The sequence below is a fragment of the Paraburkholderia sp. GAS348 genome (genome assembly GCF_050434205.1).
GTDB lineage: Bacteria > Pseudomonadota > Gammaproteobacteria > Burkholderiales > Burkholderiaceae > Paraburkholderia.
In genome coordinates this window covers 1-57,033 of the sequence record NZ_JBNPVT010000020.1, presented here as the reverse complement: position 1 = coordinate 57,033, position 57,033 = coordinate 1, and the positions used below count along the sequence as shown (strand labels likewise).

Genomic DNA, 57,033 nt, shown 5'->3' with positions numbered 1-57,033 from the left:
CGCTTCTGCTTCAGCTTTACTACGAAACGCTGCAAATACACTTGCACCTGATCCAGACATCCGCGCGGGTGCGATGGTTTCAAACCACCGCAGCACTTGCGCTACTTCCGCGTATTTTCCCACGACAACCTGCTGCATGTCATTCCGGCCGAAACTTTCTGGCCATTCAGTGTTGCAGCTAAGTTCTGCAGGAAAGTCCGTAATTATGAGGGGTTTCGAATCTCTTGTCAACGCTTTTTCGGAGAAAATCGCTGCAGTCGGAACGTGAACCCTCGGCGTAACTACTAGGAAATGACGCGGCGGCAATTGTACAACGTCCAAAGCTTCTCCGACACCCTGTGCGAACGCATTTTTTCCAAAAATAAAAAATGGCACGTCCGCACCGAGTTTCAACGCCAGCGCCTGCAACTCCAGTCGCGGCAAATCGAGTTTCCAGAGACGGTTCAGCGCGAGCAGCGTGGTGGCCGCATCGGAGCTGCCGCCGCCGAGACCCGCGCCCATCGGCAGGCGCTTTTCGATTTCGATATCGACACCCTCGGGAGAGCCCGCATGCGCCTTCAGGAGTTTTGCTGCGCGCACGGTGAGGTCGTGTTCCGGCGGCACGTCGGCGATTTCGGTGCTGCGCGTGATGAGGCCGTCGTCGCGCCGCTTGAAGTGCAGGGTGTCGCCCCAGTCGAGCAACTGGAAGACGGTTTGCAGCGTGTGATAGCCATCCGGCCGGCGGCCGGTGATGTGCAGGAAGAGGTTGAGTTTCGCTGGCGCGAGGCAATCGCGTAGCGAATCGGTCGTTTCAATCATGAGTCAGGGCTACATGCGCCATAGCGGCGCGCAAGAGGCGGCAAGGGTTACGCGAACAGGCGCGACTATTGATCCAGCACGAGCTTGATGTCGAGCGGCGGTTCCGAGCGGCTCAGGTTCAAGCGCTTCACGCCGGTGGCCGGCGCGTCGGCATACGCCAGGTAATCGATCGTCCAGCCGTCCTGCGTGATCTGTTTCAGGCGCGACGGCTGCTCCGGATCATTCTCGGTCCTGGCGCGTGACGTCGGCGCCGGCGAAGGCTGCAGCCAGTAGCGCAGCCCTTCGACCGGGAGCGCGAAGCCGAGCGCGTTCTGCATCAGCGTGGAGACGTTGTCGGCGGTGAGCGGTTGACGGTTCGGCAGCTCGAGCGTGGCAGACGCCGGCGACGAAGTTACGATCGCCAGTGTCTGGCCGAGCGGATTGCGCAATTGCAGGGTGACCGTGTCACCCGTTTCCTGCCAGGTGAAGTTGCCATAGGCATTGCGCTGCTGGCCGTTCTGATCGTTGTACTGGACTGCGAAACGGCCTTGATAAGCGCGCGTGGTCTGCGCCGTGACGGATGTCGCCGCATTCGACGTGGACGGCCCCAGCGGCTTCACCGATGCACAACCGGCCAATGCGACAACCGCTGCCGCTACGAATCCGAGCGCCGCGCCACGCGGCGCCCGGGGATAGGAGATCAAGCGGGAAAGACGCATCAAAGATCGTTCACCTGAAGACGTTGCAGCGTTTTGACCAGCGTGTCGTTGTCCGGTTCGAGCTTGCGCGCGTCGCGGAAAGCGGCGCGAGCCTGATCCTGCGCGCCGGTTTTCCACAACACTTCGCCGAGGTGCGCGCCGATTTCGGCGTTCGGCTGGAGCTCGTAAGCTTTGCGCAACAGCTTGATTGCGTCCGACGTATCGCCCATCCGGTACTTGACCCAGCCGACGCTGTCCATGATGAAGGCGTCGTTCGGCGCCAGCGACGAGGCCTTCTCGACCAGCTTATCCGCTTCCGACAGGCGCTGATTGCGATCGGCCAGCGAATAGCCCAGCGCGTTGTACGCCTGCGGGTTGTCTGGTTGCGTCTGGATCAGCTTGCGCAGTTGCGCTTCCATGACATCGTAGTGGCCGGTTTTTTCGGCGGCCATGGCGTAGTCGTAGGTGAGATCGGGATCGTCAGGGAAGTCGGCCGTTGCTTGTTGCAGGCGAGTTTCTGCCTCCGGGTAGCGCTTCGCGTCGAACAGGATGGCCGCGTCAGTACGTGCAATCAGCGCCTGGTCGCGCGGATCGGGGGCCGGAAGGCCGGCCAGCAGTTTGCGCGCGTCTTCAGTCTTGCCCTGCTTGGCGAGTAATTGGGCGCGCGTAATCTGCGCCGGCACGAATTGCTGGCTCGACGGGGAAATCTTGTTGAGCCAGTCGCTCGCCGCCGCTTCGTTCTTCTGTTCGAGCGACAGTTGCGCAAGATAGATATACGCCTGGCCCGGATCGGCACCCGGTGTTTTTTCAGCCTGCTGCGCGTACTGTCTCAGGTAGGTCTGCGCGTCGTTGAAATTCTTCTGCTGGATCTTGATCAGCGCGAGCGCCATCATTGGCGTGAGGTCGGCCGCGTTGTTCTTGTGCATGATCTCGAACTGCTTCTGCGCGTCGTCCAGACGGTCGCTCGCGAGATACATCTGCGCGAGCGCGAGACGTGCGTCATGCGATTTCGGATTCTGCTGCACATACCTTTCGAGCGACGCGATCCCTTCCTTACGCTCCTCCGGGCCCATCTGCGACAGTGTCAGCGCAGCCGGCAAATAGTCCGGCTTGAGCGTGAGCGCCTGTTCGAGCGACTTGCGCGCGCCCGGCGCGTCGTCGGAAACGAGTTGCTGGCGTGCGATGGCCAGTTGCGCCTCCGGCCGGTTCAGGTCGTTTTTCAGCAAGTCTTGCAGTACATGCAAGCCGCCGATCCGGTTCGGACCGCGCGAGAGCAGCAGTTGCAACGCCAGAATCGCGCTGCCGCGATTGTCGGCGGGAACCTTCGCGAGTTCACCGGCGAGGATCGGCGCGGCGTCATCAGGCTTGCCGGACAACACGAGTAGTGACGCGTCGAGTTGCGCGGCGCGTTCCGAATTCGGCGCATACTGCTGCCACAATTGCGCGGCGGCCAAAGCGTCCGACGGGCTTTGCGCGGCCAGCGCGATTTCCGTGGCGCGCTGCGCCATGCGCGGATCGTGCGTATCGCGCGCGAGCGCGAGGTAGGTCTGGTAGGCGGGTGCGGGCTGGTCGCGTTGCAGCGCGACTTCAGCGGCGAGCACCTGGAATACGATCTGGCTGGACAGCGGCACGCTCGGCAGAGACTTCTGGTCTTCTGCCGTCGCCGGGCCGAGCGGGTCCGGCAGGGTGACGGACGTGTCATCCGAGTCTGGCGAAGGATCCTGCGCGTGCGCGGGCACGGCCGCCAGCGCCCAGACGGCGAGCGCGGCAGCGCCGAGCATACGTCGAGCGGACACGGCGTGCGGCGCGCAGGATGCGCTAGCCGGGCGCTTCGAAAACAGCTTCACGAAGGACAGGTTCATGGAAATCCGTTCAATGTTTCGGACGATTGTAACGCGCTCGCTACAATAAGCGCACAACCACTCACGCAAGTTGCAGACCAGTTAGACATGCCAGAGTTGCCAGAAGTTGAGGTTACCCGAAGGGGAATCGAACCGTATGTGTCCGGGCGCAAGGTTGAACGCGTCGATGTGCGTACGCCCGCATTGCGTTGGCCGATTCCGGCAGACCTTGCGAAAACCTTGCGTGGCAGCGTGGTGCGCAAGGTCGAGCGGCGCGGCAAGTATCTTCTGTTCGAAATCGACGCCGGCTGGTTCATTGTGCATCTGGGCATGACCGGCACGCTGCGTGTGCTGCGCCATGTGCCGCATCCGCCCGCCGCGGCGAAACACGATCACGTCGACTGGATTTTCGACGAATTCATTTTGCGCTATCGCGACCCGAGGCGCTTCGGCGCGGTGCTGTGGCACCCGCGCGAAGCCGGCGACGTTCTCGAACATCCGCTGCTCGCGGGTCTTGGTGTCGAACCGTTTTCGCCGGTGTTTTCCGGCGCGTTGATGCACCGGCTCACACGTGGGCGCAAGGTGTCGGTGAAGCAGGCGTTGCTGGCAGGGGAGATCGTGGTCGGCGTGGGTAATATCTACGCATCCGAAAGCCTCTTCCGCGCCGGTATCCGGCCCACCACCGCAGCGGGCCGCGTGTCGCTCGTGCGCTACGAGCTGCTGGCGGACGCGGTGCGCGTCACGCTCGCCGCAGCGATCGAGAAGGGCGGCAGCACGCTGCGCGATTTCGTCGGCAGCGATGGCGAAAGCGGTTACTTCCAGCTCGACTATTTCGTCTATGATCGCGCGGGGCTGCCATGCCGCGTGTGTGGAACGCCGATCAAACAGATCGTGCAGGGGCAGCGTTCTACGTATTTCTGTCCCACCTGCCAGCGCTAAATTTTCAATGCCATCTCGTTTAAGTCCGTCCGCCCCGTCCGCTGCGCCTACTTTTCCGGTTATGTCTGATTTTTCCGCGCGGCTGATTGCATGGCAGCGCCAGCATGGCCGTCATGACCTGCCATGGCAGAACACGCGCGATCCATACCGTATCTGGCTGTCTGAAATCATGCTGCAGCAGACCCAGGTATCGACGGTGATTCCGTACTACGCAAGGTTCCTTGCGCGTTGTCCGGATGTCGCCTCGCTCGCCGCCGCGCCGGCAGACGACGTGATGGCGTTGTGGGCCGGCCTTGGCTATTACTCGCGTGCGCGCAATCTGCATCGCTGCGCGCAGGTGGTCGTCGAGCAGCATGGCGGTGCGTTTCCTGCATCGGCCGACGAACTCGCTGAATTGCCGGGCATCGGCCGCTCGACGGCGGCGGCGATCGCCTCTTTCGCATTCGGCGCACGCGCGACGATTCTCGACGGCAACGTGAAGCGCGTGTTGGCGCGCGTATTCGGTGTCGAAGGCTTTCCGGGTGAAAAGAAAGTCGAGAATGCGATGTGGACGCTGGCGGAATCGCTGTTGCCGTCCAACGCATCGAACGACGATGTCAGTGCGTACACGCAAGGCTTGATGGACCTCGGCGCAACGTTGTGTGTGCGCGGTAAGCCGGACTGCCTGCGCTGCCCGTTCGCCGCCGACTGCGTGGCCAACGTGACCGGACGTCAGCGTGAACTACCCACGGCACGACCGAAGAAAGCTGTGCCGACGCGCCGCACGTGGATGCTGGTGCTACGCGACGGTAACGCCGTGATGCTGGAAAAGCGTCCGCCGTCAGGCATCTGGGGCGGCTTGTGGAGCCTGCCCGAAGCCGCCGACGAAGCCGAGCTCGCCGAGCGTGCGCGCGCCTTCGGTGGCGACGGAGCGGTCGCGCCACTCGCGCCGCTTACGCACGTCTTCACGCATTTCAAGCTGAATATCGAGCCGCGGCTCGCTGAACTGGATCGCGGTGTGGGCGCATTGGCTGTGCTTAACGACGCGGACACCGCATGGGTCGCGTTAAGCGATCTCGACTCGTTTGGTGTGCCCGCGCCGGTGCGCAAACTGCTGGATGGCTTGCAGGGCTCGTTGATCTAAGCAATCCGCTAAAGCGCGGGCACTTAAAGCAACTGATGCTGCTGCATATAGTGATGAACCACGTCGATTCGCGCGCCGGCGTCCTGCAATTCCATTAGCTTTTGTCTCGCGCGAAGGGCGACCGGCAACACTTCCGCGAGCCGGTTCGATACCCACGACGGATCTTCCAGCCTGAACGGCTCCGCGAACGGCAAGCTTTCCGGATCGCGTTCGCGGATCGTTGCGATGATCCGTTCGAGCACTTCCGCGCACGCGCCGAATTTGGCCAGTTGCTCATTGCCCTCGAGCGGGATGTCTTCTCCGAGCGGCTCCGCCATGCCGACCAGCAAGCCGCTCGTCTCCACGCGATGCGACAGCAGGCGAAATCGCCGCGTGCCGCGCGCCCGAATCAGCAGCATGCCGAAGGCTTCGACATCGCACTCTTCGATTTCGGCGAGACAGCCAATGGCTTCAGGCACCGAAGGCTCTTCGGCGCGCGCCACTTCGGCGCCGCTTTTCAGCAGACACACGCCGAACGGCGTTTTGTCACGCAGACAGTCGCGCGCCATATCGAGGTAGCGCGCCTCGAAGATTTTCAGGGGCAGCAGCCCGTCAGGGAACAGCACCGTATGCAGCGGAAACAGCGGCACATCGGCAAGCACAGTAGACGTAGAAGGCATGGCGCAACGCTTCGAGTTGAGGCCGCGCGATACGGCCGGTTAAGCCACTAACTTCGATGATTCGCCGATCTCGACCGGCGCATCGCGGTGCCGCACAATGACATTTGCCGAACTTGCGAGACGCGCGGCGAGCGTCTCCGCAATGAACACCGAGCGGTGTTGGCCGCCCGTGCAGCCGATCGCGACCGTCAGATAACTGCGATTGTCGTCACGGAAATGGGGTAGCCATTTGACGAGAAACTTTTCGATGTCGTCGATCATTTCATGCACGACCGGCAGCGCGTCGAGAAAATCAATCACCGGTTTGTCGAGGCCCGTGAGCGGCCGCAATTCATGATCGTAATACGGGTTCGGCAGCGTGCGTACGTCGAAAACGAAATCGGCGTCGAGCGGCACGCCGCGTTTAAAGCCGAAGGACTCGAACATCAGCACGAGCCCCGCATGTTCCTGCTCGATGAAGCGTTTGACCCATGCGCGCAACACGTTCGCGCGCAGATTGCTGGTGTCGATCTGATGGCCGAATTCGGCCAGGCCCGCTACGAGTTCGCGTTCGCGTTCAATCGCTTCGGCAAGCGACGTCAACAAGCCGACGTCCGCATCATGCGCGGTGGAACCGGACAGCGGATGGCGGCGGCGCGTTTCGGAGAAGCGTTGAATCAGCGACTGCGTGCTGGCGTTCAGGAAGAGCACGCGCACGTCGTGGGCGCGCGACAGGTCGCGGATCATCGCTGGCATTTCGTCGAGCGAAGCGCTCGAACGCGCGTCGATGGCAACCGCGAGGCGTTCCTGGCCGTCGTCGGCGAGATAGTTGGCCAGTTGCGGCAAAAAACGCGGCGGCAGATTGTCGACGCAGTAATAGCCTGCGTCTTCAAGCGCGTTCAGGGCAACTGATTTGCCGGAGCCGGAAATACCGGTGATCAGGATTATGCGCATGGAGTCGTGAAATCCGTACAGTTCATCATAGCATCTGGTCCCCGTGCGCGTGCCACCGCGGCGCCTGCCGCTGGCTGCGGATGTTACATGCCGCGGGGTGTCGCGGATTCAGATCAATTTGCCGGGAAACTGGCTGTCCGGGTCCTGCATGGCCAGGCGTTGGCGATCCATGAAGTCGCGTAGCGTATCGATACCGCGCAGTTGCAGGATCGTGTTGCGCACGGCCGCTTCGACCAGAACCGCGAGGTTGCGGCCGGCCGCCACCTGAATCGTGACTTTGCTGATCGGCAGGCCGAGCACGTCGACGGTTTGGCTTTCCAGCGGCAACCGCTGGAATTCGCCGTCGGGCCGGCGCACCAGTTGCACGATCAGTTTCAGCTTCATTTTGCGGCGCACCGCGGTTTCACCGAAGATCGTCTTGATGTCGAGCAGGCCGAGACCGCGCACTTCGAGCAGGTTTTGCAGCAGCGGCGGGCAGCGCCCTTCGACAAAATCCGGGCCGAGGCGCACGAAATCCACCGCGTCGTCCGCCACGAGGCCGTGGCCGCGGCTGATCAGTTCCAGCCCGAGTTCGCTCTTGCCAAGGCCGGAATCGCCGGTGAGCAGCACACCCATGCCGAGAATGTCGAGAAACACGCCGTGCAGCGTGGCGCGCGGCGCGAGAATGCGCGACATGTACAGGCGCAGGCTGTCGATCACCGCGGCGGCGGACATTGGCGTCGTGAAGAGCGGCGTGGACGAACGCGTGCAGCGCAGGACCAGTTCCGGCGGCGCGGCGACGCCTCCCGCCACCACCAGAAATGGCGGTTCCAACGCGATCAGCTCGGCCATGTGGCGCGAGCGGTCTTCGTCGGTTTGGCGTTTGTAGTAGTCGATTTCGGCGTCGCCGAGCACCTGGATCCGGTTTGGGTGGATCAGGTTCAAGTGGCCGACGAGGTCGGCGCTCGACGTGGCATTGGCGACGGATTCCGAAGAAAAACCGCGCTCCCAGCCTTCATGCCCCGTCAGCCAGCTCAACTTCAGCATGGCGGCGTTGTCGTCGAAAATGCTCTGGGCGTTGATGCTGGACGTATCCATGAGTCGGTGACTCCCGTGTGGACCGCTTGCTTGGGAAAGGATGCGGCCTCGTTAACGCGGACCGCGCACCTCGCCTGGCTGTACCCGCCTGCAGGCGGGAAGCCGGGTGAATAAGCGACGTGCGGATAACCGCCGATGCATCAAGGTTGCCACTGAGTGAGCAGGCGATGCAACGATTCGCGGTCTTCTTCCGTGTGCAGGCGCTCGCGGGCCTCGCGATCGGACAGCAACTGGGCGATTTCCGAAAGGATTTCGAGGTGCTGCTGGGTGGCCTGCTCGGGCACGAGCAGGAAGATCAGCAGCGAGACGGGTTGGCCGTCGGGCGATTCGAAGGGGATAGGTTCGGCGAGGCGGACGAACGCGGCGAGCGGCTGCTTCAAGCCTTTGATCCGGCCATGCGGAATCGCGACGCCTTCGCCGAGCCCCGTCGATCCGAGGCGCTCGCGCGCAAACAGATTGTCAGTGACCGTGCTACGGGCGATGCCGTTCTGGTTCTCGAAAATCAGGCCCGCTTGCTCGAACACGCGCTTCTTGCTGGTGACCGATAGTCCGACGACGACGTTCTCGAGGGGAAGAAATTTGGCTAAACGATTCATGTTGACAGGCGAAAACGTGGCCTGGGTTCTCCTCGCTGGGGCGTTTGAGTGACGTTCCATTCGTTTGACGCTCACGGCGACGTGCGTTGGAGTCCGAAAGCGCAGGACTCCGGCCGACCGATTTCCGTTTGAGCTAACTTGACCCCGATGGTAACCGGAACATTATAGAACAGGGTAGCCACGGATGGTGCGGCGCGCCATCTATGCATCATGGGTTTCTTTGCAGGGTTGATCCGATCCGCGCCGTTGACGGAGAACGGCGGCCAGAAACGAAAAACCGCCCGGTCTCGGGCGGTTTGGCTGGGTATACGCAGATGCGGGCAAATGCGGACGAATGAGGAAATACGAAGGAAAGTAAAGAAACCTCCTAATCTTCCTTATTGCGGCGGCACATCCAGTAGCGGCGCCGGCTGGTACTTGATCGCATCGTGCTGATGGCCTTGCAGGCGATCCTTATGGCGTATCACTTGCCGGTCGAGCTTGTCGATCATCAGATCGATCGCAGCGTAAAGATCGCTGTCACAGCTCTCGACGAAGATATCTTTGCCCTTGAGATGCAGGTTGATTTCAACCTTTTGACGCTTTTCCTTTTCCTTATGGTTGTCGACCGAGAGGACCACACTGCCGTCGATGACCTGATCGAAATGTCTTAGCACCCTATCCAGTTTGGTGATCACGTATTCGCGCAACGCAGGCGTTACTTCGAGGTGGTGTCCACTGATCTGCAGATTCATAGTGCTTCTCCAAGCTAGAGGCCGCTTGTTCCGCACGATGACGAAGGTCCGGTCGATCTGTCGGCTTGCCTGAGTCGCCCCCCCGGTGACTGACTTCTGGCAGGTCGCATCGGCCGGCCTGTCCGCCAACTGCGGAGCGGCCGGTAAATGCCCGACGCGGGAGGCGACGGGCTACAGAGACTTGCGCAGGTTGACTGCCGGAATCTTGAGCGCTTCGCGATACTTCGCAACGGTACGCCGTGCGACCACGAAGCCCTGTTCCGCCAGCAGTTCGGCTATGCGGCTGTCTGAAAGAGGAGATTTCGGGTTTTCCGCTCCTATCAGTTGCTTGATGAGCGCGCGAATCGCCGTGGAAGAGGCCGCGCCGCCCGTGTCAGTCGAAACGTGTGATCCGAAGAAGTACTTAAATTCAAGCGTCCCGAATGGGGTCAGCATGTATTTACCGGTTGTCACACGGGAGACAGTTGACTCGTGTAGGCCCAGCGTATCAGCAATTTCTCGCAAAACCAAGGGGCGCATGGCAATTTCGCCATGCACAAAAAAGCTCTTTTGACGCTCGACAATAGCTTGCGCGACCCGGAGGATGGTCTCGAAGCGCTGCTGGATATTTTTGATCAGCCAGCGTGCTTCCTGCAGTTGCTGGCGCAACGATCCGCTGCCCGGATCGCCCCGGTTATTGCGCAGGATATTGGCGTACAGATGGTTGATGCGCAGCTTTGGCACCACTTCCGGGTTGAGCTCCGCCTGCCAGCCCTGTGCGGTTTTGCGCACCATGATGTCCGGCACGACATAGTCCGCTTCCGCCTTGCCATAAGCGGCGCCGGGAAACGGCTCGAGCGAGCGGATCAGAATATGCGCATCCCGCAAATCGTCGTCGTTCGCCTTCAGATGCTTGCGCAGGCGCGTGAAGTCGCGTGCCGCGAGCAGTTCCAGATGATGCGCGACGATGTCGAGCGCAAGCGTGCGTGTAGGCGACTGTTCGAGCCGCAGCAATTGCAGCTTGAGACATTCCGATGCGGAGCGCGCGCCGACCCCCGCCGGGTCGAAGCTATGCAGCAGCGCGAGCGCGGCGTTCATTTCGTCGAGATCGACTTCGAGCTCTTCGGGCAGGTCGGCCAGCACTTCTTCGAGCGTGGCGGCGAGGTAACCGTCGTCGTCGAGCGATTCGATCAGGAAGGTGATCAGCGCGCGGTCGCGCTGGCTCGCCTGGGTGACGCGAAGCTGCGCCATCAGGTGATCGCGCAGCGAGGTGCTCGATTCGTGGATTTGCAGCGGTGGCAGGTCGTCGTCGTCCGAGGCATTGCCGGAGCGGCCGTAATCGCCGAGATCCCATTGCGACGCGTCGCCGTTGCCGTCGCTCGCGAGGCCGTTGTATTCGTCGACACCCTGCGGCTCGCCGTTCTCGGCGCGCTCGCTGCTGCTGGTGGACGAAGACGACGTATTGCCGCCCATCTGGTCGGGCGGTGCGGAGGAGTTGGGCGACTGGGCGATCAGCGAACCGTCGGCCGCCACGCGCAGGGGACTCGCGATCCAGTCGTCCTCGTTCTCGAGGAGCGGATTCTGCGAGATCGCCATGGCGACTTCCTGCTGCAGTTCGAGCGTGGACAGCTGAAGCAGCCGGATGGACTGCTGCAGTTGCGGGGTCAGCGCAAGATGCTGCGATAGGCGGAGTTGGAGGCTGGCTTTCATGGCAAGTTGAGATTCATTGTAGAGAGTTTGCCACGACCGCGATACATTGCGACATTCGCAATTACGCGTGCGCCCGTTTTCGGCGGCGCTGGGCGCGGGACGGCCCAGGTCAAAAATGCTGATGTGCAGATGCCGCAAAGGGGCCGGCGGATGCGCGCTCGCACCGCCGGCAATCCCTTGTGCACTTACATGCGGAAGTGTTCGCCCAGATAGACGCGCCGCACGCTTTCGTTTTCGATGATGTCGCTCGGCGCCCCGGCGGCCAGCACGCTGCCGTCGCTGATGATGTAGGCGTGGTCACAAATGCCGAGGGTTTCGCGCACGTTGTGGTCGGTGATCAGCACGCCGATATTGCGCTGCTTCAGAAATTTGACGATCTTCTGGATTTCCAGCACCGCGATCGGATCGACGCCCGCGAACGGTTCGTCGAGCAGAATGAAGCTCGGATTGGTGGCCAGCGCACGTGCAATTTCCACCCGCCGGCGCTCGCCGCCAGACAGCGACAGCGCCGGATTCTCACGCAGGTGGGCGATCTGCAGTTCGTCGAGCAAGGCCTCGGTGCGGTTGGTGATGGTGTCCTTGCTGAGCCGCTTGCCGTTGTCTTCGTGCTGCAATTCCAGCACCGCACGAATGTTTTCCTCGACGGTGAGCTTGCGGAACACTGACGCTTCCTGCGGCAGATACGACAAGCCCAGCGACGCGCGCTTGTGAATCGGCAGCAGGCTGATCGACTTGCCGTCCAGATCGATTTCGCCCGCATCGAGCGGCACGAGGCCGACGATCATATAGAACGAGGTGGTCTTGCCGGCGCCATTCGGGCCGAGCAGACCGACCACTTCGCCGCTTTTCACGTCGAGCGAAACGTCTTTGACGACCGTGCGCGAGCCATAACGCTTTTTCAGGTTGCGGACCACCAGCGAACTGCTGGTGCCGGCCGGTTTGCGATTGGGGAGGGACGCGGAGGAACTCACTGGTTCGGTGCTCCCTGGATCGTGGTGGACGGCGCGAGCGTAGCCGACGCGCCGTTCAGCGGCGCGGCGCCGCCATTGCGCGGCGCCAGCATCGCGCGCACGCGGCCGGTCGGGTTGCCCGGACCAGCGACGTCCTTACCTGCCTTCGCGGTGTAGAAGTCGCTCTGGCCGTCATAGGTAATGACGCTGCCGTGCACCTGGTCCATCACCGTCGAGAGGCCTTGCAGGCGCTTGACGGTGGCGTTGGTGGTGAGCGTGGTCAGATCCTGCTTGCCGTCGTAGTCGATCCGGATGGCCGTGCCTTCGATGTATTCATCAAGGCCTTCGCGCTTCTGGCGGAAATACGACAGGTTGCCGCCGCTCGACGTGCCGGTGGCGTACTGATAGCCCTGCGGATCTTGGGTCACTTCGACCCGATCGGCCTTGATCACGATCGTGCCTTTAGTGGCGACCACGTGGCCGGTGAAGATGTTGACCTGTTTGAGGTCGTCGTAAGTCATGTTGTCCGCTTCGATGTTCAGCGGCTTGTCCTTGTCGGCGCGGTCGGCGTGCGCAAGCGGCGCGAAGCCGGCAAGCGGCAACGCGACAATCAGCGCAGCGAGCCCGGCGCGGCACGCGGACAGGGTGCGCGAGCGGCCGGTATCAAAACGGGGGAACGATTCGTTCATGCAGTCACGCCTGGAATGGATTACCCGGGTTGCTTGGGCGAGCTGACGGAGCCTTCGGACGCGGCAATCGCGCCCTTCACATTGCCGAACAGCTGCATCACCCGGGTGACGTTGTTGTAGTTCATGCCGCTGGCAGTCATCACAGACATGCCGCGTTGAAGTTTAACCGGCTTTTCGGTCTCGATCACATCGTCGTTGACCAGCACCCTAAAATGCTGCGAATCCGCTTGCATCTGTGGATCGCCGTTGCCGGCGGCCCGCAGGATGCGCGCGTTGTCGTACAGATCGACGATCGAGGCGTCGCCGTTCACTTTGCCGGTGTCGCCGGTCGCCGTGACGATCGGCTTGCCGGGCTGGAAGGCGCGCATGGCCGGCTTGACCAGGTCGCTCAGCTCGTCATCCTCGTAATGGATCAGGGACTTGGCGGTCAGACGGTATTGCGTCGAGCCCGCCTGATCGAGTTCGGAAACCGAGAAATTGTCTGCGAAGTAGTCGGGCGTGTGCTCCTTGGGGCGCGCCACGCTTTCATTCGGCCGCGGCAGCGTGGCTTGCAGCAGCCACCACGTAATGCCGGCGAGCGCCGCCATCGCGGCGAGCGGAATCAGCGAGGTCCAGCGGAACTGATTCATCCGACGAGGCCCCGCTGTTCGCCGCTACAGGCGGCCGCAAGCAGCGCCTCATACTTGTGCTGCGCGCGCAGCAGGGCGTCGCAGACTTCGCGCGCCGCGCCGTGGCCGCCGCGCGCCTCGCTGACCCAATGGGCGCGCGCGATCACTTCAGGGTGCGAATTGGCCGGCGCCGCCGCGAAGCCGACCTTCAGCATCACGCCGAGGTCGACCCAGTCGTCGCCCATATAGCCGCATTCTTCCGCCGTCAAGCCGGTTTGCTCGAGCAGGTCGGCGAACGCCTGGGGTTTGTCTTGCACGCCCTGATAGACGTGGGCGATATTCATTTCCTTCGCCCGCACCGCGACGATGCCCGACTTGCGCCCGGTGATGATCGCCGTTTCGATGCCGGCCTCGCGCAGCAGCTTCATGCCGTGGCCGTCCATCGAATTGAACGCTTTCATCGTGTCGCCTTCCGCCGTAAACAGCAGGCCGCCGTCGGTCAGCACGCCGTCGACGTCGAAAATCATCAGCTTGACGCGGCTTGCGCGTTCAGTGGCGGTAAGGGGGGCGACGGGCATCAGATCACCTTCTTCGAGAACAGGTCGTGCATGTTGAGTGCGCCGATCAGCTTGCCTGCCTCGTCGACGACCAGCATTTGATTGATGCGGTGGCGCTCCATCAGTTCCACGGCTTCGACCGCAAGGTGATCCGGACCAATGGTGCGCGGGCCGGCGGTCATCACCGAGGCAATCGACAGTTCGCGGAAATCGCCATCGCGTTCGAGCACACGGCGCAGGTCGCCGTCGGTGAAGATGCCGGTCACGCGATCGTTGTGATCGACGATCGCCGTCATGCCCATGCGCTTGGCGGTCAACTGGAACAGCGCGTCGCGCACGGTCGCGTCGGGCGTCACCTTCGGCACCTGGTCGCCGGTGCGCATCACGTCGCGGACATACGTGAGCAGGCGCCGGCCGAGCGCGCCGCCCGGATGCGAGCGGGCGAAGTCGTCCGGGCCAAAACCGCGCGCGTCCAGCACCGCGACCGCGAGCGCATCGCCGAGCGCGAGCGCGGCGGTGGTGCTGGCGGTCGGCGCAAGATTCATCGGACAAGCTTCTTTCGACACGCCGGAATTCAGATGCACGTCGGCCAGTTGTGCGAGACTCGACGACGGACGGCCCGTCATCGCAATCAGTTTCGCGCCGATCCGCTTGATGAGCGGCAGGATCGCCACGAGTTCTTCAGTTTCCCCGGAATTGGACAGCGCGAGGAACACGTCGTCTGCCGTGACCATGCCGAGGTCGCCATGGCTGGCTTCCGCCGGGTGAACGAAGAACGCCGGTGTGCCGGTGCTGGCGAGCGTGGCCGCGAGCTTGCGGGCCACGTGGCCGGATTTGCCGATGCCGGAAACGACGACGCGTCCGCGGCAACCCAGGATGAAGTCGACCGCCCCGACGAAACCATCGTCGAGTTGGTCGCGAAGCGCGCGCACGGCGTCCGCTTCGATGTCGAGCACGTCGCGAGCGAGCGTGAGTGCCCGGTCGCCATTGATTTTCGCTATCATTCGCGGAGTATAGCAAAGGCGCTTGTTCGCCGCGCCGGGCCTGCTGTGCCAAGCCGCTGCCTTTATCGCTGTTTTTAACGGCCCCACAACCTTGTTGCACGGCGTTTCGCGTGCGCGGTTCCGCTGACGAACGAGGACGCTTTACCGATGCGTTTTTGCCGATGATTTCCCCGCTCGAAATGACGCTATTCCTGCTGCTGGCATCAGTGGCCGGAGTGGTGGTCTTTCGCTTTCTGAATCTGCCACCGATGCTGGGCTATCTGACGGTCGGCATCGTCGTCGGGCCGCACGCGTTCGGTCTGATTCCCGATTCGGCGGGTGCGCAGAATCTCGCGGAATTCGGCGTCGTGTTTCTGATGTTTTCGATCGGGCTGGAGTTTTCGCTTTCCAAACTGCGCTCAATGCGCCGGCTCGTGTTCGGTCTCGGCCTGCTGCAGGTGATCGGGACGATTGCCGTCGCGGTCACGCTCGGTTTCGTGCTGGAGCGCTGGGTGCATATCACCTGGCAAGCGAGCGTGGCGCTGGGCGGTGCGCTGGCGATGTCGTCGACGGCAATCGTCAGCAAGATGCTGGCGGAGCGGCTCGAGATCGAAACCGAGCATGGCCGCAATATCTTCGGCGTGCTGCTGTTCCAGGATCTGGCGGTGGTGCCGCTCTTGATCGTCATTGCGGCGCTGGGCGGCGATTCGAACAATCTCGTCAGCGCGCTCGGGGTGGCGGCCATCAAGATCGTCGTGGCGTTGGCCCTATTATTGATAGTGGGTCAGCGGTTCATGACGCGCTGGTTCAACGTGGTGGCGCGGCGCCGTTCGCAGGAGCTGTTTATCCTTAATCTGCTGCTGGTGACGCTCGGCGCGGCGTTCATCACGGACAAGTTCGGCCTGTCGCTCGCGCTCGGCGCGTTCATCGCCGGCATGTTGATCGCCGAAACGCCTTACCGGCATCAGGTGGAAGAGGACATCAAGCCGTTTCGCGACGTACTGCTGGGCCTCTTCTTCGTCACGACCGGCATGCTGCTGAACCCGCGTGTGATCTGGGAGCACCCGTTCATCGTGCTCGGCTTCCTGGTTGGCCCGATTCTGCTGAAGGCGGTGATGGTGACCGGGCTCTCGCGGCTGTTCGGTGCGTCGCCGGGCGTCGCGATGCGCACCGGTATCGGCCTCGCGCAAGCCGGCGAGTTCGGCTTCGTGCTGCTGAACCTGATTCTCGACAAGCATCTCGTCGACGCCACCCTGTTGCAGGCGATTCTCGCGGCGATGCTGCTCTCGATGCTGGCCGCGCCGTTCCTGATCCAGAACGCGGATCGAATCGTGCTGCGGCTGTCGTCGACTGAATGGATGATGCAGTCCTTGCAGATGACGCGCATTGCGACGCAGAGCCTGAAGCAAAGCGGCCACGTGATCATTTGCGGTTATGGGCGGGCTGGGCAGAATCTGGCGCGCATGCTGGAGCACGAAGGTTTGTCGTACGTCGCTTTGGATCTGGACCCCGATCGCGTGCAGGCCGCGGCGGCGGCGGGTGAGTCCGTGGTGTTCGGCGATGCGGGGCGGCGTGAATCGCTGCTGGCCGCCGGTATCCATCGCGCCGCGGCGATTGCGATTACCTATGCGAACACGCCGTCGGCATTGCGCGTGCTCCACAATATTCACGAACTGGAACCCACGCTGCCGGTGATCGTTCGCACCGTCGACGACGCCGATCTGGAAAAGCTGCTGGCCGCCGGCGCGACCGAGGTGATTCCTGAAATCGTCGAAGGCAGCCTGATGCTGGCTTCGCATACGCTGGTGCTGATGGGCGTGCCGATGCGGCGCGTGGTGCGGCGAGTCGAGGAAATGCGTGACGAGCGCTATGCGCTGCTGCGCGGCTATTTCCACGGCGCGGACGACGTTGAAGACGACGACGGCCACGAACAGGTGCGGCTACAATCGGTGCCGGTCGACGAAAACTCGGACGCGGTGGGCCGAACGCTGGCGGAACTGGGCCTGTTCGATCTGGGCGTCGAAGTGACGGCAATTCGCCGGCACGGCATTCGCGGCGTCGAGCCGGATCCGTCCACCAAGCTGCGCGCGAGCGACATCGTGGTGTTGCGCGGTCTGCCCGAACAATTGGCCGAAGCCGAAGAGCGGCTCTCGAAGCATCGCCGCGCGGGCGCCGCCGCGGCCTAGCGTGTGTGGTCGGCGTGGCATGATCTCGCCGGGTCGGCGTCGCCGGCCGCACCTAGCCGGCCGAACCTAGCCGGCCGCACCTGATTTAGCATTTCATCGGGCCTGTCGAGGTCCATCTGGAGACATCATGTCCAACGCGCTTGCGAGCGCGCCGCTCGATGCGGCCAATTACATCAAAAGCCACATCCGCACGGTGCCTGACTGGCCGCAGCCGGGCGTGCAGTTTCGCGACATCACGCCGCTCCTGCAGGAGCCGAAGTCGCTGCGCGTGCTGATCGACCTGTTCGTCCAGCGCTATATCGACGCGAAGCTCGACTACGTCGCCGGGCTGGACGCGCGCGGTTTCATCATCGGGCCGATTCTGGCTTACGAACTGAACCTCGGCTTCATCCCGATCCGCAAGCAGGGCAAGCTGCCGTACAAGCGGGTCGCGCAATCCTATGAGCTCGAATACGGCACCGCGACCGTCGAGATTCACGAGGACGCCTGCAAGCCAGGCGACCGTGTCGTGATCATCGACGATCTGATCGCCACCGGCGGCACGATGATGGCCGGCAAGATTCTGCTCGAGCGGCTCGGCGCGGTGGTGGTCGAAGGTGCCGCGATTATCGATCTGCCTGAACTCGGCGGTTCGGCCCTGCTGCGTGAAGCGGGCCTGCCGCTCTATACGGTGACTGAATTCGGCGGCCATTGAGCGCTGGAATCGCTGGATGCGAGCTTCTTCCTGTACACAAGGACGGTAAGAAAAAATGCCCAACTTCCTGCTGTTCCTCGCGACCTCCATCGCCATCACGATGGCACCCGGTCCCGACAATCTGCAAGTGCTGGCGCGCGGCATCTCGCAGGGCCGTGCGGCGGGCCTCGTCGCCGCGCTCGGCTTTGCGGCCGGCATCACCTTCCACACCACCCTGGCCGCGCTTGGGGTGGCTGCGTTGCTGCGTTCGTCGCCGGTTGCGTTTGAAGTGATCAAGCTGGCCGGCGCCGCGTATCTGATCTGGATCGGCATCAAGGCGCTGCGCAGCCAGGGCCTCGCCACCGCGCACGAGCGCGCGCCGCAACCGTTGATGGCGGTGTTTCGTCAGAGCGTGCTTGGCAATCTGATGAATCCGAAAGTGACGCTGTTCTTCGTCGTGTTCCTGCCGCAATTCGTGCAGCCGCATGGCACACAAAGCGTCACGGTGCAGATGCTCGAACTCGGCGTGTTGTTCATGTTGCAGACCGTGGTGGTGTTTTCGCTGTTTGGCGTGTGCGCGGGAATGATCGGCGGTTGGCTGAAGCGGCGGCCGCGCGTGGGCGTGTGGCTCGACCGGCTCGCCGGCGCGACGTTCATCGCGATTGGGATTCGCGTCGCCTTGCGTGATTGACCGAGAGACCGCTGAAGCGACTGAGCGAGCGCCGGCACCCGGGTGCGCCACAAGAACAGTTTGGAGCTTTGAATGACTTTGCCTTGCATCACCGCCGCGCGCCGCTTCGATGTTCACGCGCATCTGCCGTTCTGGATCGACGCCGAACAGGTCGGCTGGATTCGCTCGACCGATGTGCCCTTGCTCGCGCGCTGGCCCGATGTGTTCGAAATCGACGGTGTTGAACACATGCGAGTGACGCTCGCACCTGTGTTCAACACGGTCGATCTGCGCAGTGCGGCGCTCGGTTCCGTGATCGGTGCGCTTGCCGCCGAGGGCCGCATTCCCGGCTGGCGCAACGAGACTTACGCGATCCGCAACGCGTTCGATGCGCCGCCGCTCGCGTACATCGAACGCGCGGCGTCGCGCTTCTTCGGCACGATGACCTACGCGGTGCATCTGAACGGCGTCGTAGAATACGCGGATGGCGCCCCGCGGATGGCCGCCCCGCAACTATGGATCGCGCGCCGCAGCGACACCAAGGCGACCGACCCGGGCATGCTCGACAATGTCGTGGCAGGCGGGATCGGTTGGGGCTTCGGCATCGAGGCGACAATCATCAAGGAGTGCTGGGAAGAAGCCGGCATTCCTGAGGAGATCGCCGCGCGCGCCACGGCCGGCCGCATTGCGCATGTGCTGCAATCGTTGCCGGAAGGCACGCAGGCCGAACAGATTTTTATCTACGATCTCGCGCTGCCGGCCGATTTCGCGCCGCGCAACCAGGACGGCGAAGTGGGCGAACACCGGCTCGCGCGCATCGACGAAGTGGCGCGCTGGATCGAAGAAGGCGCGATGACCGTGGATGCGAGTCTCGCCACGCTGGATTGCCTGCTGCGCCGCCGCTGGATCGACGAAGACGCGTGCGCGGGCATCGAGGCATTGTTCGCGCCGCCGGCGCTTGTATAGGCGCTAGCCAGGTGCCGGTGCGGCGAACACGCCGGGTCACGCCCCGGCACGCTGCATCGAGCAGGACACACCGAAGAAACTACGCACTGAAGAAGGGAGTCACCCAGGTCATGTCGACCGATCACAGCTTTATCCTCAAACTGTCGTGCGCCGACCGGCCCGGCATCGTCCACGCGGTTTCGGGCTTTCTGTTCGAGCGTGGCAGCAATATTCTCGACTCCGCACAGTTCGGCGACAGCCGCACCGGCGAGTTCTTCATGCGCGTGCATTTCCAGCAGGTGGGCGGCGATCCGGGCCTGAACCTGTTGCGTACGTCGTTCGCGACGCTTGCTGAGCAGTTCAGCATGCGCTGGGAACTGCACGATGCGTCGGTGAAGCCGCGCGTCGTCATCATGGTGTCGAAGATCGGCCATTGCCTGAACGACCTGCTGTTCCGCTATCGCACCGGTCAATTGGGGATCGAGATTCCGGCGATCATCTCGAACCACAAGGAGTTCTATCAGCTCGCGGCCAGCTACGACATTCCGTTCCATCACTTCCCGCTGATGGGCGGCACGCCCGACGCGAAGGCCGCGCAGGAAGCGCGCGTGCTCGAAGTGATCGACGAGCATCAAGCCGACCTGGTGGTGCTCGCGCGCTACATGCAGATTCTGTCGCCGCAGCTGTGCGAATCCCTCGCCGGCCGCGCGATCAATATTCACCATTCGTTCCTGCCGAGCTTCAAGGGTGCGAAGCCGTATTACCAGGCGTTCGACCGCGGCGTGAAGCTGATCGGCGCAACCGCGCACTACGTAACGACGGATCTCGACGAAGGTCCGATCATCGAGCAGGACGTCGAGCGGGTCGACCACAGCATGACGCCGGAGCAACTGACGGCGATCGGCCGTGACGTCGAATGCGTGACGCTCGCGCGTGCGGTGAAGTGGCACGTCGAGCATCGCGTTGTGTTGAACGGCAGCAAAACGGTGGTGTTTCGTTAAGCGTAGTGGATGCGCTTGCGGTGGGTGCGGCCAACTCTGGCCGCATCGCGCCACCACCGGTGAACGGCAATTGCAGCTAAGCCCGCATCGCAGTCTGGCTGACTGACGCTCACACCAGCCGCAAATAGATCAATTCCCGCTTGATGTACGCATAGAAGATCGGCGCCGCGACCACGCCGGGGATGCCGAACGCGGCTTCCATCACGAGCATCGCGATCAGCAATTCCCAGGCGCGCGCCTCGATCTGACCACCGACGATGCGCGCATTCAGGAAGTACTCGAGCTTGTGAATCAGGATCAGGAATACCAGCGACATGACCGCCGCCGGAAAGCTCACCGAGAGCGCCACCGCGACGATGATCGTGTTCGAGATCAGATTGCCGATCACCGGCAGCAAGCCGACGATAAACGTCACCAGCACCAGTGTTTTGGAGAGCGGCAGCGTGTCGTGAAAGATCGGCAGGATCACCAGCAGGAAGATGCCGGTGAAGCCCGCATTGATCGCGGAAATCTTGACCTGAGCGAAGACGATGCGGCGGAAGGCGTCGGCGAAACGGGTTACGCGCGTGACGAACGCGGTGGACAGCGGCAGCCGTTGCATATGCTTCTGCGCCCCGACCGCGATGATCGCGCCGATGATCATGCCGATCAGGATGTGCGTGAAGCCGCGCGCCGCGGTCTTGCCGCTTTGCTGCAGCATGTTCGCGTTCTTCTGCATCAGTTCGGCCGCCCTGGCCTTCATCTGCTCGGTATCGACCGGCAGATAGTTGGCGACGAAATGCGGAATCCGGCCGCGTGCCTGGTCGATCAGCTGCATTGCCTGGTCGAGCAGTTTCTGCACGCTCGGCACGTCGTTCTCGAAATGTTCGATGATGCCGAGCGTCAGTCCCGTCAGCGCGCCGACTATCACCACCGAGAGGATCACCACCGCGAGCCAGCGCGCGCGCTGACTTGACATATGCCGTTCGATGCGCGGCGCGATAGTGTGCACGAGTTGAAAGACGAGCAGCCCGGCCAGCAAGGCGCCGAGCAGCCTCAGGTCGATGACCGCCCACATGCCGATCAGCATCAGCACGTAACTGCCGATTTCGACCGCCGACAGCTTCGGCAGGCTCATGTCGCTAGTCAGCCTGACCGGGCGTGGGCGTAGGTCCTGCACTTGCCCGTCGTCGCGCGCCTGATTCCGCTTGGCCATGGCTTATTCCGTCTCCAACCCGAGTTGTGCAGCGTTACTTTCTACTGGCAGTGCGTTTCAAGAGCGGCGCCAGATACTTTCCGGTAAAACTTGCCTTCGCCTTGGCGACCTGCTCCGGTGTGCCTTGCGCAATGATCTGCCCGCCGCCGGCTCCGCCTTCGGGGCCGAGGTCGATGACCCAGTCGGCGGTTTTTATTACATCGAGATTATGCTCGATGATCACGACGGTATTGCCCTGATCTCGCAAACGATGAATGACTTCCAGCAGCAATGCGATATCGTGAAAGTGCAGACCGGTGGTCGGCTCGTCCAGGATGTATAGCGTGCGACCGGTGTCGCGCTTGCTCAGTTCCAAAGATAGTTTGACGCGCTGCGCCTCGCCACCCGACAGGGTGGTCGCCGACTGGCCCAGCCGGATATAGCCCAGACCCACGTCCAGCAAGGTCTTCAGCTTGCGCGCGACGACCGGCACCGGCTTGAAGAACTCGTAGGCGGTCTCCACCGTCATGTCGAGCACTTCGCTGATGTTCTTGCCTTTGTATTGGACGTCCAGCGTTTCGCGGTTGTAGCGTTTGCCGTGGCAGACGTCGCAGGGAACGTACACGTCCGGCAAAAAGTGCATTTCCACCTTCAGTACGCCGTCGCCCTGGCAGGATTCGCAGCGGCCGCCCTTCACGTTAAACGAGAAGCGGCCCGCTTCGTAGCCGCGTTCTTTCGCCGCGGGCACGCCCGCGAACAGTTCGCGGATCGGCGTGAACAGGCCCGTGTAAGTGGCCGGATTCGAGCGCGGCGTGCGGCCGATCGGCGACTGGTCGACGTTGATGACCTTGTCGAAATGCTCCAGCCCTTCGATCGATTCGTACGGCGCCGGCTCAGTGGACGAGCCATACAGGTGATGCGCGACCGCGTGGTACAGCGTGTCGTTGATCAGCGTGGACTTGCCCGAACCGGACACGCCGGTCACACAGGTCAGCAGGCCGACCGGCAGATCCAGCGAGACGTGCTGCAGATTGTTGCCGTATGCCTCGACGATGCGCAGACGGCGTTCGTCCGGTTCCTTGCGCTCGTCCGGGAATTCGATGTTGCGGGCGCCGGACATGTATTGCCCGGTCATCGATGCCGCGTTCGCCTCCACCTGCTTGGGCGTGCCTTCGGCGATCACCATGCCGCCGTGTTCGCCCGCGCCGGGACCCATGTCGACCACGTAGTCAGCCATGCGGATCATGTCTTCATCGTGTTCGACGACGATCACCGAGTTACCCAGGTCGCGCAGATGCTTGAGCGTGGCGATCAGCCGGTCGTTGTCGCGCTGATGCAGACCGATCGACGGCTCGTCCAGCACGTACATCACGCCGGTCAAACCTGAGCCGATCTGCGAGGCGAGGCGGATCCGCTGCGCTTCGCCGCCCGACAGCGTTTCCGCGCTGCGTTCGAGCGACAGATAGTCGAGCCCGACGTTATTCAGGAACATCAGCCGCGCGACGATTTCCTTGACGACTTTGTCGGCGATCTCGCGTTTCGAACCCTCGAGTCGCAGCGTCTGGAAATAGCCGAGCGCGTCGCGCAACGGCCAGCCGCTGATTTCGAAGATGCCGCGCGCGTCGCTGTTCGAGCCGATCCGCACGAAACGGGCTTCCCGGCGCAGCCGTGTGCCGGCGCAGGCGGGGCAGGGCTGGTTGTTCTGATACTTGGCGAGTTCTTCGCGCACCGCGACCGAATCGGTCTCGCGGTAACGCCGCTCCAGGTTCGGAATGATCCCTTCGAACACATGCTCGCGCACGGAAGTGCGGCCGCGTTCGTTGATGTACGAAAACGGAATCTCCTGCTTGCCCGATCCGAACAGCAGAATCTTGCGGACTTTCTCCGGCAGGTCTTCGACAGCCGTGTCGATGTCGAACTCGTAGAACGCCGCGAGACTTTGCAGCATCTGGAAGTAGAACTGGTTGCGCCGGTCCCAGCCCTTCACCGCGCCTGCCGCCAGCGACAGCGACGGGTGCGCGACGACCCGCTTCGGATCGAAGAAAGTGATCTGGCCGAGGCCGTCGCACTCCGGGCATGCGCCCATCGGGTTGTTGAACGAGAAGAGGCGCGGCTCCAGCTCCTGCAGCGAATACGAGCAGATCGGACAGGCGAACTTCGAACTGAACAGATGCTCCTTGTCCGTCTCCATTTCCAGCGCGATCGCGCGGCCGTCGGCGAGACGCAGTGCCGTTTCGAACGATTCGGCGAGGCGCTGCTTCATATCGCCGCGCACTTTCAACCGGTCGACGACCACGTCGATCGTGTGCTTGTCGTTTTTCTTGAGCTTCGGCAGCGAGTCGACTTCATAGATCTTCGCGACGCCTTCGTTGGCCGTGCCTCCGCCCGAACGGACGCGAAAACGGATGAAGCCCTGCGCCTGCATCTCTTCGAACAGCTCGACGTGCTCGCCTTTGCGGTTCGCCACCACTGGCGCGAGGATCATCAGCTTGGTCTCTTCCGGCAGGGCGAGCGCCGCGTCGACCATCTGCGAGACGCTTTGCGCCTCCAGCGGAATTTCGTGGTCCGGACAGTACGGCGTGCCGACCCGTGCGAACAGCAGCCGCAGATAGTCGTGAATTTCGGTGACGGTGCCGACCGTGGAACGCGGATTGTGCGAAGTCGCTTTCTGTTCGATCGAGATCGCCGGCGACAGGCCTTCGATCAGATCGACGTCCGGCTTTTCCATCAATTGCAGGAACTGGCGGGCGTAAGCGGAGAGACTTTCGACGTAGCGGCGCTGTCCTTCCGCGTAAAGCGTGTCGAACGCGAGCGACGATTTGCCCGAGCCGGATAGGCCCGTAATCACGACGAGCTTGTGACGTGGGAGGTCGAGATTGACGTTCTTCAGGTTGTGGGTGCGAGCCCCACGGATACGGATTTGTTCCACGCGTTATTCCAAGACTTGGCCCGTGACCTGGCGGAAAGAGGCGGAGGCTAAACCTGCTACTATAACGACTTTTCAAGACCGCCGTTACGGCTTCCTGACAGCCCGAAGAAGGCGCAAGGCAAGCTGTAAGGCAGGGGTCCAGCGCCGCAGGAAAGAGGTCTAACTGGGGCCACTTTCCGCGAGTACAAGGCGCCGCGAGGCTCCGGACGGGCGTGTAGCAAGGCCGCCGGCCCGAATGCCGCGCTGCAGCTTGCCGCCGTCCGGCTGTCCCGTGGTAAGCCGCCTGGTGGTGGCCGTCCTGCGGGGAAGGCCCGCCCGCGGTGTGCCGCCCAGCGGTAGGCCGCCCCGCTCATTCAAAGAACGCTCCCGATGTCCAATCCGTCCGCTACATCCTCACGCATGAGCGCGCCTGAAATGCGCGCGACCGTGTCGCTTGCCGCCATCTTCGCGCTGCGCATGCTCGGTCTCTTCATGATCATGCCGGTGTTCTCGATCTACGCGAAGACCATTCCCGGCGGCGACAACGTGCTGCTGGTGGGTATCGCGCTCGGTGCGTACGGCGTGACGCAGTCGATGCTGTACATCTTCTACGGCTGGGTCTCCGACAAGGTCGGCCGCAAACCGGTCATTGCGACCGGGTTGTTGATCTTCGCGCTCGGTAGCTTCGTCGCGGCGGCCGCGCACGACATGACGTGGATCATCGTTGGCCGGGTAATTCAGGGCATGGGCGCCGTGTCGTCCGCGGTGATCGCGTTTATCGCCGACCTCACCGCCGAAGAGCATCGCACCAAGGCGATGGCGATGGTCGGCGGGAGTATTGGCGTTTCGTTCGCGGTGGCGATCGTCGGTGCGCCGATCGTGTTTCAGTGGGTCGGCATGAGCGGCTTGTTCACGCTGGTCGGCATCTTCTCGATTCTGGCGATCGGCCTGGTGCTGTGGGTCGTGCCGGATGCGCCCAAGCCGGTGCACGTGCGTGCGCCGTTCGCCGAGGTGCTGCATAACGTCGAACTGCTGCGCCTGAACTTCGGCGTGCTCGTGCTGCACGCCACGCAAACCGCGTTGTTCCTCGTCGTGCCTCGTATTCTCGAAGCCGGCGGCCTGCCGGTCGCGTCGCACTGGAAGGTGTATTTGCCGGTGATGGGCCTCTCGTTCGTGATGATGGTCCCGGCGATCATCGCCGCGGAAAAACGCGGAAAAATGAAAATCGTGCTGCTGTCCGCGATCGGTCTTATCCTGATTGGACAGTTGTTGTTGGGCGTCGCACCGCATACGATTCTGAGTGTGGCGGCGATCCTCTTTGTCTACTTTCTCGGCTTCAATATTCTTGAAGCGTCGCAGCCTTCGCTGGTGTCGAAACTGGCGCCGGGAACCCGCAAGGGTGCGGCGGCCGGCGTGTACAACACCACACAGTCGATCGGTCTTGCTCTGGGCGGCGTGGTCGGCGGCTGGCTGCTTAAAGTGGACGGTCAAAGTGCGGTCTTTTTCACTTGCTCGGGGCTCGTCTTTTGCTGGCTTATAATCGCGGCAAATATGAAACAGCCGCCGCGCAAGAAGGCGTAAGAGCGCCCCCAACCCTGGCGCTCGCGCCAGGCCCCCCCGAGGGGATCAAGCAAACTTGGGGCGGCCCGGCGTTTTCTTGACAGAACTCACCCGGCGGCGGGCTGAGGCGCAGTTCCGATCTCCGGCCCGCTGGCTTGAGACGTGAATCGTGTGTTGCCGCGCCGCCCGCAACGGAATCAACAGGAGAAACTCATGGCATCCGTGAACAAGGTCATTCTCGTCGGCAATCTCGGAGCCGATCCGGAAGTCCGTTATCTTCCGAGCGGCGACGCAGTGGCGAACATCCGCCTTGCGACGACGGATCGGTACAAGGACAAAGCGTCCGGCGAAATGAAGGAAGCAACCGAATGGCACCGCGTGTCGTTCTTCGGCCGGCTCGCTGAAATCGTGTCCGAATATCTGAAGAAGGGCTCGTCGGTGTACCTGGAAGGGCGCATCCGCACCCGCAAGTGGCAGGCTCAGGACGGCACCGACCGTTACTCGACCGAAATCGTTGCCGAGCAGATGCAAATGCTGGGTGGCCGTGGCGGCTCGATGGGCGGCGGTGGTGATGAAGGCGGTTACAGCCGCGGTGAGCCGTCGGAGCGTAGCGGCGGTGGTGGTGGCGGCCGTGCGGTCTCGGGCGGCGGTGCTTCGCGCGGCGGTAGCGGTGGCGGCGGCGGTGGTTCGAGCCGTCCGAGCGCGCCGGCCGGTGGTGGGTTTGATGAGATGGACGACGATATTCCGTTCTAAATCTGACTAAAGCAGTTTTCGTTGGTAGCAGCCCGCCCTCCCATAGAGAGCGGGCTTTTTTGTTCACATCCCGACTTTTCTCGTCACCAAAAACCCCGTCACCGACGAAGATGCTCCAACGCGTCTCTCATTGGCAAACTTGACACGACAATCGGCCCGGTGAATGGCGTATCCAGATCGACAATCACATAGATAGCGGAAGCAATCGATACTGCTCCGATGGAGATAGTCACCAACGCCAACGCATTGCGCGGCGCGATCAATCCGAAGCTGAGAAAAATCACGCACAACCAGAACGTCAGCGTCATCAAAAAAGGCATAGAAATTGAGCTGTGCGCTTCCTCGATGATCTTCCATCGAGCGTCCACCGTTCGCCGATATTGAGTCAAGGCATCATCGAGCGCGCGCTGTTGTAATGGGTCGTGCGCTCGCAGTTGCCGCAACTGCCTGCCCACCGCGGTCAGCATATCGCCGAGCCGTACGTTCTCCAGTTTCTGCGAGTCGTCCTGGGTTCCGATGTTCCTCGGATAGTCACCGGCTGGAGCCGGCTCGCCCGGCCATGTCGATGCAATCGCCGCTGCGGTGTACACGCGCAGCAGGTTACGAGCCTCATCGGTATCGCTGCCATATTCCCGCAAGGTCGTGTCGAACTCGATCAGATCGGCCGCATAGGTGCGTAAATCATTCGATTCGGTATCGAAGCTGGATTTCGCGGACGCCGTCATCAACCCGAGCACCAAAGCGGCAAACGTCACCAGCATGCCGATAACCAGCTGGATGAGTTGTACGGTTTCGTGTGCCTTGTGCTCCTCTGGCAGCAAGGGGCGCACCCACACGCCAAAGCCGGTTCCGACAAGCAATAAAGCGAAAACCAGCAGGGCCGAGCCTATTTCTGACATAGAAATGCTCCGGAGATGTGCGCCTCGTCACTTTCTACCAGCCGCCGCTTGCCGACCACCCGGGTAGTCCCGCAAATGCCCCTGCTCAAACAGCGGCCGACTTCCGCTCGTATGTTGATGTATCGCAAACGTATGCGCCATCAACCATAAAGTTTTCTGTAGTCCCGCCGTAGACCATCTATGTGGCGTTCGCTTAAATTTTGATCAAAGGTTGCGGACCTGGCCATATGGGCTTGGGCGCAGCACGCGTGACCGAGACCAGTTTTCTGAACATTCGGTCAGGCAGCCCAACGGAGACAAGCCTGATGCTGAAAAATCTGTCGATTCGAACCCGCCTTACCCTGATGATCGTGTTCTTCGGCGTGGTGCTGCTGTTCGGCGCCGCCGCCGGACTGTTGTCTTTGCGTTCGAGCAACGCGTCGCTGCAACAGATGTACACCGTGGACACGCCCGCAGTCGCCGACCTCGAAGGTAGCGCTGGACAACTGCTGCGCCTGCGTCTGGCGCTGGCGACTTACGCATCGTTGGTCGACCTGAACGATCAGGACGGCGCGAACGCGGTGCTCATGCGCTTTGATCAGTATCAGAAAGCATCGAATGATCGCCTTGCCCATTATGTGAGCCGTGCGAGCACGGATGCTGACGAACAGCGCCTGATCAAGGACATGCAGGACAAGCGCGACACCTTCCTGCACGAGGGCGTCGATCCGGCGCTGGCCGCGCTCAAGTCCGGCGACAAGACGGCATTCGAACAGCTGCAGGCGCACAAGCTGCCGTCGCTCTATAGCGCCTACGAAAAGGCCATGCTCACGCTCGAGCAATTGCAACTCGATCACGGCGCCCAGCGCTATCAGGATGCACAGGATCTGTTCTACGCGATCTGCATTGCAGTGGCGATCGGCATGGGGCTGTCGCTGCTGGGCGCCTTGATCGGACGGGCGGTCATGGTGCGGGCTATTGTCAGTCCGGTCGACGCGACCATTGCGCAGTTTCAGCGGATTGCCAATGGCGATCTGACCAGCCAGGTCGACGTGACGAGCAATAACGAAATGGGCCGTCTCGCCGCGGCATTGCGCAAGATGCAGGACTCGCTGATCGAGACGGTGAGCGCCGTGCGTCACGGCACGGAATCCATCGATACGGGCGTGAGCGAGATTGCGGCCGGTAATGCCGATCTGTCGCAACGGACCGAGGAGCAAGCCGCATCGCTCGAAGAAACGGCGGCCAGCATCGAAGAGCTGACCTCGACGGTCAAGCAGACGGCGGACAACGCGAAGCAGGCGAGCTCGCTGGCGCAGGGTGCGTCAAGCCTGGCTGCGCAGGGCGGCGATCTGACGGAGCAGGTGGTGGGCACGATGCATGGCATCGTCGACGACTCGCGGCGGATTGCCGACATTGTCGGCGTGATCGAAGGCATTGCTTTCCAGACCAATATTCTCGCGCTGAACGCAGCGGTCGAGGCGGCGCGTGCGGGCGAGCAAGGGCGTGGGTTTGCGGTGGTGGCGAGCGAAGTGCGGTCGTTGGCACAGCGAAGCGCCGCGGCGGCCAAGGAGATCAAGGGGTTGATCGATGCATCGACGGCGCGAGTGCAGGCGGGGTCGCAGCTGGTCGAGCGCTCGGGGTCGACGATGACCGAGATTGTCGATTCGATTTCGCGCGTGAGTTCGATCATGAGCGAAATTGCGGCTGCGGCGCTTGAGCAGAGCACCGGGATCGATCAGGTGAACCTGGCTGTCGCTCAGATGGATGAGGTAACGCAGCAGAATGCCGCGCTGGTTGAGCAGGCCGCCGCTGCGGCTAGTTCGCTGGAGGAGCAGGCTCGAAGGTTGACTTCGGCGGTGGCTGTGTTTCAGACAGGGAGCGGGGTTTCTACTTTTGGCGGTTGGCGAAGTGGTTCTGCTGTTGGGGTGGGAAAGGTCGACGCGGGTGAGTTTGTAGCAGTTTGATGTTGAGTTGCCTTCGCGGTGCTTATTGCCTGTGCACCGTGGCCGTTACCTTAATTTCGATCATTTTTAATAGGTGCATTAACGACGGTGCGATACGCGGCAGCGAATCCTTCAATCAGGACGACCTTGTGCGCGCATCAAGCACCGCAACTCAACCCCTCACTGCATAGCAGCGTAATACTTAGCCACGCTATCAATCTCCGCCGAAGTCATCTGCCGAGCCACATTCCGCATCTGCTCATTAATATCGTTATGCCGGGCGCCGGAAGCAAACGCCCGCATCTGCGCAGCGAGATAAATGGACGACTGCCCTCCAAGCCAGGGCGCCGCCCCCTTACGATCCAGCTGTCCATGACAGGCCGCACAGGGCGCAATATTCCGCTGCGGATCGCCCTGCATGGCAAGCCTCACGGCATTCGCATCCGGTCCAACACCTGTGGGCAAAACCTCGGCCGCCGGCGCGCGAGACAGCGAAGCATAATAAGCCGCCAGATCGTGCAGATCCTGATCGCTGCGAGCCGCGATAATCGGCTGCATTACCGCGTTCTGCCGCACGCCGCTCTGATAGTCGCGCAATTCTTTATAGACCACGTCGGCATACTGCCCGGCCAACGCGGGCGCTGTCACCTGCACCGTGCCCAGCACGCCATGACACATCGAGCAATTCTGCGTCGCAATCGTCGCGCCGCGGCCAATCGAATTCGTGTCAGCACGCGCCCGCCGCAAAGGCGGCAAGACCACCACCTCGCTCGGCGCCGGGCCGGCAATATTGGCGCCGCCGTACCAACTCGACGGCGCACCCGCGGCGCTGCAAATCGTCGCCCATAAGCCACGCTCGCTGAATCCGCTATTGGCTGAAGGCAACCAGATGAAGCCAATCAGTATCGCCGCAATGGCAATCGCTACGGTACCGCCCAGGCTCACCGTGAACCACGGGTTGCGCAAGCTGAAGACGCGTTCCTGACTCATCGCTGCGCTCCGACGACAACTGCCGGCACCGACGTCTGCGGCAATCTGAGCAACTGAACGATCGGCACACTGTAGTTGACAACCGTCAGCCCGATCATCAACGCCACCCACAAGCCGAAACTATTGAGCGCGGCAGGCACGCGTTCCACCGGTTGCACCGCACTCGCAAAACGGAAACTCTGCTGCTCTGCCTGCGGTCCGAATTGCGACTTCGCGAGGATGTAGATGAACAGCACGCCGGACACCGCCAGAATTAGTCCACCCACCGCCGACATGCCCACCCAGAACGCCTGCGATTCCATCCCAGGCATGTTGTAGTCGTAGTAGGCCATGCGGCGCGGCGCACCGAGCAAGCCGACGTAGTGCCACGGCAGCGTCACCACCATCATGCCGATGAACCACAGCCACAGTTGCGTGCGCACCAGCTTCACCGACGCAATCGCGCGGCCGGTCAGTTGCGGCCACAGTTCGTACGCGATCGCGAAGTACATGATGACGATCGCCCCGCCGAAAATCAGATGGAAGTGTCCGGTCACCCACTGCGTGTTGTGCACCGTCGAGTTCAACTGGTAACTCATGTTGATCAGGCCACCCGCACCGCCCAGACCCAGCATCACGAACGAAAACGCGATCACCAGCATCATCGGGTTCTGCCACGGCAACGCGGTCAACCAGCCGAACGCGCCCTTGCCGCCGCGCAACCGTCCGGCGATTTCCACGGACGCGCAGATGGTGAACACCGTCAGCAACGTCGGCACCGACACCATGCCGGTAAATACCGCATGCAGGAATTTGAACCCTGAGCCGACCTGTGGATCGGCGAACAGGTGGTGAATGCCGATCGGCATCGCGAACACGAGGAACAGGATGAACGACACGCGCGCCATCGAATCGCTATAGAGCCGGCCGCCGATCGCGCGCGGCACCAGTGTGTAGTACGCGATGTAAGCCGGGATCAGCCAGAAGTAGACGATCGCATGCAGCGTCCACGAAAACAGGATGCGTGAAAGGCCCGCGTCGATCGTGTTGGTGAGGCCGAAGGCCACCGGCAAGATCTGGAACAGGATTTCGAGCGCCGCGCCGACCGCAGTCCATGCCCACAGATACGCGCCGGCCACATTGGCGAACATCGCGAGCGGTACGGGCTTGCCGGGATTGGCGCGTTTCCAGATCCGCAGATTCACGTGCATCAGCGCGACCCAGATCCATGAGCCGACCACCACCAGCACCACGCCGAGATAATAGAACGGACTGCCGATCATCGGCGGGTAAAACGTGTAGAGCACGGATGCCCTGCCGAGCGCGACCGGCACCACGGCCATCACCGCGCCGACTGCCAGCATCACGAGCGCGGCCCACGCCCATTTGAGGCCGACCAGCCGTTGCGCGAGCGCGAGTTCGACGATTGCGTAGCCGAAGCCCATCGATACCAAGGTAGGCAGCACGTAAGCCATCACCGTACCGTGCGCGGTCACCGATCGATAGTAGAGTTCGGGGTCGCCGACCCATGGCAGCAGCGGGCTGCGTACCAGCATTTGCCAGGCGCCCAGCAGCAGCGCGATCAGAAACGCGATGAAGGCTAGCCAGAAATGCGCGAGAACAAGTCGCTTAGCGTGAAACACAGCTGAGCCTCCGTGATTGTCGGGCTTGCTCGAAGAATGCGGCTTTGTCGATCACCTTCACGTGTGCCCACATGGTCTGGTGGCCGAAGCCGCAGAACTCGTGACACGGCATCAGGTGATCGGCAGGTTTGTCGAAGCGGGTATTCAGCGTGGCGACGTAGCCCGGCACGACCATCGTGTTGATGTTGGTGTCGGTGACGAGCAAACCGTGCACGACATCGGCGCTGGTGGTGCGGATCGTGATCGGCGTATCGGCGGGCACCAGCAGGCATTGCGGCGTGAACGAATACTGCTGCGCAATGAAGCGCACAACCACCGAGCCATCCGGTTCGACGGCGCTGCCGAGGTTGTCCTCGACGAATTCGCCGGACAGTTGCAGGCGCGAAGGGTCAATCGTCTCGACCCGCGACGGCGGCATCATCGCCCAATGCAGTCCCGAGAACACGATGACGGCGAGCATCAAAACGATCAGCGCTGTGGCAAAAATCGCCCAGCGGCGCTCGGCGCGTAAGGCGACTTCGTGGCCGCTGCCCGGTTGGTGATTGGAATCAGTCGACATAGTCAGTGGATGACGCCGCGCGGCAGAAAGACAAGAAAGTAGAAGCCGAACCAGATCGCCATGACGATCAGCGTGGCGACACCGGCCACGGCAATCGCACCATGCGGACCGGCCGCGACGACGCGTTCCACTTCTTCATCCGTCGGCGGGGCCGCGCTGCGGGTATCGTTCGCTTCCATCTAAAGATTCTCCAGTGCAGCAGTTCAATGCAGCGGCGCCTTGCGCAACTCGTTGACCTCGCGGGACGTCACCGGCTGGCCATGATTACCCCACGCAGTGCGGATATACGTGACGACGGCGGCGGCATCGGTGTCGTTCAGTTCCTGCCCGAAAGGCGGCATGCCGTATGGCTCGGGATTGCGCATGGTGCCGGGCGGGAAGCCACCATTCAGCACGATGCGGATCGGATTGACCGCGGAGTCCATTTCGATCGACTGGTTACGTGCGAGCGGCGGGTAATGCTGCAACTGGCCCTCGCCGTTCGCGCCGTGGCACAGGGCGCACTTGTCGGCGTAGATCTTTTCGCCAAGCGCGAACACGTTGGTATTGGTTGGCGCGGACGGCCCCGACTTGCGGCCTTGATTGTTCGGCAGCGTCTTCAAGTAGACGGCCATCGCCTTGACGTCTTCTTCTGTCATGTACTGAAGGCTGTGATAGGTGACTTCGCCCATCGGCCCGTACACGGCGCCGCGATCGGAAATGCCGGCCTGCAGCAGATCGACAATGTCCTTGATGCTCCAGTCGCCGAGACCGCCGTCCTTATCTGAGGTGAGCGATGGTGCGTACCAGTTTTGCACTGGAATCAGACCGCCGGCGAACTGCTCGCTTTGCGACGAGCCGCCGAGCATGTTGATCTTGGTGTGGCACATCGTGCAGTGCCCGAGCCCTTCGACCAGATACGCGCCGCGATTCCATTCGACCGATTTGGTCGGGTCCGGCTGGAACTCGCCTTCGCGGAAATACAGCGTGCGCCAGCCGTATAGCAGCTTGCGCTGGTTGAACGGGAAACTCAGCGCGTGCTTGTGATTCTGCTCGCGCACCGGTGTCACGGACTTCAGATAGGCGAAGATCGCGTTCGAGTCTTCACGGGTGACCTTGGTGTACTGAGCGATTGGCATCGCGGGGTAGATCATGGTGCCGTCCGGTGCGAGGCCGGTGCGCATCATCTTGAAGAACGCTTCCTCGCTCCATGTACCGATGCCGTACTGCGCATCCGGCGTGATGTTCGGCGAATACAGCGTGCCGAACGGCGTCTCCATGGCGAGGCCGCCGGCGAACAGCTTGCCGCGCGGCGCGGTATGGCAGGCTACGCAGTCGCCGGCCCGCGCCAGATACTCGCCGCGTTTGACGATGTCGGGCCGGGTGTCGGCTTTGTCGCTAGGGGCCTTTGTGGTCGCGGCCGTAGGCGTGGTTTCGGCGGCGCTTGCTTCGGCGATCGGTAACGCACGCGGCGCGCCGGAAAGCGCAGCGCTGGCGGCGGCGATCAAGCCGGCGATCAGCAAGCCTGATACGAGCGACACAGCAGTGCAACGGCGCTTCGTCATGGCATACGAAACAGGGCGGATCGGGCGGAGGGTCGGCTTCATTGCGGTTGGCTCCCGCATGCGAGAGGCAGCCGTTCAGCGGACGCCGGCGCAGGCCGCGGATCGGCGGGGCGCGGTTGGCGCGCGAGCCAGCTCGATACCGCGGTGATGTCCTTGTCGGTCAGCCTGACGGCAATCGAATGCATACAGTCCGGAGCGAGCGCGTGACGCGTGCCCGAGCGCCACGTGCCCATCTGTCCGGCGATGTAGCTCGCATGCAGGCCGAGCAGGCCTGGAATGCCAGGTTGCGCACCCGTCATGCGTGCTCCATGACAAGCGATGCACGCCGGAATCTTGCGCGCCGGGTCGCCTTGGGTGACGAGCCGCTGTCCGGCTGCGAGCACGGCCGGTGCGACATCGGTGTGATCGGAATTGGGGTAGGGCGGTTGCAGGTCGGCGAAATACTGGCTGATCTTGCGCAGATAGTCGTCGGGCAGAAAGGCGAGCAGATAGCCCATTGGCGGATAAGTACGGCCGCCGTCGCGAAATGAGGTTAACTGATTAAACAGATAGTCGGCCGGTTTGCCCGCGATACGCGGGAAGTAATCGTTGTTCAGGCCTTGACCTTGCACGCCATGACACGAGGTGCAGGCGCGTACGCGCTCGTCCATGGCCGAGGGCATCGCGCCTGGTGCGTCAGTGGCTGCGAGCGCCGCACCACGCCACATGACGTAAAACACCAACAGGATCGAAAATCCGATAGTTCTACGATGCACGCCAAGCCTCGTTGGGGGAACGGTTATTTTCGCTATTTGTTTCTCACGCGTTCGCCCACGAATTCACTAATGGATTCGATGAACGATGCATGACAGGCCTGTTAATTCTTCTTTTATAACGACTGCATGGGCAGCGAATCGAAACGGATTTATTAAAAAGACGCGGTATTGAAGAGACGTGGCAATGCAATTGCTTTGCAAAACAGTGGGCCGCCTGAATGCGCCGATGAGAAGGGGCTTTCGGGCTGCGCTAATAACGCTTGATGTGTTTGGCAGACGCGTATCAGGTTGCAGGAATTTATTCGATACGTCAATAAAATTTGAGGGGCCAATCGTCGGTGTATTTGATTAGCATAGGCGTCGATCAGCGCGCCTTCAATATTTATTCCGCGTCTGGTTTGAGTGCGGGCTTCTTCGTCGAATGCGCTCGATGTACTGCTCTACATGTCTGCCGGGATTCATGAGTCGCGAAGCGTGCATTGACGCCGAGCGCATCAACTGAAGAGACGCATCAATGCCGTGCGCACCGGCCGCGGACTGGCATCGGCCGCGCAGACCCATAGAAGTTTCTCTCGGCGCACCACCGTGCTTTGCGCACCGGCTCCGGCGCGCTGGCTGGAGGAGCGCGTGTTCCCGGTGACGAGCCGCAACGAGAGGCCGATGTCGTACGACGCATCGTCGCCCGCGCCGCTGTCGATCACGGCACTCGGCAGTACGGTGACGTGCAGCTTCAGGCGCGGGTGCTGTTCCGAAAACGTCTTGAGAATGCGCGCGATATCGAGCAGACGATAGTAGTCCGTAATGGCGATGCGCAGTTCGCCGTCGAGCGAGCGGCCTTGCAGGTCTTCGAACGCCGCCTCGCTCATTGCAATGATACGACGCGCGTGGTCAAGCAGGCGGCTGCCGGCCGGCGTGGCAGACACCCCCTGCTTGCTGCGCACGAAGAGCGGCTGGCCGGCGCGCTCTTCGAGTTTCTTCAACTGCTCGCTCACCGACGACTGCGCCAGGAACACGCGCTCCGCGCCCGCCGAGACGCTGCCCGATTCGGCGACGGCGACGAAGGTGCGCAGTTGCGTCAGGTCAAATTCGCGTTGGCTAACGATTCGGCATATCCGATGGAAGTTATCTAAATTTCCGGATTTTCCGATGGTTGCCCCAGCCGTAGGACACCTCCAATTCATTCATTGCAGAGGCTGTCGTGGGAAACGATTCGATTGCTGCCGTGCCGGTAGCGGGTGAGCGTGCAGCGAGCCACCGGTGGAAGGTGCTGGGGGTCGGCTTTGCGGCGAACGCGAGTTTTTCGGCTGCCTTCTCAGGGATTCCGACCACAGCCATCTTTTTGCGTTCGGATTATCACCTCGGTAACGAAGGGCTGGGGTTGGTGCCAGGTATGCCCGGTTTGGGCATTGCGGTCAGCGAGCTGCCATGGGGACTCCTGACCGACCGCTGGGGCGACCGCCGCATGCTGCCGCTCGAACTTCTTTCGACTGCCGCGGCGCTGGCCGGGCTGGCATTGTTCGTGGTGCCATCCGGCGCGCACGTGCCGAAAGTGGCGACGCTCGCAGGGACGATCCGCGCAGGCACCGCACTCGCGATCGGCAACACCTGCGTCTTTCGCACGCTGTTCCTGACGTATATTCGATTCGCATAATTACGTATTCCTACTTTGATAGTGCCGCACGGACTATCAAATTGTCTGCCGGTTTCGGAACGCTCCGATTTTCTCCCGGTTATGGCGATGGTTCTATGCCACCCTTGGCACATCATCCCAAGCAGGGAGGCCGTCAAGGCAAGTGTGAAGCGAGTGGGATTTTCCCCTGCTTGTTCGCCGAATACACCTACACTAACCGAGAGAAATCATGGTGCAACTTCGAGTCATTCTGGCGGACGATCATCCTTTCGTTCTGCTCGGCATTCGGGCTGCGCTGGAAAGGCGTGCCGGTGTCACCATTGTCGGCGAAGCGGCTACACCTCGTTCATTGATCAAACTTTTGCAGAGCACGCCATGCGACGTGCTCGTCACCGACCTGACGATGCCGGAGGCGTCTGGCGCGGTTGAAGACGGCCTGGATCTTGTCAGGCGAATCCGATGTGCATGGCCATCGTTGCGCATCGTCGTAATGACAGCTCTGACGAACGCCGCGATTCTGCGCGCCATCGTGTCGGATGTGGTAGTCAGTGCGCTCAGCAAAATGGAAACAACGGACGAGCTTTGGCAAGCGATCGAGGCGAGCGGCAGGGGCGAGGTTTACGTCGGCCGTTCTATCATCGAAGCGCTTGCCCGGCCCCGGGACGAAGCGAGCGATCCGCCGCCGGTTTCACGTTTGTCCCGCAGGCAGGCGGAAGTGATAAGAATGGTCGTGCGTGGTCAATCGATCTCCGAGATCGCGGTAGCGCTCGGATGTCATCGCCGAACCGTCAGCCGCCAAAAACGCGAAGCGATGGCTAAACTCGGCGTGACCAACTATCCCGGTCTGTTTGCTTATATCCGTGCGCATGGAGTTTATGAAGGTTAAATCGTATAGCTAATCAAATTGGATGAGAGGTCCATCGGGCCATTTCAGAGCGATCTTATTTCTATCTCCAGAAATGTGTTTAATGATCGCGACAGGGCCAGTTGCTCCGGAGAGAGCGACAGGTAATTCAGGTACGGGGGAGAACAAAACGATGAACGACAACGCCGACTCAAGCTCACCTGTTCGAACCATCATCGCAGACGATCATCCACTGGTTTTGTTGGCGATCGAGAATCTGATGGCGGGTTATCCGAATATGCAAATCGTCGGCCGTGCTGCCGACGCCACGGAACTCTTCAAGGAAGTGGATCGTATTCCATGCGACCTCGTTCTCATGGACCTCTACATGCCCGGCGGCTTCTACGGCGACGGACTGGAAGCCGTCAGGCAGTTCAAGGCCCGCTATCCCGATGTCGCACTTGTCGTACTCACCATGGAAACCGAAGCTACCGCGCTGAAAAGGGTCATCGCGCTCGGTGTCGATGGGTTGATCAGCAAACGCGACCGGATCGATCTGATTCATGTGGCGGTCGTCACGGCGCTGGCTCGTGAGTGCTATCTCGGGCCGGCGGTGCGATTGCTGATTGCCGACGCAACCGTCGCGCAGCGGCTCGATTTTGTCCGGGAAATGTTGTCGCGCCGCGAACTGGAGGTGTTCAAGCAATACGCTTCCGGGCTTGGTGTAACGGAGATCGCCGCTCGTCTTGGGCGTAGTGTCAAGACAATCAGTGCCCAGAAATGTACGGCGATGCGCAAGCTCGGCTTGCACAGCGACGCGGAGTTGTTCCGCTTCGCCGTCGAGCACGGCGTGATCTCTGAAGATTGCGTGCCAAACCGGCGCTAAGCCGACGAGACGTCATGCCGGTCCGGTGGCATGGCGAACATAAGATGTACTTGGCCCATCCCGGGGAGGCACGTCGCGTGCAGGGAGTGCCAGTCGATAAGACAATACAAAATGACACAAAAGATCCGCGTCATTGTGGCCGACGATCACGATTGCGTTCGTGTTGGCGTGATGCGCCTGCTGCGGACGGCACCCCATATCGAGATAGTCGGCGAGGCACCTGATACCCGGGCGCTGGCCGAGTTGCTCGACACCTACGCGTGCGACGTCGTCGTGTCGGATATTGGCATGCCGGGCATTGACGGTGCCAGCAACGTCGTGTCGTTCCTGCGTCGCCTGTTCCGGGCCCGGCCGCATCCCTGCGTCGTTGTGCTGACGATGATTTGCCACGCGCACATGCTTTCTGGATTGTTGCACCTCGGCGTGGCCGGAATTGTGGACAAACGCGACACTGCCACGTCGTTGATCGACGCGATCGAGGCGGCGGTGAGCGGCCGTGTTTACCTATCGGATCAGGTACGCGTCGCGATAGACACATCCGACGCGCCACCGCAACCGCGCGCGGGCGTGCTGAGCGCACGCGAATGGGAGGTCTTCCAGCTGTATGTGCAGGGTCTGGCAGTCCACGAAATTGCTGCACGTCTGCAGCGCAGCGGCAAGACCATCAGCACGCAGAAGCGGAGCGCGATGCGCAAGCTCGGTCTCGAGACAGAAAACGACCTCATCGACTATGCGAGACAGATAGGGTTGGCCTGACAGTAGTGTGAGAGAACTGATCCCGACCATTCGATTGTTCCTAGGACTTTAGGAGTCTTCTGATTGGTTGGGTGACGTTGCCGCTTCATAGTTCTGAATTAACTGAGGCTCGACTTCCAACGCCCGCTTGACGAAAGCAGTCATTTCGCCATGCAGTGCACTGCCGAGCCTGGAACATTCAGGCGGATTGTTAGCGGCTCGCGTGCGGCGCCGTCTGCCATTTGCACAAACACTGGGAGGCGGGATGATAGCGCTAGGCAAGCGGTTATTGGTCGAGGGGGTCGGGACGGCCTGGGTGGTGTTCATCGGCTGCGGCAGCATCGTATTGAACACCGGCGCGGTCCAGCAAGGCTACGGCGTGCTCGAGGTGTCCATTGCGTTCGGTCTCGCGCTCGTCACGGCGAGCTACGCATTCGGCACCGTCTCCGGCGCGCACTTCAATCCGGCAGTCACGATAGGCTTCACGGTCGCGCACCGTTTCCCGGTTCGGGATCTGCTGCCCTATATTGCCGCCCAGATTCTCGGGGCCATCGCAGCCGCTGCACTGCTCGCTTATGTCGCGAGCGGCCGCCCCGGCTTCGAACTGGCCGCGAGCGAATTCGCGGCGAACGGTTTCGGCGACCATTCTCCGGCCGACTATCAACTTCATTCCGCGCTCGTCGTCGAGCTTGCACTGTCGTTCGCTTTCGTCATGGTGAGTCTGATGGCGGCTTGCCGGCGAAGGTTGAGGCCGTTCGCGCCTCTGGTCACCGGCGCGTGTCTGATGATCGCGTACATGGTGTCGATTCCGGTTACCAACGGCTCGATCAATCCTGCGCGTTCTACCGGTCAGGCGTTGTTTGTCGGCGACTGGGCGCTCGACCAGCTCTGGCTGTTCTGGGCTGCGCCATTGCTGGGCGGTGTCGCTGCCGGTGTGCTGTTTTCATTTCTGTGCGGCAAGTCCGGCCGGCATGCTGCGTCGTTCGCTCACGGGCAGGGTGAGGTCGCGTGAGCGCCGCCTGGTCTTATTTCATGGTGTCCTCTATGAAACGCCCGAGCGGTGTCGTGATGAGGCAGCTACTGCGACGTGTAGTGCAGTGCTTGCTTGCAATGTTCGTGTTTGTCGTCATGCAGATGCAGCCGGCAGTAGCCCAGCCGTTCAGCGGTCAATCGCATCCGTCAGTCGGCGGCGCCTTTCCTGCCACGTTGACCGTCGGCGTTCTGGCTAGCGGGTGGTTGCCTTTCGACGAGCTTCAGGACGGTCAGCTAACCGGCTTGAGTGCCGACTATCTGCGCGCACTGGTTGGGCCGAACGTCGTGATCGAGCCGAAAGTGTTTCCTGACATGCCGCAACTGCTGGCCGCGGCCTGCGCCGGCAACGTCGATCTGGTCATGAGCCTCGCTCGCACGCCCGAGCGGGAACGCTGCTTCAGCTTCACCGCGCCGTACTTTCGGGCGTCCGCAGCGGTGGCGGTGCGCCGCGACGGTGACGGGTACGCGAGCGCTGCTGAGCTTGCCGGCGCGCGCCTCGCGGTAGAGAAAGGGTTTGCGCTGGAACGCTCGTTGCGCGAGCGCTTCCCACGCGCCCAGCTTCAAACCTTCGCCAGTACGCACGCGGCGCTCCAGGCAGTCCTGCAGGGCGATGCCGACGCCTATCTTGGCTTTACTCCCGCCGTTCAGTACGCGCTGAACACTGAGGAGTTCCGCGGACTGCGCGTCGCCTTCGAGGAAAGCGGCAGACTCGCTGACTTGCGCTTTGCCGTGCCGCGCAGCCGAGTGGCGTTGCGTAACCAGCTCGATCGCGCGCTCGCGTCAATGAATCCGGCCGACGACACGGCGATCCGCGTGCGCTGGCTATCCGGCAGCTTCGATGCACAGGCGGCGTCCACTGCACGGCGCCTCGTGCTGACGCCGCAGGAGCAAGCCTGGCTCCGTTCGCTGCCGCCGTTGCAGGTGGGTTTCGATAGCGGCTGGCCGCCTTTCAGTTTTGTCGACGAGTCCGGCCATCCTGCCGGCATTGCCGCCGAATATCTGGACTATCTGAGCCGTGCGTTGGGTATCGTGTTCAACCGTGCCCACACGGCCGACTGGCCCGCGACCATCGAAGCGTTTCAGCACGGCGATCTGGCGATTCTGGCCACCTCTTCCAGTAACGATCCACGTCTGAAGAACGCGCTGCACACCCGTGCATACGAAAGCTATCCGCTAGTGATCGTCGGGCGTGAAGACGAACCGGCCGCGCGCGCGCTCAACGATTTCGCCTCGCGGCGGATTGTGGTCTCGTCGCATATCGCCGGCTCGATTCCGCTCGCGATCGACAGTATTCCGGCGGCCAACATCACCGTCGCGCCCAGTCTGGACGACGCCCTCAAGATGGTCGAGAACGGCCAGGCAGACGTACTGGTTGGCAACGTAGCCGCCGTTGATATCGTCCTCAAGCAACGTTACGCCGGTGTGCTCAAGATCCTCGGTACGGTCGGCGAATCCGACGCGCTCGGCTTTGCGGTGCGCTCTGATCTGAGCCCGCTCGCCGGTTTGATCGACCGTGCGTTGCTGGCCATGCCGCCGGCCGAGAAGCAGCGCATCCGGCAAAAGTGGGTGACCGGCGGTGCAGGAGAGTCGGGAACATGGAGCGTTACCGCGGTGCGTCTTCTGCCGTTGCTCATCGTCATCGGTATCGTATTGCTGGTCACGCTGCGCGCTTATCTGCTGCTGCAACGTGAAGTCAGATTGCGCAAGCAGACTGAACGCGAACTGGCGCAACAGCTGAACTTTCAGGAAACCATGATGGAGATGGTTCCCTATCCGCTCGTCGCCAAGGATCTGGATGGGCGCTACATCGCGATTAACCGGGCGTATGAAGAAGCGTGTGGTTTGCGCCGCGAAGCCGTGATCGGGCGCACGGCCGCGGACGTAGAGGCGTGGGGCGAAGCCAACAGCCGCGTTCTGGAAGAACTCACACGCAAGATGCTGATAGACGGCGAGCCAGCACAGGCGGAACTTCAGTTTGAACGCGGCACAGGCGACCTGCGGCACGGCCTGTTCTGGACGCGGATCTGTCACAGCAGCGACGGCACGCCGAGCTGTGTGCTCGGAACGATGGTCGACATTACCGATATCCGGCGTGCTGAAATGCTCGCTCGCGAAACCGAGCTGCGCCTTTTCGACGTCACGCGCTCATTGCCGGCCGTCGTATTTCAACTGCGCCGCACCGCGGAAGGCGCGTATTCGTTTCCGTATATCGGCGGCGACACTCGACATCTGCTGGGTGGCGGCCGTAGCTCGTCGATGAGCCGCGAAGAAATCGATTTTGGACGCGTATGCGAAGAAGACCGACCCTTCGTGCTGGCCGAGCTGGAACGATCGGCTGGTTGCGAAGCTCCGGTGAATATGGAGTTTCGTTTCGAAGCCGAGTGTGAACTCAGGTGGGCGCGCGCGGAACTGGTGCCGCGCCGCGAGAAGGATGGCAGCGTTGTGTGGAGCGGCTATTGGGTGGACGCGAGCGTTGAGCACGCCAGGTCCGAGGAGCTCGCGCGAGCGCGCGACGCGGCCGAAGCCGCCTCGCGCGCAAAAGATGACTTCGTCGCGATGATGAGCCACGAAATCCGTACGCCGATGAACGGCGTGCTCGGCCTCGTCGAAGTGCTGGAGCGGAGCCCGCTCAATGCGGATCAAGCGGAAATGCTGAGCATGATCCACGAGTCGGCGGGTGCATTGCTCCAGATCCTGGACGATCTGCTCGACTATTCGAAGATCGAAGCGGGACGGCTGACTATCGAAGCCGAACCCATCGACATGCGCGAGCTGGTCGACAACGCCGTCGGTTTGCTCGCGGGTCGTGCCCACGAAAAGGGGTTGAAAGTACGCGTGGACATCGCGCCCGAAGTTGCGGCTACGCTACGTGGCGACAGCGTGCGAGTGCGGCAAATTCTCTTCAATTTGCTCGGCAATGCCATCAAGTTCACGCCGGAGGGCGAGGTCGACGTGCAGGTTGCGGTCGTCGATCAGACCGGCAACGCTCAGACGCTCGAGATGATGGTCGAGGACACCGGCATCGGCATCGCACCGGAGGTGCAGGCGCGGCTGTTCGAGCCGTTCGTGCAGGCGGAGACGTCTACCACTCGCCGCTTCGGCGGTACCGGTCTTGGCCTGACGATCTGCCGCAAGCTGATCGATCTGATGAACGGCACCCTCGAATTGCGTAGCGAACCTGGGGTCGGTACGCGTATGACCGTGCGCCTCACCATGCCTGTGGAATCGCAGCGCTATTCCGTGAGCGGCTTGCGTGGGAGGCGCGGCGTCGTGGCGACGGGTGACGCACGGGTCGCGCAGGCGCTGATGCATTTCGGTCAGGCTCTCGGGCTCGAGTTGCGCCACGTGTCGCCTGATGCAGCCGAACTTGGCGATCCAGCCGCCCTGGCGGGCGTAGATATGATTTTCGTGACTGAAGATGTGGCGCTGCCAGCGAGCGCCGAGCCCGGTTCGCGGATCATCTGCCTGACCGAGAAGCCGAAGCCGACCGGCTACCGCATCCTCGAGAACAAGGTGCGCGTCAGTATCAATCCCATCTCGTGGCGTGGCCTCGGCGCGGCGTGCGCTGCGGCGATGACGGGGCTGCCTTCGGTGGCGCCGCGTGCAGCCGGCATGCCGCGCATGACTGAAGGCGCCAATGTGCCGCCGGACCGCGAACGGGCAATTGCCAGCGGACGGCTGATTCTGGTTGCGGAAGACCATCCGGTCAATCAGGAGCTGATCCGTCATCAACTGGCCTTGCTCGGTTTTGCCTGCGACGTGGCGAACGACGGCGTGGAGGCACTGGCCGCGCTCGAACAAACCAGCTACGGATGCCTGATCACGGACTGCCACATGCCGAACCTGTCCGGCTACGAGCTGGCGCGGCGTATCCGGGAGCGGGAACAGAATGGCGCGCACCATCTGCCGATCCTGGGGATTACCGCGAACACCGCGCCGGAAGACCTGAAGCTATGTCGTGACGCGGGCATGGATGACTGCCTTGTCAAGCCGACGCGGCTTGCCACGCTGCGCGACTATCTGAGCCGCTGGTTTGGCACTGACAGCGCATGGCAAGCCGTACCCGCAGACACTGTCAGCGCGCCGCCGATTGCCGGGCCGAATGCGGGCGGCGGCCCCGAGCCATTCGTTCCGGTCGACCTGGATCACATGACGCGGTTGTGGGGGAGCGAATCGACCGTGAAGGCATTGCTCGATTCGTTCGTTTCTTCTGTGCGCGAAGACGTGCAGGCATTGTCGCCGCTACTCGAGCGCATTGAGGTCGAGCGTCTGCGCGAATGGCACCATCGCGTGGCAGGGGCGGTGAGCGTATTGCAGTATCCGCCACTGCTCAGCGCGTTGGAAGATTACCGCCGGGACATCACCGTCAAGACGCCGGAACGCTTGCGCAGCGACGGCTTGGCGTTGGCGCGCAAGTGTAATGCGATGCTGGATGGAATTGAGGAGCAGGCCGCATTGCTCGCATGACGCTGCTTCGCACGTCGGCGAGGTGGGGCCGCAGCGCCTCGGCTGAGCGATCGCATTGGCGCGCGCGAAAAAGTGAGTCTGCGCGGCGAATTGGGCGGGCGAAAAAAAACGCGGCCGAAGCCGCGTTAAAGATTTGGAGACATCCCTCGATGAAGGAGTCACTTCTCGCAGGCCGAAGCATAACCGGGATGGCGCAAAAGATTCATTACAAAATTTGAAATTAACTGTTTGCAAAATTCGATGAAAGCATCGCCCCCGCGCTGTTTCGAGAATAGTCGACGGTGAATTCTACCGACGAGTGCTGCCTGGCGAAGACCCCCTTGTCATATGGCCCCTGACGCAAACAGGTTCGAAGGATTTGCACTAGTATGTGCTTGCTTCGCACGTGGCCGAAATGTCGGTGCGGCGGTGCATCAAAGTCCGGAGAAGACCATGACCGCGCTTCGAAAACTGAAATTCGCTGTGGTGCTGTGGGCATTGGCGTCGGGCGTCGCCTTTGCGGATAGGGTGGCGTTGAAGGCCGATCTCGAACCGTCGAGCGAAGTGCCGCCGCGCGTGAGTCACGGGCACGGCATGCTGAACGCCACGTTCGATACGTCGACCAAGGCCCTGCAATGGACGATCACCTATGAAGGGCTGAGTGGCCCGGCAACCGCCGCACATTTCCACGGTCCCGCGCCGGTCGGGCAGAACGCCAGGATCCAGGTGCCGATCGGGAAGGACGCGCTCGCGAGTCCGATCAAAGGATCGGCGGCGCTCACCGAACAGCAGGTGACGGACCTCATGGCGGGGCAGTGGTACTTCAATGTCTATACCGCGCAGAATCCAACGGGCGAGATTCGCGGGCAGGTTTTGCCGGCGAACTAAGCAAGAGGAAAGCGGTGCCCGGTGGCGCGGGCGCTTTTTCAGGATTAGAAGCCGTCGTCCACCGGCGCAGCGGCGAACCCACGTACCATGACGGGACACTATCCAGGGAGCGCGTCCCAATGAGCTGGCAAAGTGCATTCGCGTGCTGGTATCTGCGCAGGCAGTTTCGACCGCAAACCCTGAAGCCGGGCGTCGATGTCGAGAGAGCGCGTGCGCTGACGGCCAAACGTGCATGGTCGCCGCGCGTGCCAGGCGGCTGGCGTCTGCGCGAATTGTACGGACCGGGCGATCGGCCGATGCAGGGTGAGTGGATCGAGCGCGCCGATGGCGCATCGAGCTTCGCGAGCAGCTCTACCGTGCTGTATTGCCATGGCGGCGGCTACTACTTCTGTTCGCCGCGCACACATCGTTCTGTCGTATTCGGTTTGGCCACACGTGCGAATGCACCGGTCTTTTCCCTCGATTACCGGCTCGCACCGGAGCACCGTTTTCCGGCCGCACTCGACGACGCGGCCGCGGCCTACCGTCAACTGGTCGCGAATGGCACGCCGCCAGAGTCGATCGTGATCGCGGGCGATTCAGCGGGCGGTGGCCTTGCGCTCGCTGCGCTGGTCGCCTTGCGCGACGCCGGCGATCCGTTGCCCGCGGGCTGCCTGCTGTTCTCGCCGTGGACCGATCTGGCCGCGACAGGCGCCACCATCCGTACCAACGACGGACTCGATCCCATGTTCAGCGGTCCCGCTATTGGGCCGGCAGCGAGGATTTATCTCGGCGAAACGCCCGCGACGCACCCCTACGCTTCGCCGGTCTATGCCGATCTGCACGGCTTGCCGCCGCTCTTCATCATGGCAGGCAGCACCGAGGTATTGCTCGACGATTCGCAACGCGTTGCCGACAAGGCGCGCGCGGCGGGCGTCGACTGCGAATTCGAAGTGTGGAAGAACATGCCGCACGTCTGGCCATTGTTCACACCGTTCATCCCCGAAGGCGGTCGCGCGCTCGATCGCGCCGCGGCATTCGTGCGGCGCGTGACGAGTGCAACGAGCGGGCGCGGCACGGCTGCTCAGCCATCCAGCGTGACGTCCATCGCCTGATAGGCGGCCTCGACCGTTTCCTGGCCGTATTTCCGTTCCAGCCGCCGCACGGTGAAGTGGCCGTGCGCGACCTGCTGGAAATGATCGATGAACACTGTATTGACCATCGCGCCGAGCACCGCGCCAATCGCCGGAATCGACTTGGCGGCGATCTGCTCGCTCACCTGCACCGAAAAGCGCGCGGCAATCGTGTTGAGCAGGCGCAGCAAGGCCGCGGAGCCATGCGCGGTGAAGCCTTTGGTCGCGATTTCGGATGAAGCCTTCGACACCGCCTGCGCCAGCGCGCCGCGCATGATGAAGTAGCCGAAGTCGGCGTCGTCCTGGGCTTTCGAAGTGCCGCCCATGCCGAGCACCGTCAGGCATTGCAACTGCGTGTCGATCGACGTCAGATCCTCGCCCTCGCTGCGCGCGATGTCGCAGATCGAGCGAAACATCAGCGTGGTCGTGACCGGCAGCTCGACGGGCAGCGCGAACAGACCAAATGCACCGCCGGCCGCGCCGGTGGTCGCCACAGCGAACTTGTGCAGCAGGTTGCTCGGCTTGTCGGGCACGATCAGGGGGGAGGCGCCGGCCTGCCGTCCAAGCGTGCGCAGCGCAATCGAGAGGCACTTGCGCAACGCCAGCTCCGTCGCATCCGTGACCTTTTCGTTAGCAAAAGCCGGCATGCGCGAGAGCAGCTTCTCGAGCGGCGCGCCGACTATGCTGGCCAGTTTCATCGCCAGCGCGGGGCTCTCCAGTTCGTGTTTCGCGCGTCGCAGCGCGCTCACGTCGTCGTCCGATAATGATTGTGCTGCGAGCGAACTCGGCTCCATGTGCCTCCCTGGCGTCAGGTGTGGTCCATTCTTCAGTCGATTGCCGGCGCAGTGAACCGTACCGGCGGGTTCCAGCTTAGAGCCTCACTGCGTGCTATGATTCCCAATCGTTTGACTGGTCAACTGTTGCGCTATCAAAAATGGCTGTCCATACCGCGGCCCACCACTCGAGTGGGCAAGTTTTACCTTTCCGCGAATCGCTACTGGCGATGCTCGGCATCTCCTTCGTCACGATGCTGGTGGCCCTCGACCAAACGGTGGTCGGTACCGCATTGCCCACTATCGTTTCGGAACTGAAGGGGTTCGAGCTTTACGCGTGGGTCGCCACGTCGTATCTGCTGACCTCGGTGATTACCGTGCCGATCTTTGGCCGGCTCGGCGATTACTACGGGCGCAAGCCATTCGTGATCGCATCGATCGTCGTGTTCACGGGGGCTTCGGTGTTATGCGGCGCCGCCAACAACATGCTGTTCCTCGTGCTCGCGCGCGGCTTGCAGGGCATCGGCGGCGGCATGCTGGTCGGCACCGCCTTCGCGTGCATTCCTGATCTTTTCCCCGACTCAGTTGTGCGACTGCGCTGGCAGGTAATGATGAGTTCGGCGTTCGGGATTGCGAACGCGGTGGGGCCGTCGCTCGGCGGCTTTCTCACGCAGTACTATGGCTGGCGCTCGGTGTTTTATGTGAATCTGCCGGTCGGCTTGTTGTCGCTGTTTTTCGTCTGGCGCTTCCTGCCGCATCTGCGGCACGTCGAGCACGAGGGCAAGATGCGGCTCGATTGGCCGGGTGCGCTGCTAATCGCGGTAGCGCTCGGCTCGCTGCAACTGTTCGTCGAGATGCTGCCGAAGCACGGCATCACCTTGAGCGCCTTCGCGCTGCTCGCACTGAGCGTCGCCTCGGCATACGGGTTGTGGCAGTGGGAAAAGCGTTGCTCGACGGCGATTCTGCCGGTGGATATGTTTCGTAATCGCAGTCTGGCGGCGCTCTTCACGCTTGCCGTGCTGGGCGGCTTCACGATGTTCTCGTTGCTGTTCTATGCGCCGTTGCTGTTCCAGGGCGGCTTCGGGATGTCGCCGAAAGAAGCGGGGCTCGTCATTACGCCGCTCGTCGTGTTCATCACGATCGGCAGTATTGCCAACGGCCGTATCGTCTCGCGTGTGCGCAATCCGAATCTGATGCTGTACATCGGCTTCGCGCTGGTGGCGCTGGCCTGTCTCGGCGTGGTCGTCGCGACGCGTTCCATGCCGCAATGGCTGCTGATGTCGTTCATGGTGCTCGGTGGCCTCGGTCTCGGTTTCGTGATGCCGAATCTGACGATCTTCGCGCAGCAGACAGCCGGCCGCGAACATCTTGGCATTGCCACCGCGTTGCTGCAGTCGCTGCGGATGATCGGCGGGATGATCGGCACGGCGCTGACCGGCACCCTGATTAGCCATATGTACGCGAGCGGCGTGCGCCGCGCGCTGGAGAACGATCACGCGTCGCAGTGGTTCTCCGATCTCGGCGACCCGCAAATCCTGATCAATCGCGACGCGCAAACCACCTTGCTTGGCCAGCTGACGCATGCAGGCCACAACGGTGCGATGCTGCTCGAGAGCGCGCGCGAGGCGCTCGTCGCCGCGATTCATCTGGGTCTCGCGCTGGCGGCGATCATCGCCGTGGTGTCCGTGTGGCAAAGCCGCCGTGTGCCGCCGATCAAGCTCCAGCGCAAGCTCGAGCCGGTGATTCACGCGGATTGATTTTTTTAGCCTTATCGTTTTACTGACAGATCATGGAAGAACAGGACCGCGTCGCCGTCATGCAGCAATTCGGCCGCACTTATCGGGCGTTCATGTCGGCGTTCGAGGCCCACGTTGGCCAGCCGTTGCCGCGCTGGCGCATTCTGCTCGCGCTGCACGAGCAGGCTGGCGAGTCGTCGCAGAAGCGGCTGGTCGAGCGCTTGCGCGTCGATCCGGGCGCGCTTACGCGGCAGTTGAAAACGCTCGAGGGTTTAGGCTGGATTGCTCGCAGCATGGATACGCGCGATAACCGAGTGACCAATGTGCGTTTGACCGAAGTGGGGCGGTCGGTGACTGAAGCCAGCCTGCCGCGCCGCAACGCGTTTTTGCACGACACGATGGCGGCATTGCCGGACGATGCGCTGGGTGCGCTGTCGGGGGCTTTGAAGATGCTGGAAGCGCGGATCGGCGATGTTGCGGCGACGGCTAATGCTGCAGGCGCGGCCTCTGCCGCTTCGCCGCAAGCGCCCGACGCGCCCGACGCGGCTGGCACGGCTGGCACGGCTGGCACGGCTGGCGCTGTCCCGGCAGGTTAGACCTCAGACACGAAAGCGCAGCCGATTCAGCGCCGCAGCCTCCGTGAACGGCACGACCTGAATCGAGGTCATGAACCTCATGAGCGTCACGAATGGCGCGCCACTTCACCGTGAAGCGCGCCGTTTGCATCAAGATCAGAAGAACGTTTCGATCACTTCCGTGACGCGGTAGGACGGATCGACCACCAGCACCTGACGCCACTTGTCGAACGTCAGACATGGGTGCGAGATGTCGAACGCGATCATGTCGCCCACTTTCAGATCGGTGCCGGCGGGAATCCGCAGATACGCGTGCTGATCCATCAGGCCGAAAATCTCCCAGCCTTCGCTCGCCGCGATATCGCGCGGCGCTTCGGTGCCCGGCCGATAGTGGCGCGACGGTTCAGGCATGCCCGCATCGAAAGCGGAATCGCGTTTGCCGAGGCCGATGATCGCGCGATCCGGCTCCGGAATCGACTGCACGTACGCCCATAGTTGCAGCGCCGGCAACAAGCCTTCGCCCATTTTCTTCGCGACCGGATTGCGCGCGAAGATGTCTGTTTGCGCTTTGCGGTAGATGCCGACGTCATGCGTCAGATAGCAGCCGGGCCGCAGCACGACTTCGACCTTGCCGGTCTCCGAGGCCTTCACGAATTCTTCCGCGACCACGTCGTACCAGGCCGAGCCGGCGCCTGACAAAACGGCGGGCGTGCGAGCAAAACGTCCCTCCTCGACAAGCGCGCGCGTCACAGCGACGGCGCTTTGCAGGAACTCGCGCACTTCGTGCTCTTCCTTTAGCACGCCTTCATACAACTCGACGCCCGCCAGCTTCAACACATTCGGATAGCGTGCGATTGCCTCGAGCACTGCGTTGCGCTGCGCTTCGTCGCGCACGCCGGTGCGGCCGCCGGGCACGCCGAGTTCGAGCAATACTTGCAGCGGCTTGCGTACCGAAGTGAAAAACTGACCCAGTTGCTCGACGCCTTCGGCGGAATCGACGAGGCAGAAGAATTCGAAATCAGGATCGCTCAGCAACTCGGCGACCATCATCATGTTGCGGCGGCCAACCAGCTGGTTGGCCATCAGAATTCTCGATACGCCGCCGTGATACGCCGCGCGCACCTGATGCGCGGTGGCGAGCGTGATGCCCCATGCGCCGGTTTCGAGCTGACGGCGAAACAGCTGCGGCGCCATGGTGGTTTTGCCGTGCGGCGCGAGCTTGACGCCGTATTCCGCGACGAACGCCTGCATCCACTTCAGATTGTGTTCCACCCGATCCGAGTACAGCACAGCGGCGGGCAGGCTCACGTCTTCGTTCAGCAGGTTCCACTCGAGGCGCGTGGCATCCGTGAGTTGGATACTGGTGCCCGGAACCATGCCCAAGCCCTTGCTATAAGGATCAATCGTCGCGCCATGATAGTTTGTAACTTTCATGTCTCCCTGCTCCATCGTCCAGTTAAATTGAATCAAAGTTGACTTTACTATGTTACCGAAAGTACGATGGTTGAAGAAATGTTATTTAGTACCAAAACTTGCCGGAGGCTCTTTGTAAGCCTTCGCGGGACACCCCACAGTCTGCAATGAATTCAACCGCCGAACCGCTGGCTTTCGATATCGTCGCGCGCATTGCCGAGTGCGCGCCGGAACTGCGTTCGGCCGAACGCAAGGTTGCGGCACTGATTCTCGATGATCTGACTGGCGCCTCGCGCGCCAGCATTGGCGCGCTCGCCCAGCAGGCAGAGGTGAGCGTCGCCACCGTGACCCGTTTTGCCAAGGCGGTGGGTTGCCGCGACGTGCGGGAGTTGAAGCTGCGGCTCGCGCAGGCTGCAGCGGTGGGCCAGCGCTTCCTGCAAGTGGGTGGACCCACCGATGCCCCCGAGCCGATCGCCACCCGCGTATTCGACGAACTGCAAACTGCGCTTGCGCATAACCATCAGCTTCTTCGTCAGGCGCCTTTAGCCGAAGCGGCAGCCGCCTTGCGCGCCGCGCGAATGATTTACGTATTCGGCATGGGTGGCGGATCGACCGCATTGGCCGACGAGATGCGCTTCAGACTCGTGCGCCTTGGCCGCCCCGTCGCGACCTATCAGGACGGGTTGTTGCAGCGCATGGTGGCGAGCACCGTATCGCGCGAGTGTGTCGTGATCGCACTGTCCACTACCGGGCGCGTGCCTGAGATGGTCGAGAACTGCAAGATCGCGCGCAGCTACGGTGCGATTGTGATTGCGCTGACCGCGCCGGCTTCGCCTTTGGCCAAACTGGCCGATTGGGTGATCCCGATCGTCGCCTTTGAAACCGATTTCATCTACAAGCCGTCGTCGTCGCGCTACGCGATGATGATGGCGCTCGATGTGCTCGTCACCGAACTCGCCGTCAGCCAGGGTGACGAGAGCCGCGAATTGCTGCGCCGCATGAAGCACGCGCTCGACGCGCACCGTGGCGGCGGCGATCGACAACCGTTAGGAGACTGATCCATGCATTCGCATCCCGAAGCCGCCGATACGCTGATCGTCGGCGCGCAACTGTACGACGGCACGGGCGCGCCGCCGGTTGAACGCGACGTCGCGATCCGCGACGGCCGCATCGTCGCGATCGGCAATCTGTCGAACTGGCTCGCCGAAGAGGTGATCGAGGCCAATGGCCGCGCGCTGGCGCCGGGCTTCATCGACGTTCATACGCATGACGACACGCACGTGATCCAGTCGCCGCAAATGCTGCCGAAGATCACCCAGGGCGTGACGACGGTGATCGTCGGCAATTGCGGGATCAGCGCGTCGCCGGTTTCGTTGAAGGGCGATCCGCCCGATCCGATGAACCTGCTCGGCGAGCGTGACGCGTTCCAGTACCCGACTTTCGCTGCGTATGTGAAAGCGGTGAACGCGGCGCGTCCCGCGGTGAATGTCGGCGCGCTGATTGGGCACACGGCGTTGCGCAGCAATCAGATGGACCGGCTCGATCGCGCGGCGACGGCCGAGGAAATCGACGGCATGCGCGCGCAACTCGAAGAGGCGTTGTCGAACGGGGCCTTGGGTCTGAGTTCGGGACTCGCGTACAGCTCGGCTTTTTCGGCGCCGACCGAAGAAGTGATGGCGCTGGCCGAGCCGCTCGCCGCCGCCGGCGCGCTTTACACGACGCACATGCGTACCGAGTTCGACGCGATTCTCGACGCGATGGACGAAGCGTATCGGGTGGGCCGTCACGCGCAAGTACCGGTGGTGATTTCGCATCTGAAGTGTGCGGGGCCGTCGAACTGGGGGCGTAGTGAGGAGGTGCTGAAGTCGCTGGAAGGCGCGCGTCGTTTGCAGCCGATCGGCTGCGATTGCTATCCGTACAACCGCAGTTCGTCGACGCTCGATCTGAAGCAGGTGACGGGCGACATCGACATCACGATTACGTGGTCGGAGCCGCATCCCGAGATGGCGGGCAAGCTGGTGAAGGAGATTGCCGCCGAGTGGGGCGTCACGCAGCAGGAGGCGGGCAAGCGTTTGCAGCCGGCGGGCGCGGTGTATCACAACATGTCCGAGGACGACGTGCGGCGGATTCTGTCGCATCCCGCCACGATGGTCGGCTCGGATGGTTTGCCGAACGATCCGCTGCCGCACCCGCGGTTGTGGGGCGCGTTTCCGCGCGTGCTCGGCCACTACGCGCGCGATGCGAAGCTGCTGCCGCTCGAAGAGGCGGTGCGCAAGATGACCAGCCTGTCGGCGCACCGGTTTGGTTTGGCGCAGCGGGGCGAGGTGCATATCGGTTATCACGCGGATCTGGTGTTGTTCGACCCGGCCCGGGTGCGCGACGCGGCGACGTTCGAGAATCCTCAACAGGCGGCCGATGGCATCGATGCGGTGTGGGTGAACGGCGTATTGACTTACTGCGATGGGGCCGTGACCGGCGAACGGGCAGGGCATTTTGTGGCGCGCGGTGCGGTGTCGAAGGGTGATGCGCACGGCGCGTTTTGATTTTGGTTTTCTGATTGATGCGGTATGCGTGTTGGTTGGCGCGTGCCGGACTTCTAAAGGAGTTGGATGATGAAGCGATATGGCGTGGAAGGCGGCAAGGGTACCGGTGGTCAACATATGCCCTTTGCTCGGGCGGTCGAAGCGGATGGCTGGTTGTTCGTTTCCGGGCAGACGCCGATGGAAAATGGTGAGGTGATCAACGGTGGCATCGTTGAGCAATCGCACAAGGCGATTCAGAACGTTTTTGCCATTTTGAAGGAAGCTGGGTATGGGGCGGAGCATGTTGTCCGCTGTGGCGTGTGGCTCGACGATCCGCGTGATTTTGCTTCTTTCAATAAGGTGTTTCGGGAGTATTTTGGCGAGAATCCGCCGGCGCGGGCTTGTGTCGTTTCTTCGATGGTGATTGATTGTCGGGTTGAGGTTGACTGCGTCGCTTATAAGAAGCCTTCGGCTTAGTAGGTTTTTGGGGTTCGCCACAGGCGCTGAGCGGGGTTGGTTGTGTTCGTAGCGCTTGTTGATTGTCCCTGTGTCTATGGCGGTGCCTTTCCTTGATTTGTTAGTAATTCAAGGAAAGGCCACCGCCGTAAGCACACAGACAAAAGCGCAGAGCAGGCAAACAAATCAAGAAAAACCCAACCCCCCAAGGCATGCAGACAAAAAACCGCCGCAGGCAAAAAACACGCCCCCTTATTGCCGCGCCAACCGCAAATTATCCGGCATCGGCAAATTAAAATTCGTCCGGAACGGATTAATATCCAGCCCCCCGCGCCGGGTATACCGCGCATAAACCGCAAGCTTCACCGGCCGACAGGCCTTAAGAACATCGATAAAAATCTTCTCAACACACTGCTCATGAAACCCGGTGTGATTCCGATAGGAGACGATGTACCTCAGCAAGCCCGCATGATCGATCTGCGGCCCGACGTAATGGATCTGCACGCTGCCCCAGTCAGGCTGCCCGGTCACCGGGCAATTCGACTTCAACAAGTTAGAGAACAAAGTCTCTTCAACCGGCGCTTCATCAAGCGCAGCCTTGAGCAACGAAGCATCCGGATGATAAACATCCGTATCCAGATCCAACCGATCCAGCGACAAGCCTTCAAACTCTTCCATCTGCAGCTTGCCAAACTCATACGGCGCCGTCAGATGAACAGAAACCGTCGCCCCACAAGAAGCGGAAACATCGCGTTTGATCGTGTCACGCACAACTTCCATCGACTCAAACGCTGTCTGCGCAAACGACCCAAGATAAAGCTTGAACGACTTCGACTCGACAATATTTGGCGAATCAGCCGGCACAAAGAAAGTCGCCACCGCAATTTGCGGCTTGCCGCGCGCATTCAGCCAGGAAAGCTCGTAAGCATTCCAGATGTCCGTGCCGAAAAACGGCAACTGCGCGCCAATCCCAATCGCCTCGCGCGCATTCTTCCGGGCAATCGGAAAAAGCAACGAAGCGTCATATTGTTCGGTGTAAGTGGAAGCCTTACCCAGCGGTGATTGTTCGGGTGTCATGATGCATTCACGATGCCACTCAGCACGTGCCCAGTCGCCGTCACGACGCGGGCCGATTCGCAATGGCCTATTTGGTCGTCGAAGAAAAAGTCCGGCTCGAACTCGCGCAAAAATGCGCTCTTGTCGAGGCCGCCGAGGAACATCGCTTCGTCGATTTCGATGTTCCACGCCATCAATGTGCGGATCGCGCGCTCATGCGCCGGGGCCGAGCGCGCCGTCACCAATGCCGTACGAATATGCATCGGCGCGGCTTCGTCCGCGAGTTTCTGCAGCCGGTGCAGCGCTTCGAGCAACGGCTTCAAAGGCCCATCCGCGAGCGGCAAATCCTTGTTGTGAATCTCATGGCCGACGAACGCCCGCAAGCCATCCTTCTGGAACACGCGCTCGGCTTCGTCGGAAAACAGCACGGCGTCGCCGTCGAAGGCAATCCGGATCTCGTCCGGATAGGTACTCGCCATTTTCGCCGATTCGGGCAAGACGCGCGCGGCCGGAAATCCGGCGGCCAGTGCGTCGCGCACGTCATCCTGATTCGCGGACAAAAACAGCGAGGCGTTCAGCGGCTTCAGATAGCCGAATGGCGCGCGCCCACGTGTAAACACGCCACGCTCGATCGCCAGCCCGTACTCCCTGCACGAATGAAATGCGCGCAAGCCGCTGATCGGATCGCTGCGCGACAGGATCACCACTTCGACCCGGTGGCCGCCGGCATTCAAGGCCAGCAGCTTGCGGATCAGCGGAAACGCGACGCCCGGTTTGGCGGGCACGGCCAGCCGTTCGCGCTGCAACGCTTCATACGCCTGCAGATTGCCTGCCTCGTACACGCAGTTCTCTTCCTCGAAGTCGAACAGTGCGCGCGAGGAGATTGCCACCACCAGTTTGTCGACGAGCGAAAGAGCCATCTGCGCGTTTCAATCCAAAAAGATCAAGCGAGGAACAAACGGTACACGGGGTTCTGCGTCTCTTCCCAGTACGGATAGCCAAGCGTCGCGAGAAAGCGCTCGAACTCGCCGTTCTCGCTCTCCGGCACCTGGATGCCGACCAGAATCGAACTGTAGTCCGCACCCTGGTTGCGGTAATGGAACAGGCTGATATTCCAGTTCGGCGCCATCGACGACAGGAACTTCATCAGCGCGCCCGGCCGCTCCGGAAACTCGAAACGGAACAGGCGTTCGTCATGCGCCAAAGGCGAGCGGCCGCCGACCATGTAGCGGATGTGCTGCTTCGACAGTTCATCGAAGGTCAGATCGACGGTGGCGAAACCGTGCGCTTCAAATGCGCCGGCGATCTGCGCCGATTCGCTGCGATTCCTGATCTGCACGCCGACAAAGATATGGGCGGATTTCGCGTCCGCAATGCGGTAGTTGAATTCGGTGACGCTGCGCGTCCCCACCAGTTCGCAGAACCGGCGGAAGCTGCCGCGCTCTTCTGGAATCGTCACGGCAAACACCGCTTCACGCGCTTCACCCACTTCAGCACGCTCGGCCACGAAACGCATGCGGTCGAAATTCATGTTCGCGCCGGACGTGATCGCGATCAGCGTCTGGTTCTCGAGGCCTTCGCGCTCGGCATACTGTTTGGCGCCGGCCACGGCCAGCGCGCCGGCCGGCTCCAGCACGCTGCGGGTGTCCTGAAACACGTCCTTGATCGCGGCGCACAGCGCATCGGTGTTCACGAGCAGCACATCGTCAAGGTATTCGCGGCACAGGCGGAAGGTTTCCTCGCCCACCAGCTTCACTGCGGTGCCGTCCGAGAACAGCCCGACTTCGTTTAGCGTGACCCGTTCCCCCGCTTTCAGCGACGCGGCCATCGCGCACGAGTCATCGGTCTGCACGCCGATCACCTTGATCTCCGGGCGCACCGATTTCACGTACGCTGCGACGCCCGCGGCCAG

The 57,033-nt window shown here is 62.0% G+C and carries 51 protein-coding genes and 1 pseudogene (1 of these 52 only partly in view); 23 read left to right on the top strand and 29 right to left on the bottom strand.

Annotation, left to right across the window (positions count from 1 at the left end; all coding sequences use genetic code 11):
* The 3 genes from ispE to P3T22_RS25975 form a co-directional block, all read right to left on the bottom strand.
* A protein-coding gene (ispE, locus tag P3T22_RS25985; protein ID WP_063494689.1) for a 4-(cytidine 5'-diphospho)-2-C-methyl-D-erythritol kinase crosses the window boundary here: on the bottom strand, positions 1–798 show its 5' portion. Its footprint begins 84 nt before the window's first position; the window shows 798 of its 882 coding nt (coding positions 1–798); it begins with the start codon at positions 796–798; the stop codon falls past the left edge of the window.
* Positions 799–863: 65 nt separating this feature from the next.
* Positions 864–1,496: a lipoprotein insertase outer membrane protein LolB gene (gene lolB / locus P3T22_RS25980; protein ID WP_063494690.1), complete on the bottom strand. Its 633-nt coding sequence runs from the start codon at positions 1,494–1,496 to the stop codon at positions 864–866.
* Entirely contained in the window at positions 1,496–3,337 is a 1,842-nt protein-coding gene (locus tag P3T22_RS25975) for a tetratricopeptide repeat protein (RefSeq protein WP_063494691.1), read from the bottom strand. Before P3T22_RS25975 ends, lolB begins: the two co-directional genes overlap by 1 nt.
* A gap of 87 nt (positions 3,338–3,424) precedes the next feature.
* On the opposite strand from P3T22_RS25975, the gene mutM reads away from it, so the two are divergent.
* Together mutM and mutY are read left to right on the top strand one after the other, a co-directional pair.
* Complete coding sequence (gene mutM, locus P3T22_RS25970) at positions 3,425–4,255, top strand: bifunctional DNA-formamidopyrimidine glycosylase/DNA-(apurinic or apyrimidinic site) lyase (protein WP_063494692.1); 831 nt, start codon at positions 3,425–3,427, stop codon at positions 4,253–4,255.
* A 7-nt stretch (positions 4,256–4,262) separates the two neighbouring features.
* Positions 4,263–5,378 carry an A/G-specific adenine glycosylase gene (gene mutY / locus P3T22_RS25965; protein ID WP_181448396.1) on the top strand — a complete coding sequence of 372 codons (1,116 nt, stop codon included), beginning with the start codon at positions 4,263–4,265 and terminating at the stop codon, positions 5,376–5,378.
* Between the two features lie 23 nt (positions 5,379–5,401).
* Here mutY and P3T22_RS25960 read toward each other — a convergent pair whose 3' ends face one another.
* The 11 genes from P3T22_RS25960 to kdsD all read right to left on the bottom strand — a co-directional run bounded on the left by P3T22_RS25960 (position 5,402) and on the right by kdsD (position 14,874).
* Entirely contained in the window at positions 5,402–6,037 is a 636-nt protein-coding gene (locus P3T22_RS25960; protein WP_063494694.1) for an LON peptidase substrate-binding domain-containing protein, read from the bottom strand.
* Positions 6,038–6,076: 39 nt separating this feature from the next.
* Positions 6,077–6,970 carry an RNase adapter RapZ gene (gene rapZ / locus P3T22_RS25955; RefSeq protein ID WP_063494695.1) on the bottom strand — a complete coding sequence of 298 codons (894 nt, stop codon included), beginning with the start codon at positions 6,968–6,970 and terminating at the stop codon, positions 6,077–6,079.
* Between the two features lie 108 nt (positions 6,971–7,078).
* Positions 7,079–8,047 carry an HPr(Ser) kinase/phosphatase gene (gene hprK / locus P3T22_RS25950; RefSeq protein ID WP_012431656.1) on the bottom strand — a complete coding sequence of 323 codons (969 nt, stop codon included), beginning with the start codon at positions 8,045–8,047 and terminating at the stop codon, positions 7,079–7,081.
* Positions 8,048–8,187: 140 nt separating this feature from the next.
* Positions 8,188–8,703 (bottom strand): PTS sugar transporter subunit IIA, encoded by a 516-nt coding sequence (locus P3T22_RS25945; protein ID WP_012431657.1) that lies wholly within the window; start codon positions 8,701–8,703, stop codon positions 8,188–8,190.
* Positions 8,704–9,020: 317 nt separating this feature from the next.
* Positions 9,021–9,377 carry a ribosome hibernation-promoting factor, HPF/YfiA family gene (gene hpf, locus P3T22_RS25940; protein ID WP_028199089.1) on the bottom strand — a complete coding sequence of 119 codons (357 nt, stop codon included), beginning with the start codon at positions 9,375–9,377 and terminating at the stop codon, positions 9,021–9,023.
* A gap of 171 nt (positions 9,378–9,548) precedes the next feature.
* Complete coding sequence (locus tag P3T22_RS25935) at positions 9,549–11,066, bottom strand: RNA polymerase factor sigma-54 (protein WP_429326537.1); 1,518 nt, start codon at positions 11,064–11,066, stop codon at positions 9,549–9,551.
* A 185-nt stretch (positions 11,067–11,251) separates the two neighbouring features.
* The gene (gene lptB / locus P3T22_RS25930) at positions 11,252–12,037 is read right to left on the bottom strand and encodes an LPS export ABC transporter ATP-binding protein (protein ID WP_063494697.1); all 786 of its coding nucleotides are present in this window, start codon (positions 12,035–12,037) and stop codon (positions 11,252–11,254) included.
* A complete protein-coding gene (gene lptA / locus P3T22_RS25925; RefSeq protein ID WP_063494698.1) occupies positions 12,034–12,705 on the bottom strand; it encodes a lipopolysaccharide transport periplasmic protein LptA in 672 nt (223 codons plus the stop codon). The genes lptB and lptA overlap by 4 nt, the downstream gene beginning before the upstream one ends.
* Before the next feature lie 20 nt (positions 12,706–12,725).
* Entirely contained in the window at positions 12,726–13,334 is a 609-nt protein-coding gene (gene lptC, locus P3T22_RS25920; RefSeq protein WP_063494699.1) for an LPS export ABC transporter periplasmic protein LptC, read from the bottom strand.
* Positions 13,331–13,891 (bottom strand): KdsC family phosphatase, encoded by a 561-nt coding sequence (locus P3T22_RS25915; protein ID WP_063494700.1) that lies wholly within the window; start codon positions 13,889–13,891, stop codon positions 13,331–13,333. The genes lptC and P3T22_RS25915 overlap by 4 nt, the downstream gene beginning before the upstream one ends.
* Positions 13,891–14,874, bottom strand: coding sequence for an arabinose 5-phosphate isomerase KdsD (gene kdsD, locus P3T22_RS25910; RefSeq protein WP_429326536.1), 984 nt, complete (start codon positions 14,872–14,874; stop codon positions 13,891–13,893). Before kdsD ends, P3T22_RS25915 begins: the two co-directional genes overlap by 1 nt.
* Positions 14,875–15,035: 161 nt before the next feature.
* On the opposite strand from kdsD, the gene P3T22_RS25905 reads away from it, so the two are divergent.
* The 5 genes from P3T22_RS25905 (at position 15,036) to purU (ending at position 20,328) form a co-directional block, all read left to right on the top strand.
* Positions 15,036–17,039, top strand: coding sequence for a monovalent cation:proton antiporter family protein (locus tag P3T22_RS25905; RefSeq protein WP_063497794.1), 2,004 nt, complete (start codon positions 15,036–15,038; stop codon positions 17,037–17,039).
* Positions 17,040–17,166: 127 nt separating this feature from the next.
* The gene (locus tag P3T22_RS25900; RefSeq protein ID WP_063494702.1) at positions 17,167–17,733 is read left to right on the top strand and encodes an adenine phosphoribosyltransferase; all 567 of its coding nucleotides are present in this window, start codon (positions 17,167–17,169) and stop codon (positions 17,731–17,733) included.
* 55 nt (positions 17,734–17,788) lie between these two features.
* A complete protein-coding gene (locus P3T22_RS25895; RefSeq protein WP_063494703.1) occupies positions 17,789–18,403 on the top strand; it encodes a LysE family translocator in 615 nt (204 codons plus the stop codon).
* A gap of 72 nt (positions 18,404–18,475) precedes the next feature.
* Positions 18,476–19,348 (top strand): NUDIX hydrolase, encoded by an 873-nt coding sequence (locus P3T22_RS25890; protein WP_063494704.1) that lies wholly within the window; start codon positions 18,476–18,478, stop codon positions 19,346–19,348.
* A 110-nt stretch (positions 19,349–19,458) separates the two neighbouring features.
* The gene (gene purU, locus P3T22_RS25885) at positions 19,459–20,328 is read left to right on the top strand and encodes a formyltetrahydrofolate deformylase (protein ID WP_063494705.1); all 870 of its coding nucleotides are present in this window, start codon (positions 19,459–19,461) and stop codon (positions 20,326–20,328) included.
* Between the two features lie 109 nt (positions 20,329–20,437).
* On the opposite strand, the gene P3T22_RS25880 is transcribed toward purU, so the two are convergent.
* Both P3T22_RS25880 and uvrA read right to left on the bottom strand, forming a co-directional pair.
* A complete protein-coding gene (locus tag P3T22_RS25880) occupies positions 20,438–21,523 on the bottom strand; it encodes an AI-2E family transporter (RefSeq protein ID WP_429326535.1) in 1,086 nt (361 codons plus the stop codon).
* A gap of 34 nt (positions 21,524–21,557) precedes the next feature.
* Complete coding sequence (gene uvrA / locus P3T22_RS25875) at positions 21,558–24,431, bottom strand: excinuclease ABC subunit UvrA (protein ID WP_063494707.1); 2,874 nt, start codon at positions 24,429–24,431, stop codon at positions 21,558–21,560.
* A 369-nt stretch (positions 24,432–24,800) separates the two neighbouring features.
* On the opposite strand from uvrA, the gene P3T22_RS25870 reads away from it, so the two are divergent.
* Both P3T22_RS25870 and P3T22_RS25865 read left to right on the top strand, forming a co-directional pair.
* Positions 24,801–25,991, top strand: coding sequence for an MFS transporter (locus P3T22_RS25870; RefSeq protein ID WP_429326534.1), 1,191 nt, complete (start codon positions 24,801–24,803; stop codon positions 25,989–25,991).
* Positions 25,992–26,183: 192 nt separating this feature from the next.
* Positions 26,184–26,723, top strand: a complete 540-nt coding sequence (locus P3T22_RS25865; protein WP_028199106.1) for a single-stranded DNA-binding protein — start codon at positions 26,184–26,186, stop codon at positions 26,721–26,723.
* A gap of 98 nt (positions 26,724–26,821) precedes the next feature.
* On the opposite strand, the gene P3T22_RS25860 is transcribed toward P3T22_RS25865, so the two are convergent.
* Positions 26,822–27,622: a DUF4239 domain-containing protein gene (locus tag P3T22_RS25860; RefSeq protein ID WP_063494716.1), complete on the bottom strand. Its 801-nt coding sequence runs from the start codon at positions 27,620–27,622 to the stop codon at positions 26,822–26,824.
* 305 nt (positions 27,623–27,927) lie between these two features.
* Between P3T22_RS25860 and P3T22_RS25855 the strand changes: the two genes are divergently transcribed.
* Complete coding sequence (locus P3T22_RS25855; RefSeq protein WP_429326533.1) at positions 27,928–29,568, top strand: methyl-accepting chemotaxis protein; 1,641 nt, start codon at positions 27,928–27,930, stop codon at positions 29,566–29,568.
* A 159-nt stretch (positions 29,569–29,727) separates the two neighbouring features.
* Here the strand turns inward: P3T22_RS25855 and P3T22_RS25850 are convergent, their stop codons facing one another.
* The 7 genes and pseudogenes from P3T22_RS25850 to P3T22_RS25820 all read right to left on the bottom strand — a co-directional run.
* On the bottom strand, positions 29,728–30,537 hold the full coding sequence (locus tag P3T22_RS25850) for a c-type cytochrome (protein WP_063494718.1): 810 nt from the start codon (positions 30,535–30,537) through the stop codon (positions 29,728–29,730).
* On the bottom strand, positions 30,534–32,159 hold the full coding sequence (locus tag P3T22_RS25845; RefSeq protein WP_063494719.1) for a b(o/a)3-type cytochrome-c oxidase subunit 1: 1,626 nt from the start codon (positions 32,157–32,159) through the stop codon (positions 30,534–30,536). The genes P3T22_RS25850 and P3T22_RS25845 overlap by 4 nt, the downstream gene beginning before the upstream one ends.
* Positions 32,146–32,718 carry a cytochrome C oxidase subunit II gene (locus tag P3T22_RS25840; RefSeq protein WP_063494720.1) on the bottom strand — a complete coding sequence of 191 codons (573 nt, stop codon included), beginning with the start codon at positions 32,716–32,718 and terminating at the stop codon, positions 32,146–32,148. The genes P3T22_RS25845 and P3T22_RS25840 overlap by 14 nt, the downstream gene beginning before the upstream one ends.
* Before the next feature lie 2 nt (positions 32,719–32,720).
* Complete coding sequence (locus P3T22_RS25835) at positions 32,721–32,897, bottom strand: hypothetical protein (RefSeq protein ID WP_167378501.1); 177 nt, start codon at positions 32,895–32,897, stop codon at positions 32,721–32,723.
* A gap of 24 nt (positions 32,898–32,921) precedes the next feature.
* Entirely contained in the window at positions 32,922–34,304 is a 1,383-nt protein-coding gene (locus tag P3T22_RS25830) for a c-type cytochrome (RefSeq protein WP_429326532.1), read from the bottom strand.
* On the bottom strand, positions 34,301–35,017 hold the full coding sequence (locus P3T22_RS25825) for a c-type cytochrome (RefSeq protein WP_063494722.1): 717 nt from the start codon (positions 35,015–35,017) through the stop codon (positions 34,301–34,303). Before P3T22_RS25825 ends, P3T22_RS25830 begins: the two co-directional genes overlap by 4 nt.
* Positions 35,018–35,544: 527 nt before the next feature.
* A pseudogene (locus tag P3T22_RS25820) lies at positions 35,545–36,198 on the bottom strand (LysR family transcriptional regulator); the annotation flags it as partial.
* 17 nt (positions 36,199–36,215) lie between these two features.
* On the opposite strand from P3T22_RS25820, the gene P3T22_RS25815 reads away from it, so the two are divergent.
* From P3T22_RS25815 to P3T22_RS25780, 8 genes are all read left to right on the top strand, one after another.
* On the top strand, positions 36,216–36,668 hold the full coding sequence (locus tag P3T22_RS25815; protein ID WP_429326531.1) for an MFS transporter: 453 nt from the start codon (positions 36,216–36,218) through the stop codon (positions 36,666–36,668).
* Positions 36,669–36,876: 208 nt separating this feature from the next.
* Entirely contained in the window at positions 36,877–37,533 is a 657-nt protein-coding gene (locus tag P3T22_RS25810) for a response regulator (RefSeq protein ID WP_429326530.1), read from the top strand.
* A gap of 151 nt (positions 37,534–37,684) precedes the next feature.
* On the top strand, positions 37,685–38,377 hold the full coding sequence (locus P3T22_RS25805; protein ID WP_063494725.1) for a response regulator transcription factor: 693 nt from the start codon (positions 37,685–37,687) through the stop codon (positions 38,375–38,377).
* Between the two features lie 111 nt (positions 38,378–38,488).
* Positions 38,489–39,133, top strand: a complete 645-nt coding sequence (locus tag P3T22_RS25800; protein WP_063494726.1) for a response regulator transcription factor — start codon at positions 38,489–38,491, stop codon at positions 39,131–39,133.
* A 244-nt stretch (positions 39,134–39,377) separates the two neighbouring features.
* Complete coding sequence (aqpZ, locus tag P3T22_RS25795; RefSeq protein ID WP_429326529.1) at positions 39,378–40,124, top strand: aquaporin Z; 747 nt, start codon at positions 39,378–39,380, stop codon at positions 40,122–40,124.
* Between the two features lie 32 nt (positions 40,125–40,156).
* Complete coding sequence (locus tag P3T22_RS25790; RefSeq protein ID WP_429326528.1) at positions 40,157–44,611, top strand: ATP-binding protein; 4,455 nt, start codon at positions 40,157–40,159, stop codon at positions 44,609–44,611.
* Between the two features lie 432 nt (positions 44,612–45,043).
* Positions 45,044–45,478: a CHRD domain-containing protein gene (locus tag P3T22_RS25785; RefSeq protein ID WP_063494728.1), complete on the top strand. Its 435-nt coding sequence runs from the start codon at positions 45,044–45,046 to the stop codon at positions 45,476–45,478.
* 119 nt (positions 45,479–45,597) lie between these two features.
* A complete protein-coding gene (locus P3T22_RS25780; protein ID WP_429326527.1) occupies positions 45,598–46,572 on the top strand; it encodes an alpha/beta hydrolase in 975 nt (324 codons plus the stop codon).
* Here the strand turns inward: P3T22_RS25780 and P3T22_RS25775 are convergent.
* Positions 46,542–47,384: an EcsC family protein gene (locus P3T22_RS25775; RefSeq protein ID WP_063494730.1), complete on the bottom strand. Its 843-nt coding sequence runs from the start codon at positions 47,382–47,384 to the stop codon at positions 46,542–46,544. The two genes, P3T22_RS25780 and P3T22_RS25775, sit on opposite strands and share 31 nt — an antisense overlap.
* A gap of 140 nt (positions 47,385–47,524) precedes the next feature.
* On the opposite strand from P3T22_RS25775, the gene P3T22_RS25770 reads away from it, so the two are divergent.
* Positions 47,525–49,120 carry an MDR family MFS transporter gene (locus P3T22_RS25770; RefSeq protein ID WP_063494731.1) on the top strand — a complete coding sequence of 532 codons (1,596 nt, stop codon included), beginning with the start codon at positions 47,525–47,527 and terminating at the stop codon, positions 49,118–49,120.
* A 32-nt stretch (positions 49,121–49,152) separates the two neighbouring features.
* Positions 49,153–49,695 (top strand): MarR family winged helix-turn-helix transcriptional regulator, encoded by a 543-nt coding sequence (locus P3T22_RS25765; RefSeq protein WP_063494732.1) that lies wholly within the window; start codon positions 49,153–49,155, stop codon positions 49,693–49,695.
* Positions 49,696–49,830: 135 nt separating this feature from the next.
* On the opposite strand, the gene P3T22_RS25760 is transcribed toward P3T22_RS25765, so the two are convergent.
* Complete coding sequence (locus P3T22_RS25760) at positions 49,831–51,108, bottom strand: amino acid deaminase (protein WP_429326526.1); 1,278 nt, start codon at positions 51,106–51,108, stop codon at positions 49,831–49,833.
* Between the two features lie 146 nt (positions 51,109–51,254).
* Between P3T22_RS25760 and P3T22_RS25755 the strand changes: the two genes are divergently transcribed.
* The 3 genes from P3T22_RS25755 to P3T22_RS25745 all read left to right on the top strand — a co-directional run bounded on the left by P3T22_RS25755 (position 51,255) and on the right by P3T22_RS25745 (position 54,086).
* Positions 51,255–52,145 carry a MurR/RpiR family transcriptional regulator gene (locus P3T22_RS25755; protein WP_063494734.1) on the top strand — a complete coding sequence of 297 codons (891 nt, stop codon included), beginning with the start codon at positions 51,255–51,257 and terminating at the stop codon, positions 52,143–52,145.
* A gap of 3 nt (positions 52,146–52,148) precedes the next feature.
* Positions 52,149–53,630, top strand: a complete 1,482-nt coding sequence (locus P3T22_RS25750) for an N-acyl-D-amino-acid deacylase family protein (protein WP_429326525.1) — start codon at positions 52,149–52,151, stop codon at positions 53,628–53,630.
* Between the two features lie 69 nt (positions 53,631–53,699).
* Positions 53,700–54,086, top strand: coding sequence for a RidA family protein (locus P3T22_RS25745; protein WP_028200605.1), 387 nt, complete (start codon positions 53,700–53,702; stop codon positions 54,084–54,086).
* A 231-nt stretch (positions 54,087–54,317) separates the two neighbouring features.
* Here the strand turns inward: P3T22_RS25745 and queF are convergent, their stop codons facing one another.
* The 3 genes from queF to ilvA all read right to left on the bottom strand — a co-directional run.
* On the bottom strand, positions 54,318–55,142 hold the full coding sequence (gene queF, locus P3T22_RS25740) for an NADPH-dependent 7-cyano-7-deazaguanine reductase QueF (RefSeq protein ID WP_429326524.1): 825 nt from the start codon (positions 55,140–55,142) through the stop codon (positions 54,318–54,320).
* A complete protein-coding gene (locus tag P3T22_RS25735) occupies positions 55,139–56,041 on the bottom strand; it encodes a 5'-nucleotidase (protein WP_063494737.1) in 903 nt (300 codons plus the stop codon). The genes queF and P3T22_RS25735 overlap by 4 nt, the downstream gene beginning before the upstream one ends.
* 23 nt (positions 56,042–56,064) lie before the next feature.
* Positions 56,065–57,033, bottom strand: a 969-nt coding sequence (gene ilvA / locus P3T22_RS25730; RefSeq protein ID WP_429326523.1) for a threonine ammonia-lyase, biosynthetic, incomplete at its 5' end; no start/stop codon positions are given.

What these genes read in the sequence shown, in the direction of transcription:
- lolB (WP_063494690.1), bottom strand. Translation starts at nt 1,496, where the DNA reads ATGCGTCTTTCCCGCTTGATCTCCTATCCCCGGGCGCCGCGTGGCGCG.
- P3T22_RS25975 (WP_063494691.1), bottom strand. Translation starts at nt 3,337, where the DNA reads ATGAACCTGTCCTTCGTGAAGCTGTTTTCGAAGCGCCCGGCTAGCGCA.
- mutM (WP_063494692.1), top strand. Translation starts at nt 3,425, where the DNA reads ATGCCAGAGTTGCCAGAAGTTGAGGTTACCCGAAGGGGAATCGAACCG.
- mutY (WP_181448396.1), top strand. Translation starts at nt 4,263, where the DNA reads ATGCCATCTCGTTTAAGTCCGTCCGCCCCGTCCGCTGCGCCTACTTTT.
- P3T22_RS25960 (WP_063494694.1), bottom strand. Translation starts at nt 6,037, where the DNA reads ATGCCTTCTACGTCTACTGTGCTTGCCGATGTGCCGCTGTTTCCGCTG.
- rapZ (WP_063494695.1), bottom strand. Translation starts at nt 6,970, where the DNA reads ATGCGCATAATCCTGATCACCGGTATTTCCGGCTCCGGCAAATCAGTT.
- hprK (WP_012431656.1), bottom strand. Translation starts at nt 8,047, where the DNA reads ATGGATACGTCCAGCATCAACGCCCAGAGCATTTTCGACGACAACGCC.
- P3T22_RS25945 (WP_012431657.1), bottom strand. Translation starts at nt 8,703, where the DNA reads ATGGAACGTCACTCAAACGCCCCAGCGAGGAGAACCCAGGCCACGTTT.
- hpf (WP_028199089.1), bottom strand. Translation starts at nt 9,377, where the DNA reads ATGAATCTGCAGATCAGTGGACACCACCTCGAAGTAACGCCTGCGTTG.
- P3T22_RS25935 (WP_429326537.1), bottom strand. Translation starts at nt 11,066, where the DNA reads ATGAAAGCCAGCCTCCAACTCCGCCTATCGCAGCATCTTGCGCTGACC.
- lptA (WP_063494698.1), bottom strand. Translation starts at nt 12,705, where the DNA reads ATGAACGAATCGTTCCCCCGTTTTGATACCGGCCGCTCGCGCACCCTG.
- lptC (WP_063494699.1), bottom strand. Translation starts at nt 13,334, where the DNA reads ATGAATCAGTTCCGCTGGACCTCGCTGATTCCGCTCGCCGCGATGGCG.
- P3T22_RS25915 (WP_063494700.1), bottom strand. Translation starts at nt 13,891, where the DNA reads ATGCCCGTCGCCCCCCTTACCGCCACTGAACGCGCAAGCCGCGTCAAG.
- kdsD (WP_429326536.1), bottom strand. Translation starts at nt 14,874, where the DNA reads ATGATAGCGAAAATCAATGGCGACCGGGCACTCACGCTCGCTCGCGAC.
- P3T22_RS25905 (WP_063497794.1), top strand. Translation starts at nt 15,036, where the DNA reads ATGATTTCCCCGCTCGAAATGACGCTATTCCTGCTGCTGGCATCAGTG.
- P3T22_RS25900 (WP_063494702.1), top strand. Translation starts at nt 17,167, where the DNA reads ATGTCCAACGCGCTTGCGAGCGCGCCGCTCGATGCGGCCAATTACATC.
- P3T22_RS25895 (WP_063494703.1), top strand. Translation starts at nt 17,789, where the DNA reads ATGCCCAACTTCCTGCTGTTCCTCGCGACCTCCATCGCCATCACGATG.
- P3T22_RS25890 (WP_063494704.1), top strand. Translation starts at nt 18,476, where the DNA reads ATGACTTTGCCTTGCATCACCGCCGCGCGCCGCTTCGATGTTCACGCG.
- purU (WP_063494705.1), top strand. Translation starts at nt 19,459, where the DNA reads ATGTCGACCGATCACAGCTTTATCCTCAAACTGTCGTGCGCCGACCGG.
- P3T22_RS25880 (WP_429326535.1), bottom strand. Translation starts at nt 21,523, where the DNA reads ATGGCCAAGCGGAATCAGGCGCGCGACGACGGGCAAGTGCAGGACCTA.
- P3T22_RS25870 (WP_429326534.1), top strand. Translation starts at nt 24,801, where the DNA reads ATGTCCAATCCGTCCGCTACATCCTCACGCATGAGCGCGCCTGAAATG.
- P3T22_RS25865 (WP_028199106.1), top strand. Translation starts at nt 26,184, where the DNA reads ATGGCATCCGTGAACAAGGTCATTCTCGTCGGCAATCTCGGAGCCGAT.
- P3T22_RS25860 (WP_063494716.1), bottom strand. Translation starts at nt 27,622, where the DNA reads ATGTCAGAAATAGGCTCGGCCCTGCTGGTTTTCGCTTTATTGCTTGTC.
- P3T22_RS25855 (WP_429326533.1), top strand. Translation starts at nt 27,928, where the DNA reads ATGCTGAAAAATCTGTCGATTCGAACCCGCCTTACCCTGATGATCGTG.
- P3T22_RS25850 (WP_063494718.1), bottom strand. Translation starts at nt 30,537, where the DNA reads ATGAGTCAGGAACGCGTCTTCAGCTTGCGCAACCCGTGGTTCACGGTG.
- P3T22_RS25840 (WP_063494720.1), bottom strand. Translation starts at nt 32,718, where the DNA reads ATGTCGACTGATTCCAATCACCAACCGGGCAGCGGCCACGAAGTCGCC.
- P3T22_RS25835 (WP_167378501.1), bottom strand. Translation starts at nt 32,897, where the DNA reads ATGGAAGCGAACGATACCCGCAGCGCGGCCCCGCCGACGGATGAAGAA.
- P3T22_RS25830 (WP_429326532.1), bottom strand. Translation starts at nt 34,304, where the DNA reads ATGAAGCCGACCCTCCGCCCGATCCGCCCTGTTTCGTATGCCATGACG.
- P3T22_RS25810 (WP_429326530.1), top strand. Translation starts at nt 36,877, where the DNA reads ATGGTGCAACTTCGAGTCATTCTGGCGGACGATCATCCTTTCGTTCTG.
- P3T22_RS25805 (WP_063494725.1), top strand. Translation starts at nt 37,685, where the DNA reads ATGAACGACAACGCCGACTCAAGCTCACCTGTTCGAACCATCATCGCA.
- P3T22_RS25800 (WP_063494726.1), top strand. Translation starts at nt 38,489, where the DNA reads ATGACACAAAAGATCCGCGTCATTGTGGCCGACGATCACGATTGCGTT.
- aqpZ (WP_429326529.1), top strand. Translation starts at nt 39,378, where the DNA reads ATGATAGCGCTAGGCAAGCGGTTATTGGTCGAGGGGGTCGGGACGGCC.
- P3T22_RS25790 (WP_429326528.1), top strand. Translation starts at nt 40,157, where the DNA reads ATGAAACGCCCGAGCGGTGTCGTGATGAGGCAGCTACTGCGACGTGTA.
- P3T22_RS25785 (WP_063494728.1), top strand. Translation starts at nt 45,044, where the DNA reads ATGACCGCGCTTCGAAAACTGAAATTCGCTGTGGTGCTGTGGGCATTG.
- P3T22_RS25780 (WP_429326527.1), top strand. Translation starts at nt 45,598, where the DNA reads ATGAGCTGGCAAAGTGCATTCGCGTGCTGGTATCTGCGCAGGCAGTTT.
- P3T22_RS25775 (WP_063494730.1), bottom strand. Translation starts at nt 47,384, where the DNA reads ATGGAGCCGAGTTCGCTCGCAGCACAATCATTATCGGACGACGACGTG.
- P3T22_RS25770 (WP_063494731.1), top strand. Translation starts at nt 47,525, where the DNA reads ATGGCTGTCCATACCGCGGCCCACCACTCGAGTGGGCAAGTTTTACCT.
- P3T22_RS25765 (WP_063494732.1), top strand. Translation starts at nt 49,153, where the DNA reads ATGGAAGAACAGGACCGCGTCGCCGTCATGCAGCAATTCGGCCGCACT.
- P3T22_RS25760 (WP_429326526.1), bottom strand. Translation starts at nt 51,108, where the DNA reads ATGAAAGTTACAAACTATCATGGCGCGACGATTGATCCTTATAGCAAG.
- P3T22_RS25755 (WP_063494734.1), top strand. Translation starts at nt 51,255, where the DNA reads ATGAATTCAACCGCCGAACCGCTGGCTTTCGATATCGTCGCGCGCATT.
- P3T22_RS25750 (WP_429326525.1), top strand. Translation starts at nt 52,149, where the DNA reads ATGCATTCGCATCCCGAAGCCGCCGATACGCTGATCGTCGGCGCGCAA.
- P3T22_RS25745 (WP_028200605.1), top strand. Translation starts at nt 53,700, where the DNA reads ATGAAGCGATATGGCGTGGAAGGCGGCAAGGGTACCGGTGGTCAACAT.
- queF (WP_429326524.1), bottom strand. Translation starts at nt 55,142, where the DNA reads ATGACACCCGAACAATCACCGCTGGGTAAGGCTTCCACTTACACCGAA.
- P3T22_RS25735 (WP_063494737.1), bottom strand. Translation starts at nt 56,041, where the DNA reads ATGGCTCTTTCGCTCGTCGACAAACTGGTGGTGGCAATCTCCTCGCGC.